Source organism: Pantoea sp. EA-12, from assembly GCF_030053355.1.
Taxonomy (GTDB): Bacteria; Pseudomonadota; Gammaproteobacteria; order Enterobacterales; family Enterobacteriaceae; genus Pantoea; species Pantoea vagans_C.
In genome coordinates this window covers 171,785-229,455 of sequence record NZ_JASGBY010000004.1, presented here as the reverse complement: position 1 = coordinate 229,455, position 57,671 = coordinate 171,785, and the positions used below count along the sequence as shown (strand labels likewise).

Annotated in this window: 44 protein-coding genes and 1 pseudogene (2 of these 45 running past the window's edge); 14 read left to right on the top strand and 31 right to left on the bottom strand. The window is 51.7% G+C overall.

What is annotated here, in order from left to right:
- The 4 genes in view from QMZ30_RS08205 to QMZ30_RS08190 are tightly spaced (at most 22 nt apart) and all read right to left on the bottom strand, a layout consistent with a single transcriptional unit that may run on beyond the window.
- Positions 1-222: the beginning of an amino acid ABC transporter permease gene (locus QMZ30_RS08205; RefSeq protein ID WP_283226989.1), read on the bottom strand. 741 nt of this gene lie to the left of the window's left edge; only the first 222 of its 963 coding nucleotides appear in the window; the start codon lies at positions 220-222; the stop codon falls past the left edge of the window.
- Positions 219-1,106 (bottom strand): ABC transporter substrate-binding protein, encoded by an 888-nt coding sequence (locus QMZ30_RS08200; protein WP_039330533.1) that lies wholly within the window; start codon positions 1,104-1,106, stop codon positions 219-221. Before QMZ30_RS08200 ends, QMZ30_RS08205 begins: the two co-directional genes overlap by 4 nt.
- A gap of 22 nt (positions 1,107-1,128) precedes the next feature.
- Positions 1,129-1,923, bottom strand: coding sequence for a deaminated glutathione amidase (locus tag QMZ30_RS08195; protein ID WP_039330534.1), 795 nt, complete (start codon positions 1,921-1,923; stop codon positions 1,129-1,131).
- A gap of 2 nt (positions 1,924-1,925) precedes the next feature.
- Positions 1,926-2,885: an ABC transporter substrate-binding protein gene (locus QMZ30_RS08190; protein ID WP_039330535.1), complete on the bottom strand. Its 960-nt coding sequence runs from the start codon at positions 2,883-2,885 to the stop codon at positions 1,926-1,928.
- A 133-nt stretch (positions 2,886-3,018) separates the two neighbouring features.
- On the opposite strand from QMZ30_RS08190, the gene QMZ30_RS08185 reads away from it, so the two are divergent.
- Positions 3,019-4,374, top strand: a complete 1,356-nt coding sequence (locus QMZ30_RS08185) for an aminotransferase-like domain-containing protein (RefSeq protein ID WP_283226988.1) — start codon at positions 3,019-3,021, stop codon at positions 4,372-4,374.
- Here QMZ30_RS08185 and QMZ30_RS08180 read toward each other — a convergent pair.
- From QMZ30_RS08180 to pagP, 3 genes are all read right to left on the bottom strand, one after another.
- Entirely contained in the window at positions 4,358-4,783 is a 426-nt protein-coding gene (locus QMZ30_RS08180) for a GNAT family N-acetyltransferase (RefSeq protein WP_039330537.1), read from the bottom strand. The two genes, QMZ30_RS08185 and QMZ30_RS08180, sit on opposite strands and share 17 nt — an antisense overlap.
- 361 nt (positions 4,784-5,144) lie before the next feature.
- Positions 5,145-5,354, bottom strand: a complete 210-nt coding sequence (gene cspE, locus QMZ30_RS08175; RefSeq protein WP_034829024.1) for a transcription antiterminator/RNA stability regulator CspE — start codon at positions 5,352-5,354, stop codon at positions 5,145-5,147.
- Between the two features lie 150 nt (positions 5,355-5,504).
- Positions 5,505-6,029: a lipid IV(A) palmitoyltransferase PagP gene (pagP, locus tag QMZ30_RS08170; protein WP_349306826.1), complete on the bottom strand. Its 525-nt coding sequence runs from the start codon at positions 6,027-6,029 to the stop codon at positions 5,505-5,507.
- 432 nt (positions 6,030-6,461) lie between these two features.
- Here pagP and QMZ30_RS08165 point away from each other — a divergent pair, with 432 nt between their 5' ends.
- On the top strand, positions 6,462-6,647 hold the full coding sequence (locus tag QMZ30_RS08165) for a hypothetical protein (protein WP_283226987.1): 186 nt from the start codon (positions 6,462-6,464) through the stop codon (positions 6,645-6,647).
- A 32-nt stretch (positions 6,648-6,679) separates the two neighbouring features.
- On the opposite strand, the gene QMZ30_RS25870 is transcribed toward QMZ30_RS08165, so the two are convergent.
- Entirely contained in the window at positions 6,680-6,763 is an 84-nt protein-coding gene (locus tag QMZ30_RS25870; RefSeq protein WP_017346848.1) for a small membrane protein YohP, read from the bottom strand.
- A 259-nt stretch (positions 6,764-7,022) separates the two neighbouring features.
- Here QMZ30_RS25870 and QMZ30_RS08160 point away from each other — a divergent pair, with 259 nt between their 5' ends.
- Both QMZ30_RS08160 and QMZ30_RS08155 read left to right on the top strand, forming a co-directional pair.
- On the top strand, positions 7,023-7,268 hold the full coding sequence (locus QMZ30_RS08160; protein ID WP_039330540.1) for a hypothetical protein: 246 nt from the start codon (positions 7,023-7,025) through the stop codon (positions 7,266-7,268).
- 107 nt (positions 7,269-7,375) lie between these two features.
- Positions 7,376-8,458: a malate/lactate/ureidoglycolate dehydrogenase gene (locus tag QMZ30_RS08155; RefSeq protein ID WP_502921468.1), complete on the top strand. Its 1,083-nt coding sequence runs from the start codon at positions 7,376-7,378 to the stop codon at positions 8,456-8,458.
- 42 nt (positions 8,459-8,500) lie between these two features.
- On the opposite strand, the gene gntT is transcribed toward QMZ30_RS08155, so the two are convergent.
- Entirely contained in the window at positions 8,501-9,817 is a 1,317-nt protein-coding gene (gntT, locus tag QMZ30_RS08150) for a gluconate transporter (protein WP_039330541.1), read from the bottom strand.
- A gap of 291 nt (positions 9,818-10,108) precedes the next feature.
- Between gntT and QMZ30_RS08145 the strand changes: the two genes are divergently transcribed.
- Complete coding sequence (locus QMZ30_RS08145; protein ID WP_283226985.1) at positions 10,109-11,254, top strand: iron-containing alcohol dehydrogenase; 1,146 nt, start codon at positions 10,109-10,111, stop codon at positions 11,252-11,254.
- A gap of 31 nt (positions 11,255-11,285) precedes the next feature.
- Here the strand turns inward: QMZ30_RS08145 and QMZ30_RS08140 are convergent, their stop codons facing one another.
- The 4 genes from QMZ30_RS08140 to QMZ30_RS08125 form a co-directional block, all read right to left on the bottom strand.
- Positions 11,286-13,208: a methyl-accepting chemotaxis protein gene (locus QMZ30_RS08140; RefSeq protein ID WP_283226984.1), complete on the bottom strand. Its 1,923-nt coding sequence runs from the start codon at positions 13,206-13,208 to the stop codon at positions 11,286-11,288.
- A gap of 125 nt (positions 13,209-13,333) precedes the next feature.
- Positions 13,334-14,161 carry a Cof-type HAD-IIB family hydrolase gene (locus QMZ30_RS08135; protein ID WP_283226983.1) on the bottom strand — a complete coding sequence of 276 codons (828 nt, stop codon included), beginning with the start codon at positions 14,159-14,161 and terminating at the stop codon, positions 13,334-13,336.
- Between the two features lie 110 nt (positions 14,162-14,271).
- The gene (locus QMZ30_RS08130; protein WP_039330544.1) at positions 14,272-14,739 is read right to left on the bottom strand and encodes an RcnB family protein; all 468 of its coding nucleotides are present in this window, start codon (positions 14,737-14,739) and stop codon (positions 14,272-14,274) included.
- 866 nt (positions 14,740-15,605) lie between these two features.
- Positions 15,606-15,845 (bottom strand): DUF1272 domain-containing protein, encoded by a 240-nt coding sequence (locus tag QMZ30_RS08125; RefSeq protein ID WP_283226982.1) that lies wholly within the window; start codon positions 15,843-15,845, stop codon positions 15,606-15,608.
- A gap of 170 nt (positions 15,846-16,015) precedes the next feature.
- Between QMZ30_RS08125 and QMZ30_RS08120 the strand changes: the two genes are divergently transcribed.
- From QMZ30_RS08120 to QMZ30_RS08105, 4 genes are all read left to right on the top strand, one after another.
- Positions 16,016-17,119 carry an AI-2E family transporter gene (locus tag QMZ30_RS08120; RefSeq protein ID WP_283226981.1) on the top strand — a complete coding sequence of 368 codons (1,104 nt, stop codon included), beginning with the start codon at positions 16,016-16,018 and terminating at the stop codon, positions 17,117-17,119.
- A gap of 64 nt (positions 17,120-17,183) precedes the next feature.
- The gene (locus tag QMZ30_RS08115; RefSeq protein WP_283226980.1) at positions 17,184-18,197 is read left to right on the top strand and encodes an AI-2E family transporter; all 1,014 of its coding nucleotides are present in this window, start codon (positions 17,184-17,186) and stop codon (positions 18,195-18,197) included.
- Positions 18,198-18,449: 252 nt separating this feature from the next.
- Positions 18,450-19,073, top strand: coding sequence for a response regulator (locus tag QMZ30_RS08110; RefSeq protein WP_283226979.1), 624 nt, complete (start codon positions 18,450-18,452; stop codon positions 19,071-19,073).
- Positions 19,074-19,080: 7 nt separating this feature from the next.
- Positions 19,081-22,686 carry an ATP-binding protein gene (locus tag QMZ30_RS08105; protein ID WP_283226978.1) on the top strand — a complete coding sequence of 1,202 codons (3,606 nt, stop codon included), beginning with the start codon at positions 19,081-19,083 and terminating at the stop codon, positions 22,684-22,686.
- A gap of 34 nt (positions 22,687-22,720) precedes the next feature.
- Here the strand turns inward: QMZ30_RS08105 and QMZ30_RS08100 are convergent, their stop codons facing one another.
- The 13 genes from QMZ30_RS08100 to QMZ30_RS08040 form a co-directional block, all read right to left on the bottom strand.
- Entirely contained in the window at positions 22,721-23,344 is a 624-nt protein-coding gene (locus tag QMZ30_RS08100) for a response regulator (protein ID WP_283226977.1), read from the bottom strand.
- A 332-nt stretch (positions 23,345-23,676) separates the two neighbouring features.
- Complete coding sequence (gene tssG / locus QMZ30_RS08095; RefSeq protein WP_283226976.1) at positions 23,677-24,702, bottom strand: type VI secretion system baseplate subunit TssG; 1,026 nt, start codon at positions 24,700-24,702, stop codon at positions 23,677-23,679.
- Between the two features lie 2 nt (positions 24,703-24,704).
- Positions 24,705-26,489, bottom strand: a complete 1,785-nt coding sequence (gene tssF, locus QMZ30_RS08090; RefSeq protein WP_283226975.1) for a type VI secretion system baseplate subunit TssF — start codon at positions 26,487-26,489, stop codon at positions 24,705-24,707.
- Positions 26,490-26,496: 7 nt separating this feature from the next.
- Complete coding sequence (locus QMZ30_RS08085) at positions 26,497-26,898, bottom strand: hypothetical protein (RefSeq protein WP_283226974.1); 402 nt, start codon at positions 26,896-26,898, stop codon at positions 26,497-26,499.
- Complete coding sequence (locus tag QMZ30_RS08080) at positions 26,883-28,202, bottom strand: phosphatase PAP2/dual specificity phosphatase family protein (protein ID WP_283226973.1); 1,320 nt, start codon at positions 28,200-28,202, stop codon at positions 26,883-26,885. Before QMZ30_RS08080 ends, QMZ30_RS08085 begins: the two co-directional genes overlap by 16 nt.
- Positions 28,195-29,958, bottom strand: a complete 1,764-nt coding sequence (locus tag QMZ30_RS08075; protein WP_283226972.1) for a bifunctional alpha/beta hydrolase/class I SAM-dependent methyltransferase — start codon at positions 29,956-29,958, stop codon at positions 28,195-28,197. The genes QMZ30_RS08080 and QMZ30_RS08075 overlap by 8 nt, the downstream gene beginning before the upstream one ends.
- Positions 29,955-30,587, bottom strand: coding sequence for a lysophospholipid acyltransferase family protein (locus QMZ30_RS08070; RefSeq protein ID WP_283226971.1), 633 nt, complete (start codon positions 30,585-30,587; stop codon positions 29,955-29,957). The genes QMZ30_RS08075 and QMZ30_RS08070 overlap by 4 nt, the downstream gene beginning before the upstream one ends.
- 9 nt (positions 30,588-30,596) lie before the next feature.
- Positions 30,597-31,526, bottom strand: a complete 930-nt coding sequence (locus QMZ30_RS08065) for a phosphatidate cytidylyltransferase (RefSeq protein WP_283226970.1) — start codon at positions 31,524-31,526, stop codon at positions 30,597-30,599.
- Positions 31,519-32,121 carry a CDP-alcohol phosphatidyltransferase family protein gene (locus QMZ30_RS08060; protein WP_283226969.1) on the bottom strand — a complete coding sequence of 201 codons (603 nt, stop codon included), beginning with the start codon at positions 32,119-32,121 and terminating at the stop codon, positions 31,519-31,521. The genes QMZ30_RS08065 and QMZ30_RS08060 overlap by 8 nt, the downstream gene beginning before the upstream one ends.
- Positions 32,122-32,151: 30 nt before the next feature.
- The gene (gene tssJ / locus QMZ30_RS08055; RefSeq protein WP_283226968.1) at positions 32,152-32,673 is read right to left on the bottom strand and encodes a type VI secretion system lipoprotein TssJ; all 522 of its coding nucleotides are present in this window, start codon (positions 32,671-32,673) and stop codon (positions 32,152-32,154) included.
- The gene (locus QMZ30_RS08050; protein ID WP_283226967.1) at positions 32,670-34,328 is read right to left on the bottom strand and encodes a type VI secretion IcmF C-terminal domain-containing protein; all 1,659 of its coding nucleotides are present in this window, start codon (positions 34,326-34,328) and stop codon (positions 32,670-32,672) included. The genes tssJ and QMZ30_RS08050 overlap by 4 nt, the downstream gene beginning before the upstream one ends.
- A gap of 36 nt (positions 34,329-34,364) precedes the next feature.
- Positions 34,365-35,021, bottom strand: coding sequence for a type VI secretion system protein TssL, short form (gene tssL, locus QMZ30_RS08045; protein WP_283226966.1), 657 nt, complete (start codon positions 35,019-35,021; stop codon positions 34,365-34,367).
- Between the two features lie 485 nt (positions 35,022-35,506).
- The gene (locus QMZ30_RS08040; protein ID WP_283226965.1) at positions 35,507-36,388 is read right to left on the bottom strand and encodes an alpha/beta hydrolase; all 882 of its coding nucleotides are present in this window, start codon (positions 36,386-36,388) and stop codon (positions 35,507-35,509) included.
- 102 nt (positions 36,389-36,490) lie between these two features.
- Here QMZ30_RS08040 and QMZ30_RS08035 point away from each other — a divergent pair, with 102 nt between their 5' ends.
- Positions 36,491-37,402, top strand: coding sequence for a LysR family transcriptional regulator (locus tag QMZ30_RS08035; protein ID WP_283226964.1), 912 nt, complete (start codon positions 36,491-36,493; stop codon positions 37,400-37,402).
- A 53-nt stretch (positions 37,403-37,455) separates the two neighbouring features.
- Positions 37,456-37,806: a hypothetical protein gene (locus QMZ30_RS08030; protein ID WP_283226963.1), complete on the top strand. Its 351-nt coding sequence runs from the start codon at positions 37,456-37,458 to the stop codon at positions 37,804-37,806.
- 594 nt (positions 37,807-38,400) lie between these two features.
- Here QMZ30_RS08030 and QMZ30_RS08025 read toward each other — a convergent pair.
- Both QMZ30_RS08025 and QMZ30_RS08020 read right to left on the bottom strand, forming a co-directional pair.
- Positions 38,401-39,717: an McrC family protein gene (locus QMZ30_RS08025; RefSeq protein WP_283226962.1), complete on the bottom strand. Its 1,317-nt coding sequence runs from the start codon at positions 39,715-39,717 to the stop codon at positions 38,401-38,403.
- Complete coding sequence (locus QMZ30_RS08020; protein WP_283226961.1) at positions 39,714-41,777, bottom strand: McrB family protein; 2,064 nt, start codon at positions 41,775-41,777, stop codon at positions 39,714-39,716. The genes QMZ30_RS08025 and QMZ30_RS08020 overlap by 4 nt, the downstream gene beginning before the upstream one ends.
- 252 nt (positions 41,778-42,029) lie before the next feature.
- On the opposite strand from QMZ30_RS08020, the gene QMZ30_RS08015 reads away from it, so the two are divergent.
- The 3 genes from QMZ30_RS08015 (at position 42,030) to QMZ30_RS08005 (ending at position 46,835) form a co-directional block, all read left to right on the top strand.
- A complete protein-coding gene (locus QMZ30_RS08015; RefSeq protein ID WP_283226960.1) occupies positions 42,030-42,776 on the top strand; it encodes an HNH endonuclease signature motif containing protein in 747 nt (248 codons plus the stop codon).
- A gap of 83 nt (positions 42,777-42,859) precedes the next feature.
- Entirely contained in the window at positions 42,860-44,902 is a 2,043-nt protein-coding gene (locus tag QMZ30_RS08010; protein ID WP_283226959.1) for an ATP-dependent nuclease, read from the top strand.
- A gap of 10 nt (positions 44,903-44,912) precedes the next feature.
- Complete coding sequence (locus QMZ30_RS08005; RefSeq protein ID WP_283226958.1) at positions 44,913-46,835, top strand: UvrD-helicase domain-containing protein; 1,923 nt, start codon at positions 44,913-44,915, stop codon at positions 46,833-46,835.
- A 167-nt stretch (positions 46,836-47,002) separates the two neighbouring features.
- Here QMZ30_RS08005 and QMZ30_RS08000 read toward each other — a convergent pair whose 3' ends face one another.
- From QMZ30_RS08000 to QMZ30_RS07990, 3 genes and pseudogenes are all read right to left on the bottom strand, one after another.
- Positions 47,003-49,120: an ATP-dependent helicase gene (locus QMZ30_RS08000; RefSeq protein WP_283226957.1), complete on the bottom strand. Its 2,118-nt coding sequence runs from the start codon at positions 49,118-49,120 to the stop codon at positions 47,003-47,005.
- Positions 49,117-55,458, bottom strand: a complete 6,342-nt coding sequence (locus QMZ30_RS07995; RefSeq protein ID WP_283226956.1) for a DEAD/DEAH box helicase family protein — start codon at positions 55,456-55,458, stop codon at positions 49,117-49,119. The genes QMZ30_RS08000 and QMZ30_RS07995 overlap by 4 nt, the downstream gene beginning before the upstream one ends.
- Positions 55,458-57,671: pseudogene (locus QMZ30_RS07990) on the bottom strand (hypothetical protein) (its annotated part continues 276 nt past the right edge of the window); the annotation flags it as partial. The gene QMZ30_RS07995 and the pseudogene QMZ30_RS07990, both read right to left, overlap by 1 nt.

Genomic DNA, 57,671 nt, shown 5'->3' with positions numbered 1-57,671 from the left:
AAGCCCCTTCATGACCGAGCCTTCCGTGAACCACTGCAGCACCACTTTCCACTCAAAATTGGGATTGGTCGCCACTAACCAGAGAAAGTTAGCGGCAATCACCAGAACCACAATCCAAGAGATCCAGCGCCCATAAGTGGGCGCACTGCGGGCAAAAGCCACATCGCGCTGCTGCACGTCGGCCTTATCCCTGGCTCGCGTATTGTGGTTGAGCGGACTCATTTTGCCGTCCCCTGCGCCAGATTACGTCCCGGCTGCTGCAGAATATTGCCGTCGAGTTTCCATTTTTTCATGATCGCCGCATAAGTGCCGTTGGCAAACAGCTCTTTATAGGCATCCAGCACCACATTGCCCAGCTCGGACCCTTTCGGCACCACAGTGCCCTGGAAGATATCGCCGAAACCGTTTTTCTGCCCTTTACCCGACAACTCGAGTTGGCCATTCGCCTGTTCGATGAAGTAGGTCAGCGGCGCTTGTGACGAGAAGAACGCATCAGAGCGTTTTGAGCGCACCGCCAGAATCGATGACGGCTGGTCGGTGAAGGATTGCACCTGCACCGCTGGTTTGCCTGCAGCCACACAAGCATCGGACTGCTTACGGATCACCTGCTCTGCCGAACCCGCCGCCATCACCGCGATGCGTTTACCGCAGGTGTCCTCAAGACCATTGATCTTCGCCGGGTTGCCCTTCTGCACACCGAACACCACGAACTCCTGCACGAAGTCGATAAAATCGACCTTCTGCTGACGGTCCGGATAGTCACCAATCGGGCCAATCGCCATCTGGTAACGACCTGAATTGATGCCAGCCAATACGCCAGACAATCCACTGACGGTAGCATGTTCAATTTTTACACCGAGCAGCTGTGCCAGCGCCTCGGTCAGGTCAGCGGAAGCGCCGTCCATCGAGTGAGGGCCATTCACAATCTCATACGGAGGGAATGAGCCGTTGTTTACCGAAATCATTTTTCCGGCGCTTTTAATCTCAGCAGGCAGACGATCGTGTAAAGCCTGATCAACTTTCTGCGTTGGGATGGCATCCGCTGCCTGAACGACGCTTACGGTCAGGCCCAGAGCCAGCGCGATAGCGGTTGCAAGTGTTTTCATTGGCCAGTTTCCCCAAAGTCTATCAAAGTGGTTTTAATTCAGGACGTGCAAAACGGCGGTTTTCCAGCACCGGTAATACGCTGCGGGCGTAAGCAATGCGTTGTGGATCGAGGTCGGCAAACACCAGCGCGGCAGACTCAGGCGCTTTAGCAATTGCCACACCGAGCGGATCGACCACCAGACTGTTACCGATATTGCGCGGGCCACATTCGCCCACGGCCACCATGTAGCAGGTGTTTTCCAGAGCGCGTGCGGTGCAGAGCAACTCCCAGTGCATCTCTTTCAGCGGACCTTTCACCCAAGCGGCAGGCAGCACCAGCACGTCTGCGCCATCCAGCACCAGGCGACGCGCCAGCTCCGGGAAACGCACGTCGTAGCAGGTCATCAGGCCCACTTTCATCCCCGCCACTTCAACCAGCGGAGGGATCACATTCCCTGGATTGACGCGCTGAGATTCCTGCATCGCAAAGGCATCGTAGAGGTGTAATTTGTCGTAAGCGGCAATGATTTCGCCGTTACGGATGGCAATCAGCACGTTCAGCGCTTTGTTGCCTTCAGTTGGCACGTGCACGCTCATCATGGTGGTTAAGTCATTACCTTTGCTCACCGCCAGCAGCTGCGTCACAAAAGGGCCATCCAGGGGTTGCGCCGCTTTCAGTACCAGGTCTGGGTCGGCAATATCACGCGCCAGCACGCCTTCAGGCAGTACCAGCAAATCTGCGCCACCCGCCAGCGCATTGTTCATCAGACCGATGCAGATATCGGTGTTTTCCTGCCATTCGCGGCTGACAGCAAACTGTCCCATTGCAACTTTCATCATCATTCCCCTTTCGCGACGGCCGGGAAAATCGCTTCCGGCGTCAGCAATGTTTTGGTTAAGCCTTGTTGGAACAGCTCGTTGGCAAAATCGGCGATCATCTTTTTGTTAGTTGAGAATCCGTTTTGATTCCAGTCGGCCGGTAATTCCTGCGCGGTACGTCGCAAATCATCCAGCAACCACGGCGTGGTATCCGCATACTTCTCACGTTTCTTCATCCACATCTGGTACGACCGATCGATAATTTCGCTTAAGGCCTGTGGCAACCAGGGATGCGCTTCTGCCAACGCCGGTTTCATCGCCAGAATGTGAATGCCCGGCACATAACCCACGCGGTTAAAGTAGTCACGCTCTGCGGTGGCAAAATCGGCCTGCAGCTGACGTAAACCGGAGTCTTTCAGGAAGAAGCCTTCAGGCATAAACGGCGTGAACACCGCATCCAACTCGCCCGCTTTCAGCAGGTCGATCAGCGGTCGCTCTCCTGGCGCAGGCTCGATGCGGCCCGGACGGCCAAAGCCCGCCAGACGGTCCACAATCGGGTGATCTTCGGTCAAACGGCCAGCAAACCAGTAAGCATCATCAATTTCCACACCGGCTTCACGCAGTACGGTACGCGTCCAGGTATTGCCGGAATCCTGCCATCCCGTGACACCAATCTTTTTGCCTTTAAGCTGCGCAGGCGTGGTGATGGGGCTGTCAGCGGTGGTGATAATGCAGCGCTGACGAAAACCTCGCATCAGGAAGTGCGGCAGGCCCAGCAACGCGTAGTCACCTCTGGCACATGCCTGAGCATAGCGGCTGAAAGAGACTTCACCCGCATCGTATTTATCGCTGGTTGCGAGGTTATCGACCAGCGTACCTACGCGGTCAATCTCCAGCGTAAAGCCTTCTGGTTTGATATCGCCGAGTGCTAGCGGGGTGAAATAATCCCAGTCACGCACCGCCAGTCTGATGGTTACCATATCTGTACTTCCCCGTTTTGCCGCCTGCCAAGGCGTTGTTTATTTTTTAATCAAATAGTGCTTGAAATTGAGTCTAAAACGCGAATACTAATCTGAACAATCAATTCTTTGTTACTGAACAAATGATTTTCTTATGACGCAAAATGTAGACGTAGAGTGGCTTAGCCAACAGATTGATGACGCTTCGGTGAAGGGGATTACTCATGCCACTTCAACGCTGATTCGTGACGGGGAAATCGCGGTGGGTATGCAGATGCCCGCGGTGCGTGAACTGGCAGAACGGTTGGGCGTCAGCCCGGCAACCGTTTCTGCTGCCTGGGCGCAGTTGAAGAAGCAGAAAGTGCTGGCGGGAAAAGGGCGCAGCGGCGTATGGGTCTGTGGCAACAGCGTGCTGCCCCGCCCGATTCGCTTTGAAAAAATTGGCAATTACGGCGAAAACATCAAAGCGTCACTGGCGATGGCGTCGCCGGACCCTGCGCTGCTACCGGACCTCAGACAGGCGATGCTGGCGGGCATTACCTCAACGGATCTCAACAGCTATCAACGTGAGGCGATATCGCCACAGTTACAGGCTGCAATTCAGCCGCGCTGGCCCTATCCGGCGCAGGCCTGGCTCGCTACCGATGGAGGGTTTGATGCCATGAATCTGATTGTACAAACCTTGCTGTCGCCTGGCGATCGCGTGGTCATCGAAGATCCCACCGCCACACGCCTGTTGGATATGCTGGATAATATCGGCGCGGAAATTCTACCGCTGCCCTGTGACGAGCAAGGCCCGCTGCCTGACGTTTTAGCCACGCATCTGCAAAAGTCACCGGCCATGTTTATCTATCAGCCTCGCACCCATTCAGCAACGGGGCACAGCGTCACCCAGCGCCGCAGCGCCGAACTGGCCCGCGTGTTGGCAAACAGCAACACCCTGATTGTGGAGGATGACGGCATCGGCGACCTGTCACGCTGGCCGGTCTGGAGCCTGGGCTTTCACTTCCCGGAACGCATTATCCACGTCCACTCGTTCTCCAAAGCCTATGGCCCGGATCTCCGGCTGGCAGTGCTGTCCGGTACGGCAGATATGGTGAAACGATTACAGTCATGGCGTAACTTTGGCGTGAGCTGGACCAGTCGAATTTTGCAAGACGCCGTGGCATGGATGCTGACTGATGACACCACACAACAGTGTATCCAGCGGGCAAAAACTGCCTATGCACAGCGCCGCCAACAGTTGCTCGCGGCACTGGCGGCTCGTGGAATGGTGCTGGAAGAGCGTGATGGGCTCAGTGTTCTGATTCCGGTGGAGTCAGAACAGTACGCGATGATTACCTTAGCTGCACGTGGCATTGCCGTGCTGCCCGGTGAGCGCTGTAGCATTAACAGTCGGCAATTTATTCGCGTCAGCGCCGCGTTATTGCCGTTCGAACAGCTGGACAGTATCGCAGACGCTATCGTCATCGCCTCAGGTCGAGAACTGAAAACTACCCCAGATCTTTGATGTGATAGCGCGGTGACTCAACATAGCCTTCTCGCGAGTAAAACTGATTCGCTTTAAGGCGCGATGAATGGCAGTGCACTTCCATGCGGTCGCATCCGCGTTTTATCGCCAACTGCTCAGCGTGATTGAGCAGCTGCTGCCCACTGCCTTTGCTGCGTTCGCCCTCGGCAATGCAGAAATAGCTAATACGCGCGAAGTCGCCAGAGAGGGCCAGTTGTGGAATGAAATGCAGTGAGAGAAAGCCCAACACCTGATTGCCATGCTCCGCCACCAGCAATATCTCATCGGGATGGCTACACAACTGGGCCAGACGTGAATCAATAAACTTTTCCGTGCCGCTGTAACCCAACTCCGTTAACAGCGCACTCAGCGCAAAACTGTCTTTTGCTTGTGCCTGACGTATGTTCATCCTGCCTCCTCATGAGTCCCTGACTGCAGTTATATAGCGTTGTTCAGCAAAAAGCTGCAAGTAAGGATTGTTATGAGAATGTTACTGGGATTATCTGTGAGATACGCCGCAGAATGTGCCTTGTCATCGGAGTGTCACGGCAATTTAAGGTTGGCTTAACCTGGCTTTGCCATGCTGGAGGAAATGAATTTCCGAGGCATGAGCCATGAAAAATTGCGTCCCACATACGTTGAATGAACTTATCGCTACCAGCGTCGCGATAGCTGCCGTGCTGGCCTATGCGCACACCTGGTGGCAGATGTAAAACAAAGGCGAAAAAAAACCCGCCATTAGGCGGGTTTTCAGAATTCTAACTGTTAACTTACAGAGCGATAACGTTAGCAGCAGATGGGCCTTTAGCGCCGTCAGTGATTTCGAACTCTACACGCTGACCTTCAGCCAGAGTTTTGAAACCATTGCTCATGATTGCAGAGAAGTGTACGAATACATCTTTGCTGCCATCTTCTGGAGTAATGAAACCGAAGCCTTTCGACTCATTAAACCACTTAACGTTACCTTTGATCTTGGACATCTATATTACCTTTACATGAAAAATGGACACTAAACTGTGTCGACGTGTAGTACAGCAATTGCGGTGACATTTGTCCAGCGCGAATTGATGAAAAAGTGATAAATATTGATTTTTTCCACCTTCTTCACACTTTCTGACGCTCTTCACCGTTCAAAACTGGAATCTTAGCCAGGCAAAATAGACATTACCATTATTATAAGTGCCTGGAATATAAGTCATTTGGAAAGTAGCTGGTCCGTATCCGATTGATGCTAATGGTAAAATCAACGGAACCGGAATATAGCGCCAGTTATCTCTCGCCGTCACGCCTGCTGTGTACCCTGCCCCGATGTGGAAGTTCTGGTCGTCAAGCGGACGCCAGGTCGCCTCCCAACCGTATCCCGCAATGGGCTCCCACTTGTTAAACGAGTCCTTGAACACCATCGCATACAGACCGTGCCAGTTCCCTTTTTCATCCCAGCGAGAAACACCGCCACCTGCGCCCCACGGCCGCTCATTGTACTTATTGATGTGCTCGTCATCATATGCCAAACGGTTATGCCAGGTGATGGCGGGCAGATAAAAGTCATCATTTTGCGGTTGCTCCCACGTCTTAACCGCATTGTTACTGAAGGTATTCCACCCTGATTCAAGGGTTTGTGACAGGGTCGCTGCGGGTGTCGATTGCGTGATCATCAAGATCAAAATGCCACTTATCAGAATGGTAAAAACAGTCCGATTCACAAAAAAATTCCCGTTAGATCTTCTTCCGGCAGCAGCTCATTGCCATCCTGGCAATGCTGCCGTTTTTCCACATCAAGATCGGGAAAGGTATGCAAAAAAGAGCCTAAAAGCTCCAGGTTATGTCTGGATTTTGCGGCCCACTATGAGGAAATTTTCCAGGGCGCATCAGCCATAATTACGCGCACAAGTGGCGGCATTTTCATGAATAGCAGGTGCAAAAAATGCACACCACTCGTGATAGTTGCATCAGGATATAAGTTAACATTCAGCCACTTATCGCCGATCATTTACATCGTAAACAAATTAATTAAATTTATGAATTGAACTCAAAGGATGAATGAGATAAATCTCATCTTTCCAGGAAGGAGAGAGGGGAATATTGAGATGACCATTCGCTGTAGCCACTGCGGTTGCGTAAAATTCTTCTTCACGTTGCCAAAGCGTGAAAATAACAGTGCACCTCGTCACCACGGTGCTTGCTGTGCCGGCTGTGGCAAGCCAATCAATCAGCAAGATTTGCATCCGCCGCTGGTCACCTATGATGAGTGGGCTGCATCGCGCGCCGAATAAACTCAGCAGGCACCCAAAGGTGCCTGTTAGTGTTAGAAAATCAGTTTAAACACGCCAGTAATCGTCAGTAGTCCCACAATAAAGATGATGGCAATGATCCACAGGATTATTTTCATTATTCGCTCCTTCAGTGATGAAAAATAACGCTTCTCTATCCCAGTATAGATGATCATTCTGAGTTCGCTGCCGGGTGCGAGTCCTGTCACGTCTTGTTAGCGTCGTTGCTTTCACTTCAATTTAATTTCTGCGAGACCGGTCGCAGGTCGTGATTTTATCCCCTCACCTGACCGCACAAGGTCCCTCTGCGCTGTCTAAACTTACAGCGCCTCTAGCAGGCCTCAATTGTTATCACTGCCTACGTAACAAGGAGATCTTATGAGCACGATTAATACCAGCATGGGGCGTTACAGCCTGAAGGCAAAGGATTATGGCAACCACATCAGTGGCAGTATTGCCATCAATGATGAGGGTGGCACACAGCTCACCATGCAAGAGTTTGAAGAGCACTACCTTGACGATGTCGTCAATAATGTCATTTATCCTGTCACGGGTGGGAACCGTGAAATTACCCGCGCTTTGCGTGAACAAATGGTTAAAGCCGGCTTTGAACAGCCGCACTAAGATTTTGGGCCACGCTTTGTGGCCCTTTGCTTTTAAAACACTTACTTGCGGTTATTAATACTTTCGGCGCAGGATGCCTGATTAATGATGACATGGAGATTGACCGCGTGAGTGCCCTCTATCGTATTCCCCCTTCCCAGTTGCATCAGTTTGTCCAAGCCATTTGGTTGCACGCAGGCAGCAGCGCTGAAGAGTCGCGTTTGGTTGCCGATCACCTGGTCGCCGCGAATCTGGCTGGCCACGACTCACATGGCGTCGGCATGATCCCCAGCTATATGAACTCCCTGTCCCAGGGTTTTCTGCAGCTTAACCAGCACGCCACCATCGAAAAAGATGCGGGTGCCGTTATCACGCTGCACGGCCACAACGGATTTGGTCAGGTTGCAGCGCACGAGGCCATGCAGCACGGTATTGAGCGAGCGGCGAAGTTGGGTATTGCGGCGGTTGGGCTGCATCACTCGCACCATATCGGCCGTATTGGTCACTGGGCGGAACAGTGCGCGGCGGCGGGATTTGTCTCCTTCCATTTCGTCAATGTGATGGGGGATCCCATGGTTGCGCCGTTTAATGGCAGCGATCGTCGTTTTGGCACCAATCCGTTCTGCGCCATCTTCCCACGTCGTGACGCCAAACCGCTGCTGCTTGATTTCGCCACCAGCGGCATTGCCTTTGGCAAAACACGCGTGGCCTGGAATAAAAATCAGCAGGTCGCGCCGGGTTATTTAATCGATCATCAGGGCCAGCCCACCACGGAACCAGGTGTGATGCATCAGGCACCCTATGGCTCGCTGATGCCGTTTGGCCTACATAAAGGCTATGCGCTGGCGACCATGTGCGAAATTCTCGGCGGTGCACTATCCGGAGGCCGCACCACCCACGATGCCACCCTGGTCAGCAGCCATGATGCTATTTTCAACTGCATGACCACGATTATCGTCAATCCCGAGGCGTTCGATGCCCCTGCGATGCAGGAAGAGGCGGAATCTTTCCTTGAGTGGGTGAAACGTTCGCCGCAAAGCGGTGATGCACCGATTCAGGTGCCGGGCGAATGGGAAGAGCAGAATCGCGTTGATCGCGAACGTGATGGCATCCCGCTGGATAGCAATAGCTGGGAGCAAATCTGTGCGGCTGCACTTACCGCCGGAATGCCCGAAGAGGAGTTAGCGGCCTTCCGTGCTCTGGCACAGTAGACCGCTGGCATGAGGCTGAGGTGCAATACCTCAGCCTTGCATTTAGATCACATTTGCGAGCAGCAGACAGCCCACCAAACCGCACACCGAAATAATGGTTTCCAGCGCTGACCACGAGCGAATAGTTTCACCAATCGTCAGGTTGAAATACTCCTTGAACAGCCAGAAGCCGGGGTCGTTAACGTGCGAGAAGATCACACTGCCCGACCCCACCGCAATCACCATCAGTTCTGGGCTGGCGCCGCTGGTAACAATCAACGGTGCGACGATGCCGCCTGCGGTAATCGCCGCTACCGTTGCAGAACCCAGCGCAATACGCAGCACCGCAGCAATCGACCACGCCATAAAGATCGGCGAGACATTGGTTTCATGCATCATGCTGGCGATATATTTATCCACGCCGCTGTCCACCAGCACCTGCTTGAATGCGCCACCACCACCAATGATCAACAGCATCATGGCAATGATTTTGATCGAATCGGTAATGGTGCCCATCACTTCATCCATGCTGCGGCCGCGGTTCAGACCGAAGGTGAAGATGGCTATCAGCACAGCGATCAGCGTTGCCATGATCGGGTCGCCGAAGAACTCGGCATACGGCAATAACAGGTGGCCTTTTGGCAACACCATTTCGGCCACTGCGCGCAGCGCCATCAGAATCACCGGCACCAGTGCAGTGCCCACGCTGACGCCGAAACCTGGCATTTCCGCTTCAGTAAAGGTTTTCGGGTTCCACAGTCCTTCAGGGATCGGCTTGTCGATGCCTTTCAGGAAACGCGCATAAACCGGACCGGCAAGAATCACCGTTGGGATACCTAACAGCGTGCCGTACAGCAGCGTTTTACCCATATCGGCATTAAACAGCGTGGCAATCGCCGTTGGACCCGGATGCGGGGGCAGGAAACCGTGCGTTACAGACAACGCGGCTGCCATCGGCACGCCAACAAAGAGTAACGGAACACGCGCCGAGGCTGCCACGCTGAACACCAGCGGCAACATCAACACAAAACCGACTTCATAGAACAGCGCGAAGCCCACAGTAAAACCGGTCAGCACCAGTGCCCATTGAATGTGCTTCGGGCCAAATTTGTCGATCAGCGTGGTGGCGATACGTTGCGCCCCGCCGCAATCTGCCAACAGTTTGCCCAGCATGGCACCGAAGCCCATGATTAGCGCCAGGCTGCCTAATGTGCCACCGACACCGGCTTTGATTGATCCAATCACTTTATTGACCGGCATTCCTTGCATCATGCCCACCGCCAACGCGACCAGGATCAGCGCAATAAACCCGTTGAGTCTGAAACGGATCATCAGCAGCAGCAGTAATGCGACGCCAATCGCCACATAGAGTAATGGCATAATTTTTCTCCACTTTTGCGTACGACGATAAGTCGGCAGCGGTTTGTTTTTGGTTATCCCAGAGGACTTTGAATTTCACGACATCTGCGCCTGGCGTTAAGTCGCTTACGCAATGTTACGGGTATCATGTTAAGGGTAACATTGCGCACAAAGCATCAGATGCGGCGGCGGAATTTCTGTTTTGCGAAGGTGATCAACTTTTTGCCTGGTGGTTATCAGAATGTTTGCCACGGGGACGTCACGGCTTTTGGTTACACTAGATGCTTTACGCCATTCAAAAAGGACATGCAGGTGAGTGAGAATCTGATCGAGTTGTACAGTAATCAACAAACCCTGTTTGGTCGCGGTAGCATTGACCGCCTGGTGCCGCTGTTAGCGGCCAATCCCCAACCTACTCTGCTGTTTTGTGGCCGTTCATTTCTTAACGGCCCGGCCTGGCAACGGCTGGGTGCCGCGCTAAATGACCAGATTTTGGGTTACGAGATTGTCAGCCATGAAGCTTCGCCCGATGAAATCGATGCGTGGGTTAACCGCTGGCGCGGCCACGTTGACCGTGTCGTCGCGATAGGCGGCGGTAGCGTGTTGGATGCGGCGAAAGCGTTCAGTGCCATGATGCAGCATCCGCTGAATACCGCGCGCTATCTGGAAAAAGTGGGGGATACCGCCGTTCAGGCTATCACCCTGCCGTTGATTGCTATCCCGACCACCGCAGGGACCGGCAGCGAAGCGACGCAAAATGCCGTGGTGACCGATCAACAGCATATTCAGGTTAAAGCGTCGCTGCGCCATCCGGTGTTTGTGCCGCAGGTCGCGATTCTCGATCCCGATTTACTCAAAGGTTCACCCGATAGCGTACTGGCGACCTGCGCCATCGATGCTTTTACCCACTTGTTCGAAGCGTACCTGTCGCGTAAAGGGAATCTCTTTACCCAGCAAACCGCACTGAACGGCCTGCGGTTGTTCTTTACAGCCTGGCCGAACCTGAATCGTGAAGACCAGCAAGGTGACGAAGCACGTGAAGCGATGATGATGGCATCCTGGCTTGGCGGCGTTTGCCTGAGCAGTGCAGGATTGGGTGTGATCCACGGGATCGCCGGTGAACTGGGCGCAATTAAGCCGTTCCATCACGGTGAAGTGTGTGGTCGCTTACTGTTCCCGTTCCTTGATGTGCTGGCCGAAAGTGAAAATGCCGATCAACAGCGTCTGATGGCGCAGTTGGGGCAAGCGCTGCTAGCAGAGGATCCGGCACCGCCGGCGCTGGCACTCAAAGCCTGGTTGCAACAGCACGCGATTGTGCCTTTCTGGCAGGAGGGCCCGACGCTGAGCGCCACCGAAGTGGACTGGATTGTGGCACGCGCCAACAGTAAAAATGGCTGGGTGAGTTACGATGCCCCAACCCTGACCGAAATGATCGCCGCCGCGTGGCGCGTGGTTTGATAAAGCGGGCGGCCTGAAGGCCGCCCATGAACTACACCACCTTGAACATCGCAATCTCTTGCGCCAGCTGTGCGGCTTCATCACGCAAGGCTTGGGTATTCTCCGCCGTTTGCGTCACTAACATCAGGTTCTGCTGAATGCCCCGCTCCATTTGCGAAACGGCCAGCGTCACCTCCGCAATCCCTTTGCTCTGCTCATCCCCCGCGACTCGCATTTCGCTGACCACCTGCTTCACCTTATGCACATCACCGACCAACTGCGTCAATTGCTGGCCCGCACCCTGCACCAGCTTACTGCCCGCCAGCACGTTGCTGTCCGAATCAGCGATCAGCGCTTTAATCTCCTGCGCCGCCGTGGCACTGCGCTGGGCCAACGCACGCACTTCCGAGGCCACCACAGCAAAGCCTCTGCCCTGTTCACCCGCGCGTGCCGCTTCAACCGCCGCGTTCAGTGCCAGAATATTGGTCTGAAAGGCAATACTGTCGATGACCGTCAGGATCTCGGCCACACGACGCGATGAAGATTGAATTGAGCCCATGGTACTCACCACTTCACTCATCACCTCACTGCTGCTGCGGGCGATACTGGCGGTTTGCTCCGCTGCGGCATCGGCAAGCCGGGTGTTTTCGGCGTTCTGTTGCACGGTGGCGTTAAGCTGCTCCATCGCGGCGGCACTCTGTTCCAGTGCAGCGGCCTGTTCGGCAATCTTTTCGGACAAGGCATGATTACTCTGCGCCAGACCAGAAGCATTGGCGGCAACGGTTTCACCACTCCCCTGCACGCGGGAGATCACGCCAGCAATCTTATCGACAAAGCTGTTAAAGGCTTCGGCGATATCGGCTAACTCATCACGTCCGCTTTTGGTTAAACGACGCGTCAGGTCACCATCACCGTGGGCAATCGCGTCCAGCGCCACGTGCGTCGCTTTTAAGCGCTGACCAATACGTTGGGTAAACATCCAGGTGAGGAGCAACAGCACAACCATCGCCGGTATCAGGAAGGTAAAGATGTCGCGCATCATGGTACGCGCCAGACCGCTAACCACATTTTCCGGCGTCACCAGCCCGACAACCCAGCCGGTGCCGGGCATACGGAACAGCGTCACCTGTGCGCGGGTGTGCAGATAATCATCGGCAAAATCCGACATTTTCTGCACGTCACCTGCACCTTTGAGCTGGCTAACTTGCTCTGCCAGCGGCGCAAGCCACGCTGATTTCTCGGTCAGACTTTTCAGGGTGCTTAAGGTCTTTAAATCCTGGCCTGGGTAATAGAGCAGATTCCCTGCGCCATCCAGCGCAAACGCGTAACCGCCCGTGACCTGCCCTTTTTGCTGCATAAAGCCCGCCAGGTTATCCAGTTGCACATCTAAAGTGGCCACCCCGGCAAACCGATCCCCTGCCACATAGGGCACGCTGCAGGTCACCATTTTCACGCCGGATACCGGATCCTGATAAACCTCAGACCAGCCGCAGCGATCGCGAGCCGAACTGCGCACGGCGCTGTACCAACTCTCTTGCTGATAGGCGTTGCCCTCCGGCTGGTTATAGCCATCCGAATAGGCCAGCGAGCCATCGTTCTGTCGCGCCCAGAAAAAACTGCGACGCTGCACGCCGGGGGTGAAGGCGTCCGGCTCCGGCCACACACCACCGCCCGCGATGGTTTTATCACCGCTGCTGTTGATAATCTGCGGGAAACTCTGCTGCCAGAGTGTGGCATCGTGCGGCAGGACTTCTGCCAGGCGCGCCATACTGACGGCTTCGCCTTCGATGCGAACCAGTTGCTGATTCAATTGACTGACAAGGTTGTTGCCGGCCTGCTCTATCAGCGTATGGCTGGCTTCGATGACACGCGGCTGACCGCGCAACATCAATACGGAGAACACTACTGCGGTAGTAACACAAAGCAATAACAGGCCGCCCAACGTCATGCGGGCAGCCAAACGGGTTGGCAACATAATTTATCCTTACTTACCGACTGCATTTTCGATTGAGATAAGAAACTGCCGCTCAGCGGCGAATTGTGCGTTCCGTCACAATCGAGTATCGGCAAAGTCAGGAATAGCTTAAGGCTGCATGACGATTAAATGACAAACGGTGGCTTGCCCGCCAGCATCTGTTCAATCACCTGCAGCACGCCCTCTTCGTTATTGTTGGGTGCCTCAAAGCGCGCCGCGTCTTTGACCTTCTGTGGCGCATTCGCCATGGCAAAACTAAAACCGGATTGCTGCAGCATCTCCAGATCGTTACCGCCATCACCGAATACCAGAATCTCACTGCGCTCGATGCCCCAGCGCTTACCCAGCAGATCGAGGCCATGGCCTTTGTGATTGCCCGGCACGATTAAATCCACCGATCCATGGCCGCTGGACGTCGCTGCAGCTGAGCCCTGATGCAGGCGCTCAATGTCCGCCATTAGCGGCTCAACGTATTCATCAGACAGGTTAAGGGCAAACTTGAAGAGTTTGTCATCGCCGACCTCATCGAGGCTGCGAATCGGCTTCAGGCGATGGCAATAATGACGCATTTTGACCAGCCAGCTCTCTTCGATACCTTCGAAGTAGTAGGCGCTGTCGCGTCCACACAGAATGTAGCGCAGTTCTGGATAGTGTCCGTTGTGCAGGGTATCGAGCACCGCATCAATATCCGCGCGGGAGAATGAGCCGCAGAACAACTCTTCGTCGCAGTCGATGATCCACGCGCCGTTTTCGGCCACGAAAGCAATTTCACTGGAGATGTCGGGGAAGAAGGATTTGAGCTGGTAATACTGGTTGCCGCTGGCGACCACAAATTTGATGCCGCGCCGTTTCATTTCCTGATAACAGACCTGAAAACGTGCCCGGTTGTACTGTTTCTTATCGTCGAGGAAGGTGCCGTCCTTATCCACCGCCACCATTTTTACCACGGTCATCATGACTCCTTAGCGCATTGAAAGGAAAAAAGGGCCGTAGAGAGGATAACCTGGTGAGCGAAGAAAGCGGAGAGAAACACGGATGGTGGACACCATCCGTGCAAGCGATGTTAGTTAAACGCGCCGTTCAGAATCAGCGAGGTGATCACGCCCGTTGCTGCAGCAATCAACACATAGTTACCGTCAACATAAGACCAGTATTCACCACGCGGTGGCTCCGGCAGGCGACGTTCACGCCAGTCATCTACACGATAATGCGGGCCACGGAATTCTGGCGGCATTGGATGCCCACGACGGAAATCATGGCCATTCCACGCGAAGTGGTCGCCACCGTGGTGTCCTTCCGGCATACGATGGTCAGCATAGCGGTCGTGATGATCCGGGCCACGGTCTGGGCCATGGCCACGATCGGGACCACGGTCGCCGCCATGATCAGGGCCACGGCCGTGGTCCTGATGTTGGTCGCCGCCACGCGGCTGCCAGTGTTGGTCACCCGGGCCATCGGCCCAGGAAACGGCTGAAAACAGTGAGCTGCATGCAATAAGTGACGCAATAAGATTTGATGTAGTTTTTTTCATGATGTTGCCTCCAATGATAACGGCAGTTCTCGCACCGTTGAGTATCACTATTCATCAAATGGCAGCAAAAGAGGATTTCCAAAATTCCTAAAAAATCGGTGACTTACAATAAATTACCGCGAATTATCGCTTTCTTAACGATTGTGTCTTTTCTGACATCAAATGGACTTAATGTGAACAAAAAATGGAGATGAGAGGGGAAAGAAACCCGATCGCGAGGATCGGGTGGATAATGCTAATTCCATAAATTGCATAAAGCGGGTAAACCCTGCAAATTTGAGGGTAAAACTGAAGCACACAACGCCACATCACTAGCATTGCCGATAAACAATACCACTTTAAAATGCAAAATTCTTTTAAAACCCCCTGCTTTTCGGAAAAAACCGTAAAAATTTAACGGGAAAAGAAAATTATATTTCGCTGGCACTCACTTCCTGACAAATAAGGTCTGTGCTCTGACCAGAATCGGGGAGTGATTAAGCACGCTTTTCCTTTTTGCAAAAAAGCGTAGCGTCTAAAAGGAAGTTACTTGCCACAAAAAAAACATAAAGCATTAAAAAATAAGATTAATACCTAAAATCACTTTTAAAACGGACTGGTTATTCAGAGCAGACTTCAATGTTATTCATCATTACCTTACGCGCTTATCAGATAAAAATCCTTATTAGCCAAATTAATACACACCTGTGATTAATACCGCGCTTAATATTATCTACACTGAGTTTCGGATTATCCCCCGCTTTCTATTTAACTGAGTGTTTTTTCATCCCTGACGGGTCTGACAATAGAGGATTGCACCTCAGATAAGGTTATTTCAGGCAGATGATTGCAACAAAAGAATAATAGTGGACGTGCAGACAACGAATTCAACGCGTTGATGATGCCGACAAATGTCGTGTGGTCGATGCCGGATGACGCGCTAACGCGGCAGCAGGGCGAACCGGACGGCGCACCAACTCGCCGCTGCAATTCGGGCAGTGCTGGTTCAGGAGGGTTTCCACGCAGGTGACACAGAAGGTGCATTCAAACGAACAAATGCGGGCATCCGGTGACTCGGGCGGCAAATCTTTATCACAGCATTCACAGTTAGGACGTAGTTCCAGCATGGCGATCTCCTCTCAGTTTAGGGCCCATCATCACCTGCTTGTGCGGTCAGCACCAGACTGCTGACGGACACCACCCGGACAGATCGGGACAATCCTTCTGGGCAAAAGCATTACATTCCGCGCTTCACGTTCTATAGTTCAATCGCCACATTTACACATGAGATTATGCAATGCGAATCAAAGGCCTTAACTTCGGTTTCTTTATTGTGATTTTGGCGATCGTCACGGTCGCCTTTTTTGATGTGCTGACACCATACTTTTCCGCCATCTTCTGGGCTGCGATTCTGGCGGTGATCTTCCATCCGTTGAAATCCCTGCTACGCCGCAAAATGGGCGATCGCAACGGGCTGGCTGCCTTTGCCACCTTAGCGATCATCTGTCTGATCGTCTTTACACCACTGGCCATTATCACCTCGTCAATGGTGGTGGAGGTCAACACCGTCTACACCAAGCTGCAGAACAACTCGTCGCAGTTCCCTGCGGTGTTTGCCGATCTGATGCAGCATTTGCCTTCATGGGCGCGTAACTATCTCGCTGAAAATCACCTCGACAATGCCGGACAGATTCAGCAAAAACTGTCTGAGTTTGCGTTAAAAGGCGGTCAGTACATGGCCGGCAGTGTGTTCCTGATCGGCAAAGGCACCTTCACCTTCACCGTAGGTTTTGGCGTAATGCTCTACCTGTTGTTCTTCCTGTTAAAGGATGGCGCATGGTTAGTGGCCTTGATGCTGGAAGCGCTGCCGCTTTCAACCTACGTAAAGCATCATCTGATGATGAAGTTCGCGGCGGTATCCCGTGCTACGGTAAAAGGCACGGTTGTGGTGGCAGTGGTGCAGGGGATTCTGGGCGGTATCGCCTTCTGGATCACCGGCATTGATGGCAGTCTGCTGTGGGGCACGCTGATGGCGTTCCTGTCGCTGATCCCGGCGGTGGGTTCAGCTATAGTTTGGGTACCGGCAGCGATTTTCTTCTTCGCCACCAGCGCGGTGTGGAAAGGGTTGTTCCTGGTCGGTTTCTTCGTGGTGGTGGTTGGCTTAGTGGACAACATTTTACGTCCCCTGTTGGTGGGTAAAGACACCAAAATGCCAGACTACTTGATCCTGATCTCTACGCTCGGCGGCATGGAAGTTTACGGTATCAACGGTTTTGTCATCGGCCCGCTGATTGCGGCACTGTTTATCGCCTGCTGGAATCTGCTCTCCGGGCGTGACAACCGTGAGAATGCCGAAGAGATCGATGAAGAGTTTATCGAAGAGGGGAAATCGCGCGAGTAAGCCGTTTCCCGATCAGGCGGTTGCCCACGTTGGGTAACCGCCCGCTGACTGGAGAACTGCACCGATGTACCAGGGTTGGTTAAAATCGCTCTCCCCCGTGGCGCAAGCCCTGTTCCTGCTCGCATGCCTCACCTTGGTTTTACTGGGCTTGCGGCTCGCTGCACCGTTGATCAATCAGGTGCTGTTAGCTATTTTTCTTGCCGCAATGCTGGACCCGCTCATTAGCCGCCTGGCGCGACGCGGCATTCCTCGCGCCCTCTCTTCGCTGCTGGTGATCGTTATCCTGTTAATGCTGATCGTGATTACCATCATGTCACTTAGCGCGTCGGCACCCGATCTGATTAAACTCAGCCGCCAGGCGCCTAATCTGGTCGCCGCCAAGCTGCAATATCTGACGCAATCCCTCAGCCAGATGGGCATTATCCTCACCGCCGATGAGATGCTGAATTTCGTTGATGCGGGGGCGGTGGTACGCTTTGTCACCACGCAACTGTCGATGATTCCCGGCTTACTCTCCTGGTGGCTGATGGTGTTTTTGATGCTGCTGTTTATGCTGATTGAACTGCCACTGCTAAAACGCGTAGTACGCGCCAGCGAACGGCACTCTCGCTTATTCACGGCACTGGAGGAAGGGATCCAGAGCGTGCTGGTCTATGCGCGGGTCAAAACCTTTACCGGTCTACTCGGCGGTGTGATTGTCTGGGCAGTGGCCCATATGATTGGGCTCAAGTTCGCCTTTTTGTGGGGCGTACTGATGTTTATCTTCAACTACATTCCGGTACTGGGTTCGTTCCTGGCGGCAATTCCGCCGGTGATCCAAACCTTTATCATGTTCGATATCAAAACCAGTCTGATGATGGTGGCATTTTTTGTCGCCCTCAATCTGATGCTGAGTTCGGTGCTGGAACCGCTGATGCTGGGCAAACGCCTGAATATGACGCTGACGGTACAGCTTTTGGCTTTCCTGTTCTGGCAAGCGCTGCTCGGCATCACCGGCGCGATTCTTGCCATTCCCCTCACCTTCCTGCTGAAAAAAGTCTGGCTGGCAGTGCGCCAGCCAGATTTAAGCAGCGAATAAAATATTGTCGTCCTGGGCACACCAGTGCCCAACGACAATGATTAACCCTGCCGGTTAATTAAATAACTTAAAAACACCACGCAAAATAAATAATATATTAAAAACAATTAAAAGTTAGTCAGGAATGGATATTAACACCGTAAGGCAATCACTACAAAATTAATATTTGCGCCACTCACGCTTTAATCATAAAATCCATTAACCATTAAAATAACATCTAATAACTTCTTTCGTGATTAACAGGACTGTGACATGAAGAATGTGCTTATTGTTGATGATCATCCGGTAGTCAGGATGGCACTCCGATTATTACTTGAAACGGATAATATGAATGTCATCGGTGAAACTGATGACGGTTTTGAAGCGATGAACCTCACCAAAAGACTCTCACCGGATTTAATTATCGTAGATATCGATATGCCCTCCTACAACGGCATCGATCTGGTACAACGCTTACGCAACAATGACTTTGGCGGCGGCATCTTAGTCCTGACGGGCAAGGACGGCGATCACTACATCAAACGCAGCGCCAACGCAGGTGCGGATGGGTTTATTAGCAAACGCAATAATATGACGGAATTACACGATGCGATTAGAGCAATTAACGCTGGCTACGGTTATTTCCCGCTGAATCGTAAGCGCCATGGCATGCCCGATGATGAACCAGCAGACAAAGCGAAAATAGAAGCACTCTCCAGTAAAGAACTTCAGGTGCTGGTGTTTTTAGCCAGAGGAATGAAAGTGGTCGAAATGGCACAAAAAATGAAAATAAGCGACAAGACAGTCAGCACTTATAAACGCCGCCTGATGGAGAAACTGGACATTCATAATATGGTCGGACTCTACGAATTCGCCAAACGCAATAATATCTCCTGAATCCCTCATGCTTAAATTAGCGTATCTGCTTACTCTCTTTTTTAGCCTGTTCATTCTGCCCGCACAGGCCGAAGAGTCTCGGATTATGCAGATATTCAGTCGCGAGCAAATTATCCCACTGACGTTTACCCTGTCCGATAATGACTGGCGTTGGCTGGGTAAAAAGCGCGAGATCAAAGTGGGTATCTATGCACCCGATAATCCCCCTTTTAATCTCACCAGCGACGCGAATACCTTAGAGGGCTTATCGGCTGATTACACCAAACTGGTGCTGCATCATCTTGGGCTTCAGATAAAAACGCACTACTTTCCCAGTCACAGCGCTGCCTTTGACGCCCTACAACAGGGCGCGCTGGATATGCTGGTTACGGGCGCAGGCAATCAGGAAACTCCGCCTGAACTCTTGCTCAGCCAATCAGTGGTTGATGACTTCCCCGCCATGGTGTCACAAGAAAACAGGTTGTCTGCCCGCCAGGATGAGCCTGCACAACTGCACATCGCCATGCAGCGTGGCTACTTGAGTGATGCATGGGTGGAGAGCCGCTATCCAGAAGCAAAAATCACCCGCTACCCGTCCGCATTGAGCGCACTAGCCTCGGTCGCATTTGGCGAAAATGAGGTATTTATCGGCAATCTGACCTCTGCCAGCTATCTGATTGAGCGCAACTATGCTTCCACACTCTCGGTCGTGCGCATTTTTGAACGCACCGATGCTGGCCACCGCTTTGTCTTCCCCGCCGCCAATGCACCGCTACTTCGCGCGGTGAATAAGGTTATTAATGCCATTCCACAACAGCAGCATCAGGCCTTATTTCACCAGTGGGGGCAAAGCCTACCCGCTTCACTGGCTGCTCAGCCGCAACTGTTCAATGACAGTGAGCGGCGCTGGCTGCGCCAACACAAAGTGCTGCGTGTGGTGATCAATCCCTTAGACGCGCCCTTTACACTGAAAGATCGTCAGAACAGCTTCAATGGCATGACAGCGGATTTGCTGCGCTTGATTCATCTGCGCACCGGGCTGAATTTCAAAATGGTTGAAGCTTCCTCGGTCAACGACATGCTGGATAAGTTGAGTAGCCATCAGGCCGAGTTTGCCGGCTCACTAACCTACAGCGCGCAGAGGGAAGATCGTGCGTTATTTACGCGGCCCTATGTTTATCCGCCCTATGTTTTAGTCAGTAAAGATTCGCTGGGATCGCCGAATTCACTCAGCGAGATCACGACTCTTGCTATTACGCCACAGCATGAACTCACTCAGTGGCTGACGGACAATTATCCCCATATCAAACTGGTGAACGTTGAGAATGCCAGCATCGCGCTGCAAATGGTTAATGAAGGACGCGTCGACAGCGCGGTGAACAACCTGATATCCGCGCGATATATGATCGATCGCTACTTCAGCAATCGCCTGCAGATTTCGGCACGTCTGGGGGAACATCCTGCCCGCATCGCCTTTGCCATTGGGCGCGAAAACCCAGAGCTACTCAGCATTTTGAATAAAGCGCTGGCAGCCCTCTCTCCCCGCGATATTTCGCAACTGACGATGAAATGGCAGGGCACGCCGGACGTCAAACTGGATACCTGGCTGGCCTATCGCCACGAGTTCTATTGGCTGGCGGGGATCTTTGCGCTGCTGGTGATCACCTCTCTGTTCTGGAACTATCATTTGCACCGCGCGATACGCCAACGCAAAGAGGCACAGGCCCGTCTACAGGAGCAGGCCGCGTTTCAGCGGACTCTGTTTAATGGCACGCCGGTGCCGATTTATGTCATCAACAGTGCGGGGGAATTGACCAACAAAAATCCGGCATGGAGCCAGTTTTTTGCCGAAGAGTACAGCCACATCTGCCAACTTCCTCTCAGTGATACCGCGCACCCATTGCACAGCATCAGCCAGGCACAAATGGCGCTGCTGGCGGAACAAACGTCGCGAGTCATGCCGCCACAGCGTGGACAGATCGATAACGGACGCGAGCGACGTGAAGTGATCCATCGGGCTGAAGCCTTCCGCGATCATTACGGCAATATCGCGGGGCTAATTTGTAGCTGGCAGGATGTCACCGAGCATGAACGCCTGACGCGCGCGCTCTCTTTAGCCCGAGAGCGCGCCGAGCAGGCAAACCGCACCAAGAGCACCTTCCTTGCCACCATGAGTCATGAAATCCGCACGCCAATCAGCGCGATTATTGGCCTGCTGGAACTGGCGGTGACCGATCGCCAGCAGCAGCCGTGTGATAAGGAGTCGGTGCGGGTGGCATATGAATCCGCGCAGTCACTGATGGGGCTGATTGGCGATATCCTCGATATGGCCAAAATTGAGTCCGGCAAGCTGGAGTTCACCCCGGAATGGGTAAGCTTTGAGACGCTGGCTGAACCCGTGGTGCGGGTGTTTTCTGGCCTGGCACGTCAGAAAGGCTTGCTGCTGCATTACCACATCGATGCACTGCATCCCGATGAAATCTATGTCGATCCGATGCGTCTACGGCAGATCCTCTCCAACCTGATCAGCAACGCCATTAAATTCACCGAGCGCGGATCGGTGGAAGTGCAGATTCGCAGTCAACCTCGTGAGGATGATCAGATTCAACTGGAACTGATCGTGCAGGACACCGGCATTGGCATCAGTGAGGTTGAGCAGCAGCTGATTTTCAATCCCTATGAACAATCGGCTTCAGGCAAAAAACAGAGCGGGACAGGATTAGGTCTGGCGATCTGCGAGCAGATGGTGGCGATGATGGGCGGATGCATCGCCCTGCACAGCCAACCCGGCCGCGGCACACGTATCAGCGTGCATATCCCGCTCTCCAGCCGTAAAGCACTGGATATCCCGGTCGAGGCAGTTTCCCAGCAGGAGTGTTGCAATTTGCCCCTCACCATTTTGACGGTGGACGATCACCCGGCCAACCGATTGTTACTGAAACGACAACTCACTCGCCTGGGGCATAACGTGATTGAAGCGGAGAATGGCGAACAGGCGTTATGGTTATGGCAGGAAAACACCGTTGATTTGGTGATTACAGATTGCAGCATGCCGGTGATGGATGGTTTTGCCTTAACTCGCCAGCTGCGCCAAAAACAACGTGGACCCTTAACGATTATGGGACTGACCGCCAATGCCCAACCGGAAGAGCGCCTGCGTTGCCTGGATGCTGGCATGGATGATTGCCTGTTCAAACCGTTGCGTTTACCCCAGTTGGAAGCAATCCTGCATAACATCCCGCGTTCAGCTGCCGCCGCTACCTCAAAGCACCTCAAGCTGCATCAGCTCCTCGACCTCAATGCGCTGCGCGATCTGGCACACCACGACGCCGAGATGTTAGAGCGATTACTGAGTGCCACCCGTGAAGAGAACTTGCGCGATATGCAGTTCGCTTACACCAGCTGTGACAAAGGTGACTGGCCGGCCCTGGAACGCAGCCTGCATCGGCTCGCGGGATCGGTGCAAATCATTGGTGCATTAGACATCGCCGCGCAGTGTCGCAAGCTGGAAGAGGCGTGCGTCACCCCAATAGAGGCCGCGGATATTAAACAGATGCTGGATGAAACCCTCAGTTGTGTGCAACTGCTTAACCAAGCCATTCTGAACTTCATTCAGGAACAGCGGGCCTCTTAAGCAATGAGGCTCGCTGTTTTCTCTCGTCAAGGAATTAATCCAGATTGTGTTGCAGCGTAAAGTCATACAGGTCGATCATATTTTTCAGTTCTAATTTTTCCATCATGCGGCACTTGTAGGTGCTGATGGTTTTGTCACTGATTTTCATGACTTTGGCAATCTCAACGATTTTCATGCCCTGCGCCAGATAACGCATCACATCCATTTCTCTGGCGGTGAGCGTGGCAATCTTATCCTGCGCACTGTGTGCCTCTGCCAGCATCAGCCGCCTTGCACGCGCACCAGGGAAATAACCGTAACCTCGGCGCATGGCACTCAGCGCATCATGCAACTCCGCTAGCTCTTTGCGTTTGCTGATAAACCCATCCGCACCGGCACTGGCGCAGCGCCGAATGTAGTGCTCACTGTCCTTGGCCGAGAGAACAAGAATAGCGATATCCGAGCCCTGATTACGTATGCGCTGCACAACGTCAATACCGTTAAGTGAAGGAATATCGATATCAATGATGAGTAAATCTGGCCGTACCTTTTTCACCAGCACAAGGGCTTGCAAGCCGTCATTCACCTCCGCAACCACCACCAGGTTTTGCTTTTCCAGCAGCAACTTGAGGGCGAAGCGCGTGACGGGGTGATCATCCACAATCAATACATTTTTCATTCTTCACCTTGCGCAGATTGGCGATTTCCGAACTTCGCTGAGATGGCTGGGGCAGCCACTCGGTCATTCAGGGCTTATCTGCACGTTAAATCGGTCGTTCGGGCTGAAGACTAAAATAAATAACCCGTTCAATGTCATAGTTTTGCGTATTGGTGAGTAAATAAAAAAATGCACTGATTAAATGAATGAAATGCTTGCATGGGTGGAGTTATGGGGGGAATCGATCTTTGTATGTGTTTGCCAGCAAGTGTGGTATTGCCACAGAGCAAATCATGGACGGCAAGGTGAGAGTGTGTTGGGTGTCTGCTGGAGACTTTGTGGATAAGACCATTTTATAGCGGCGTCTCGCGCAAGCGCCCCACCCGGATACGCGTAGTGGCTGACATCGTGGTCTTATTATCCTCTCCCAACCCCAGCATCACATTGTATCCGTTGAACAATCCGGCATCGCCCAAACGGGGCATCGGCAGGAGCCGGGTCGGCACCGTCAGCCAGAATCGCAAATCGTAATCACAGCCCAGCAAGGTGCGCAGCAGCGCCATCACGTCCTGGCGGAGTTGCCCGTCAGGCATCCAGCCCTTCGCTTCTGCGGGATCGTCTGTCGAGAGCTCGACCCGGGAGCAGTAACCCACCACGCGGGTTTCATCACCCAGTATCGGATTTTGATCGAGCGTCATGCCGCCGCGCAGTGAGAGTCGGGCGCGTTTTGCCACCGGCATCCTCACCGGATGGTGTGCAAAAACTTCAACTTTGGTGTTCGGTGCCTGGCTGTTGATCACCGCTACGATGCCTTCCGCGGTGTGGGTGGTATGCAAGAGTGGTTGCAATATTGCCAGCAGGCGTGATGACGGTTGATCGCCGCTGTGGGTGATGCCCGTAAGCGCCATCAGGCTTTGCGAAACATTATCTGTACCGCCCGGCTCAAAGCTGGCCGGATAGTTGTATTTGCGCCAGATGCGGTAATACTGCGTCATCAGACGGTGATTGAAGATATCCAGAAACGCTGCCATCGCATCCGCACCGTCGCGGCCCTGATTGATATCGTCAATGATGCTGGTGGGCAGCGGCGAATCTACGCCGTATAAGCCGAAGAAGTGGGTCCTGACCGTTGGCGGCGCATCTGGATTGTCAGCGTCAGTTTCCGTACGCTTCAGCTCCCCGGCGGGAAAGCCCAGATGCGGATTGGGGCGAAAGCGCACCGGATCACTCTCTGGCGTACGGCCCGTGCCAAGGCGGCTACCGGTCGTCTGCTCCAGCAACTGGCAGAAACGATAAAAATTATACCGAGCTGTCTGGTCTTTGCCGTTATCGTCCAGCCAGAATGGTGGCAGCGGCTGGCTGTTTTCTTTGTTATCCATGCTCACATCAGCACCCTGTCAATGCGTCGTTCAGGCCAGGCCCATTCGGTGCCGGAAGCGGTCAGCAGCACCGTCAGTTGGGTAAAGCGCAACACGCTGGCGTACTGCGTCAGGAACTGCTCCAGCAGCTCGCAGAACAGGCGGGCATCACCGATGCCGCTGAACTGCGTTTCATCGAGCGCAACACGAATGCGCACGCCGTGCCAGTGATACGATGAGTTATAGTCCTGACGCCAGCTGACGTGGCGGATACCGCTGATACGGCGGCGGTTGTTTTCGTCGTTGCTCCAGTCGAATAACGTCAGCACGGCGCGGAGGCTTGCAGCATCATTGATCATCTGGCTGAGAGCGCGTGGATGCAGCAGCGACATCAGGTGCCACTGATACAGCTGTGTGGTGGGTGGGTAATACGGCATGGAAGGTGGCTGACGGGTTTTGCACTGCAACGCCAGGTTACCGGTGACTGCGCTTCCATCAAATACCGCTTTCTCCAGCGCCATGCGCGGATAGTTACCGTTGGTGCAGGTGATGTTCATAAACAGCGTAGCGTCATCTTCCCCCCGATCAGCCTCGCTTGCATCTCCGCCCAGCATCAGTAGGGTTTCATAAAGACCACTGACACCACGCCAGATGCGCGTATGAAAATATCGCTCCGGCCACGACTCTTTGCGTTGCAACATGCCGCCTTTTTGCCGGAAGTGTCGATACGGCACATAGCGCCGCTTATCCAGTGTTTCACTGGCGGCAACCTCATCCACGCTGTAAATCTCAGTATGCTGATCGCGCAGCCGGTGCGGACGCAGACGATAATCGAGCACCGCAGGCCTCACCTTTAGCGGCTCGGCGTTCAGAGTAAACAGGTTAATCACCGGGACACAGTGAATACGCAGCGCGTCCTCCGGTAACGTAATATCGCGAGGAAGTGGCTGGCTGAGATGGATATCGAGAATTGCCTGCAGACAACTTTCATTGAAAGGAAGCGTTTCGAGCCCCGTAAGCGTAAAGAAGGCGTAGCGAGCCGGAAAACTGAAATACTCCAGTAGTGGGCGAACTTCGCCACACAGTGCCGGGCTGTCGCTTTCCGGCCAGACTGGTCGCCAGTGCTGCTGCCAGCGTGCGCTAATGCCACCATTAAATGGCTGCGGATCGTGGCTATCACTCTGCGGCAGACGAACAGTAATGTTGCGCAGATGGCTGGTGAGCGCATGGTATAGCAGAGACTGCACCGGGCGATCGCCGTGAAGATAAAGCGGAATATCGCTGAGATCGACTTGGCTCGGATCGGCCTGAGGGCTGAGTGTAAACCGCAGGGATATCATCTGGTGCCCGTCAGGGTGAAACGATGTTGTGACATTACCTAACACCAGCGGGTGTAATTTCAACGCATCCGTGGTGCGATAAGGGCAACGCAGACCAGTGATATCCATCGGGCGTGTTAATAGCGTTGTGCCTTCCGGCAGCACCGCATCACGCACCTGAGCGACCACATCTGGTGTAAGTTCCACAACCGACATGGACGGCAGCGTGCGATTCACCACGGGCAGCAGATGCCCGAGCAGCGGTTCTGTCAGTTCCGGGATATCGTCATCAATCTTGCGGCGCATCTGCGCCATCATCAGTGCGAAGCCCTGAAACAAGTGCTCCACCGAGTCGTCCCTCTTCAGAGACGCACCATCCACGCCTAGCCTACGACCGGCTTCCGGATATTGCTCGGCAAACTCCTGCGCCGCCGCCTTCAGATAACGCATTTCGCTGTCAAAATATTTTAGAAAATCATGATCCTTCATTGCTCACCTACTCAACCAGTGTCAGCGCCAGATACAACACAGAACAGAGTGAAACCAGCCACAGCACCAGCAGTGAGATCATTGCCCGGTAAAAAATGACCCTTGTGCCTAGCAAGCGATCTGTCAGAGAACGCAGTCGGGCAAATTTTTTCGACCACAGCTGCGCCATCCCCTGATCAAACTCAGCAAGATCCTCTTCATTCTTGAGCAATCCAAAGAGCCGTTCATCCAGCCATAAACGCCAGCAGTAGTAGTGCGTGACGAAAAACAGCACCATTAAAGGCAGGCTCAGCGCGGAGTAGAAAAGGTTGAGTATCAGCGCCAGCGGCGGCAGCGTCAGTGCGGCAAAGTAGCGCCAGCTCGACAGATGAATTTGCACAATCCGCTTAGTCATCATGCTGTCTGACATGGCTGTTCCTTGCTGAATGCTTCCAGAGTGGCAATGTGCGCAGGCGTGAGAACAATCTGCGGACGTCGGGAAGTGACGAGTGCAACGGCTTGGACGGCAGAAGCAGCATACCCTTCAGCCAGTAGCCACGCCGCAACCACCGTGGCACTGCGCGATAACCCCAGAGCACAGCAGACCAGCACTCTGTCATGTGCCTGACGCAACTGCTGTAGCTGTCTTACTGCAGTGCGCAAATGCTGAATGTCTGGCACCAGCAGATCCATTAAGGGATAGGACTGCCAGCACTGTTCACCTCGCTTGCCCTTGTGGAATTCGGCTGTCAGGTCAAAAACAGCAATACCCTGCTCTGCCTCGTCCGGAAACCTGCCCAGCGATACGCCAGCGGCAATCTCATTACTTTGCGCTGTATGCCGGGAAAACCAGCGGCGGGAAATTTTTGCACCTGCCAGGTAAGGCAGAAGTAGCATGCGTGCGGAGAGAGATAAGTTGCCGTGGCTGTTTTTCTGGAACACCGTCACGCCCAATCCGGCATAGCCCGCAGCCACTGTCAGTAGTGCTAAGGCAGGCCACAGCAGCCAATAACCACAGGGAATCGCTGTTCCCGCCAGTAAAAACAGGATGCCACCGAGGCAGTATTTACCCGCAAGACGTCGCGCGTGCAGTGTTGGCCGCTGCCAGCGCCATTCTCCTTCAATCGGAATGACATAGCTGATGATGATTGCGACCACCATTCCGCTAATCACATCAATGAAATGGTGTTGCCAGGTCGTCAGTACGGAAACGGCAATCAGCAGGAACCAACAGCCTGAAACGATTCTCGCATGGCGATTCAGATGCTGGCGAAAGCGTAGCCAGAGCAACCAGGTCAGAATGATGTGCAGTGAAGGAGCCTGATTATAGGGTAAATCGAACTGTTCAAGCTGGCGGAATAGCCAGCCGAAAGCACCCTGGGTTTCCGGGCGCATGAAGGTAAACTTCAGCGGGAAAAGCAAAAACGCAGCACACGCCACCAGCGATGCCGCGAGCAGGCGACAACCGTGACGCATCAGTTCCTGTTTTGACGTGCAGATAAACAGCGAAATGCCGTATAGCAGGTCAATGCTCCAGTAAGGCACGATAGTCCAGGGAATAAACGGGATCGAATGCTCCCAGCCAAATACCAGACTGCCCACATCGTCTCGGGTCGAGGTAAAGGTATTCACCTGCCCGTAGCTCAGAAAAAACAGCGGCCCCAGCAGAATCAGCCAGCCAAGCCCCTCCTTCCAGGGGCTGTGAGGGCGTTGTGTCAGCAACGATTCAGTCATGCAGTTTTCTTACCGCCAGCGACACGGTAAAGATGCCAAACTCATCAATCAGTTGGTGGCATTTCTCAAATCCAGCTTCCTCGACCATCGTATCCATCTCTTTCTGGCTGCGAATGCGCATCAGCCAGGGAATGCCGTTTTGATGGCTGGTTAAGGTCCATGCGATGGTTTTCAACTGCGGATGCCATGGCTGTCCGGTATACACCAGCACACCACCAGGTGGAATGGCTGCTGCCAAACCGGCCAGCGACGTTTTAATTAGCTGGTTGCTCGGGAACAATTCATAGAGACCGGAAACGATGCCCAGCGTCGGTGCAGGGGCGAGTGTAGCGAGCGAGTCATAATCAAAGGCATTGCCTTTTTTGAACTGCGCGAGATGGCCTAATTGACGCGCTTCAATCATCGCCTGGCCTTTTTCCACATTCAGATCGCTGTAATCACGCAGCAGGATGCTTTCAATTCCCGGTTGCTTCTCCAGCGCATCAAGAACGTAGCGGCCATGTCCGGCGGCAATATCGACCACGCGAACCGGCAAATTGTGCTCTTGCAGTTTTGCTACGGCTTGCGCAATCACCTGCTGGATATTTTCTTTGCGCACGCGGATGCCGCGCCAGCCAATGCTGTTGAGATACTGTCTGTCGATAATGCGACCAACAATGCCAGTGCCTTCAGCCGTATTGCGGTAGACATAATCCAGCGTGCTGCCAGAGTCAAAGCCGGTTTCATATCCCAGGCGCATGCCTTTAGATAGCCTGCCAATGGTTTTCATGCCAAAACTCAGCGCAGCGTAGGACATGCCTTGTAGTGAGCAGCGTTTAGGTGGAGCCTGCAATTCTCGGTACGCATCAGCGCCCGGGCTCCACTGATCTTCATGGCTGTAATCGAAGGTGTAAGGAGCTGCGTTATAGAGCTGTTCGATAAACGGCTTCATTTTATCGAAGGCAAGCTGGCGATCCTTCTCGCCTAGTGTGTCGTGATAAAAGCCCGGCAGAATATGCTGCTCTTTAATGGCGCTGCGCAGCCCCTGATAGAATTTTTGCTGTGGTTTGGTGTGCACCACAAAATCATCGCCGGAAATCAGCAGTTGGGTGGGCACGGTGATAGCGGCAGAATCAGAAACAATGCGCTCCGCCGTTTTATACAGGTCCAACAGAATATTCACCGCAATCTGGCGAGTGATGAGTTTATCCTGCTCAAAGCTGCTGATTCGCTGAGGATCGTGGCTGAGAAATTTCCCCTTCACGTAAGAGTTCACGTAAAACAGGCCGCGAATGCGTTGCAGCAGACTCAAGCCAGTGCGCGCGAAAGGCACATAAAGCTTCACTTTAAACGCTGGCGATGCCAGCACCATGCCGCGAATTTTCGGCGCATAATCATGTACCCAGGTAGCGACCAGCACTGCGCCGACGCTTTGCGCAATCACAACTATGTCTTCAATACTCACCTGTGCCTGTTCAGCCACAAAGCGGACAAACTCATCGACGTCCTGCACTGAACGAGCAAGGCTCGGGCTGTAACCACGCTCTCCCGGCGAATGGCCGTGCCCACGTGCATCCCAGGCGTAAAAATGGGCATCCGGCATCAGCAACTCATCGACAACATGCTGTAAACACCCGGAGTGCTCATGCCCGCGATGAAATAGCACAATCACTTTTTTGCTCTGCGCATCCTGCGCGGGCCAGTGGCGAAAATAGAGTGATTCATCGTCGCTGGTTGAAAAAGATCCTTCCTGAAATAAACGTGCTTCCCGGCTCATGGTAGTTTCCTTGTGGCTTGCTGTTGTAATTCGACAAAACGATTTAATAACGCTGTTTTAAATTCGGCCTTGTTGTCCTGATAGCGCACAGGCTCGTCGATATAAATATCGATAAAAAACGGCACCGGTATTTTCTGGCCTTTGCCCATTGAGCGATCCAGCCCGTGCATATAGACAGGAACGATGGGCACATCCGGGCACTGCTGGCTGAGATGCCACAGGCCAGATTTTATTTCTGACAGTTTCCCCGGCTCACCGCGCGTGCCCTCCGGGAAAATAATGACGATTTTCTTTTCCGCCAGCGCATCAACGCAGGCCTGCAACGGATTGGCCTGATGCGCCCCGCGATACACCGGGATAATGCCAATCACCTTGAGTGCAAACCAACCCACCACTCTGTTTTTCAGAAAGTAATCGGCGGCAGCAACCGGCTGCACGTCCACCAGCGTCGAAAGCGGAAACAGCGTGAACAACGTCAGTACATCCAGATGACTGTTGTGATTCGCCACAATAATTGCCGGTCCTGTTTTCGGCAGTTTCTTACGGTTAGCAACGGCGACACCCAGCCAAATCCACACCACCGGGTAAGCGATGCAAAGGGTAAAGATCCAGCGCAGCATTCGGTTCATGAGCGCCTCTTACACGTAGAAGTAGTAATAGAAGTGGAAGAACAGCGGTGCGGTGTAGATGAGCGAATCGAGGCGATCCAGAATACCCCCGTGTCCGGGCAGCAATTTTCCTGAATCCTTCACACCAAAGTCGCGTTTGATCGCCGACATCACAACATCGCCGCAAAAGCCGCTGGCACCAATAATCAACCCGGCACCCAGCGAGTGGAGATAACTCATTGGTGTGAGCAGTGGGCCAAGAATCACCGCCAGCAGCATGGTGGTGAGGATGCCGCCCAGCAGACCGGCCAGCGTTTTATTCGGGCTGACTTTGGGCGTCACTCTGATCTTGCCCAGCGATTTTCCCCATAGATACTGGGCAATATCATTCAGCTCAGTCAGCGCAACGAGGAAGAACACCAGCAGCGCACCGGCGCTGGCGTCAGAACCGGGCAAAGTCATCAGATAAGCGACGTGACTCAGAGCGAACACGGTGGTCATCATGCCCCAGTGCATCACCGATGCGGAGTGCAGAAAACCTTTGGTATCACCGGCAATCACCATGCGAGCAGGCAGGAACAGGAAGACGTAAACCGGGATAAAGATGATGAACATGCCGTACCAGGCTATGCCGGTCCAGAGGTATTGAACCGGGATGGCGGCATACATCCACAGCAGCGGCATACTGTCCGAACGTCGCGTGGGTGCCAGCGTCAGATACTCTTTTAACGACAGGAAGCTGATGAAGCCGAAAAAGGTTAGCGCCAGCCATTTCGGAGACAGCATCGCCAGCGAAAACAGGCAGATAATTACCCACCAGCTATTAACGCGTTGCTGCAATTCCAGCCAGTTGCGCTGTGGGCGGCATTTTCTCAGCACAAAAATAATCAGCGTCGCCAGAATAAGTATGGCGAAGATGCCCCCCAGGCAGTAATAAAGCACTTGTCTGGAATCAGCCATTTTTCGCCTCCATCGCGCAGCGACAGCGGTTCAGACTGGTCCAGCACAGCAACAGGGCAGCGATAGCAAACAGTGCGTTAGCGTAGCCGATATATTGCGGCCACAGCGCAATCACCAGACCGAGAGCACCGAAGAGGAATGCACGATCGCTTTTTCCCAACGGACCACGATAACTGCGGATGCCGTTCAGCGTCTGACACATTACACCGCAGAATTCGCTCAACCAGGAAAGCAGCACGACCAACACTACCAACCACGGCGAGATACCTGTAACAAACGCAAAAGCCAGATACAGTGCGGCGTCAGAGATAATGTCACCGACCTCGTTGAGGATTGCTCCTACAGTAGATTGCTGATTGAACTCTCGGGCTAACATGCCATCAATGGCGTTTAACGCCATGCGGAAAAAAAGGAAGATGGGCAAGGTGATAAAAAAGCGCAGATCGGGGAAACACATCAACAGTGCGCCCAGTAGCACAGAGGTCAGCATGGCAAACAACGTGACCTGATTCGCAGTGATTCCCTGCGCATGTAACCTGATGACCAGCGGTCTTAATAAATTCTGAAACTTCGGTTTTATATCGTATAGCGTCACTTTGTGGCTCCTGCCGTAAAAATTGAACAGTTACTTCGATAGTTCCAAATTCAGGGTGTTATCCCTCACTTCAATGGTGCGCGGTGAGTCCGGATCAAGCTCCTCGCGGCTCAGCACCTGTTTCCATGTGCCGCGATCCCTGTCAGGCTGGCGGAACAAGCCCACGACCGCGACGAACTGCGCCTGCTTTTCCATTGGAATATCCAGGCTAACGCTCTGCCCTGACATGATGCTGAGCTGCCGCTGCGCGACCAGGCTCTCTTTCAGCACCAGATCTGGCTGTGCCAGCAGGCTGCTGTATTCGGCGTTATCGAAAATCTGACGCGTGCTGAGCTGCAAAATATTCAGGCGCAAAGGCATCGACTGCTGCGCATCGTCCTGGTTGATCGCTGCACGTGCAGTCAAGGTCAGGTGCAGGGTGTTGACCTGGCGATAGAACACGGCATTTGCCACGCTCGCGGTGCCCTGCATGGTTTTTTGCCAGGCACCACAGCTGCTCAGCAACATTGCCGCGAGGCATATCAGCCACACATGAGTAAAACGAGCCTTCATTGTTCACCTCCCTGATACGCAACTTCATTCTGCGTGTCGGAAATAAATATCCGCGCAGGCATGCGGAATCCACGCAAATCAAGGAGTGACAGCGGGCCACTGCCGAGCTCGGTGCGAATCTGGTAGTTAAGTGCAAGCCCGTCCGGCGTCGGCCAGACAACACGGTAGATGTTGCTCCCCAGATCGGTGATACGGGCTTTATCCAGCAGGCGGATCAGCCCCCAGCTCCCGGGGTGATCGGCATAAATGCGGGTTCCGGCACTGGCGCTGCGCCAGGTCAGTGTGGTTTGTGGCTGCCAGCGGTTGTCAGGCCAGTTCAGCGTTTGCCAGCTCTCTTCCTGGTTAAAATATTGCAGCTTCTGGCGATCCACCGTCAGCTCAGACTCCACCACGTTGCGGGAGGGCTTTGCCATCATCTGGAAATGCAGCTCCACATCTCCCCGGACAAATGCGATGTTGGCGATGTGTGCTAGCTTATTCAGCGCGTTGAGAAAGGCAGGATCGAACGTCAGTCCCTGGCTGTTCATCGCATCCGGTACCCAGCGATCGCCTTCCAGCCGCAGCAGACCACCGAGACGACTGTTAACGAACTGCGCAATTCGCCCGGTATCAGTGCGCATAAACTGCGCTAAATGCGGTAAGGAGACGTCGCTTTGTCGATTAGCAAACGGATAGCGGTCGGCAAAAGAGTGATCCCATGGCGTCACAATGTCGTTCTGCCACTGGCTGTTAATGCTTTCAGCGGTCGGGCTGAGCACCTGCTCCCATGCCTGCACCATCGGTTCGACAAACACCGCCTGACCAAACCCGCTCCACTCCTGACCGAGGCTGGCGGCAATCAGGCTGCCATAATCGCGCGTGTCAGTGAGATCCACGGCTTTGCCTTGAAACACCGTCAGCGCCAGCGACTGCATCATGGCCTGCGGATCCGGTGCGTTGGTAACCTGCTGTAATCGCAGACGAACGCGGGTGATGCGCGTCAGGAACGTTTGCAGGCTGAGGCTGTCTTTGGCCGCTGTGCCGCTATCGGTGAGGGCCAGCAAGGGGCCGAAGGTGTCATCCATTGGGCCACTTGCACCCAGTGGTCTTGTGATGGCTTTTGTTTTGTTACTGCTGAGTAAATTCTTTGCGGAGCTCACCAGCGAATCAGCCAGATCGCCGCCGGTTTGCCCCGTCCGCCCCTGCACATTCAGCGTGTTCATCAACGCAATCAGAGGCGACTGGCGTATATCCTCGACCACACCCGGCACGCTTTTATGCTGGTAAACGGCATAGGTCAGACTGTTTTTTAGCAGCGCCAGACGTGATTCCAGCGTAACCACATAACGTGTTTCGTCAGCGGAGGATTCGCACTGCTGAAAAGCGGTGACAACACCGCGCAGAATACGAGGTTCAACTGACTGCCAGGGTTGGCCGTCAGGATAAAATAACAGCTGGGCCGTGCTGTTGATCAGCATATCCGCAGGAATATCACGTGTCGCACTGGTCAGCTCGATGCGATACTTCCAGGGCGTGTTCAGTGCTTCTTCACCGCTGAAACGCAGCACCGACAACAGAATGTCGGGACGCTGATTTTTCAGCACCTGGATGCTCAGTTGGTAATGGTTATATACCGGCGTCTTGCCGCCCGTAATAACAAAGTCCTTCTTGCCCATTTACAGATTCCTTCCTGAAATTTGCTGACCCGCAACCTAGCCTTTGCCAAGCAGATATTGCAGATGGCCGTTCATGATGAAAGTGACGACAATGATGGCAACCAGCACACTGCTGCGAATAAGCCAGGGAGAACGCTGCCAGAAAGATGTTTTGTTTTTTGCACGCTGGATAATTACTGCTGAGTCGGGAGATGCAGCCTTCTCAGGCAATAGCGCTTGTAGTTGCTGCATTAATGACTGGCGCTCCTCATCGTCTTCCGTTCGGTATTTTCCGGTATAGCCAAAGCGCAGCATTCGGTAGTAGCAACTCACTGCGACTTCCTCTGCCGCAGGCTCCCGAAGCAACTGTTTAATGCGTTCGTAGAAATGCTCGCCACCATTGAGGTGTCCAAGAAAGTGGCCCTGCAAAGGTGTGCGCCGCCACCAGGCTGAAATATCGGCTTCCGGAATGGTCATGATCAGTTCGTCGAGAAAGACGCAGTGGGCAAATTTGATTTCTTCGCAGAGAGGACCAGGTGCACCGGCTGTATTGAGTTGGTCCTGGACCTGTTGGACCATGCTGAAGCAACGTTGGTAGAGCGCATCATCAACCGTGATGGATTGTCCGTTTCGGATAGCAAGCGCCAGCAGCCAGGTATCCTGCATCAGCGTATCGAGGGTAGAATTTGTTATATGGGAATCTTGAGAAATCATTGGCACCATCCTGGTGTTATCTGAGCGTTGTTAATCCTTCAACGCTGTAGAAGTTTTAAGGGTTAAGACTGGTTGCATTATCCTCTGTGGTGGCTGGCAGATGACGCCAGAGCCTTTCGCGACGGCGCACCCTCAAAACCACACTGGCAGCGATACTATTACTTAGGGTGACAGTCGATCAAGTGAACAGTATGAAAATCTGATCTAAGTCGAATTTATGCACTAAAAATTAGATCCATTTAATTATTTATTTTTTGTGCTGACTATAGCCCTGTCCTGCCCCAACATTGTTAGCCTGAGCAGAATTGCTGAAGCTCCTCTGCGTAGCAGACAGGGCCGAGTTTCATCTGGTTCTTACTATGAGCAAAGAGAAGTGACGGCACCCAAATGGCAACTGGTCGCAAAACGTAGGTAGGTTCCAATACAGCGAATCGAGTAGCTTTTAACAAGGGTGGCGTTATCGGGCCGAGTCGACCCTCAAAAAATTAATAACGATGAATAAATGCCGCCGCTGTATCCAATGCATGACGCGCGGCATCCAACTGGATATCCCGCTGGAACACGTGGTGCATGCCGTCATAAATATCCAGTTGCACCGCACCGCCTGATTCCGCGACTTTGCTCGCCAGACGAGTAGCATCATTCAGCAGCAACTCCTCGCTTCCGACCTGAATTAACAAGGGTGGCAATGCAGCAGGATTTGCGAACAGTGGCGAAGCACGTTGATCTTGCGCATCATGACCCTGCAAATAGCCTTTGGCGGCATCCTGCAGTATTGCGGGCTGGAAAATCGGATCGCGCATCTCTGGATCGTTAAACGATGCGCCGCTAAAAGTCAGATCGGTCCAGGGCGAAAGCACCACCGCCGAACGGATAGACGCGGCCAGTTGCGCATATTGCAGCGCCACCAACGCCAGCGCCCCACCCGCTGAATCCCCTACCAGAGTGATTTGAGTGATCCCACTGCTGATGAGCCCTTCCAGCACTTCTACCATATTTTCCGGTGGCGCCGGGAAGGGATGTTCCGGTGCCAACGGATAGTCCGGCACAAAGGTTGAATAGCCAGTACGCGTCGCCAGCTGACTGGCAAAGCCGCGATACGCTTGCGAACTCCCCAGCATATAAGCGCCGCCGTGAATGAATACGATCACGCGTTCGCTGCGCGTAGCCTGAGGATGCAGCCACCAACCAGAGGCATCGGTTTGTTCCATGCGCACACCTTCCGCCAGCGGCGTTTGAGCGCACATCGCGTCGTAATATTCACGCATCGAACCCGTAAAGTTACTTCGATGTTCCTGCAGTGCAGCCAGTGACTGTGCGACCTGCTGACGGTCATGCGCGGTTAAAGGATGTCTGGTCATGTTCATAGTGTTCTCCAACGTGCTTGGGTGTCGAGCCACGTTAAGCCATTCCCATTTAGGCAACTAGCTGGCTTAATGGAATACCATCTATTCCAACCTGGACTTCATATGGACCGACTTGATGCCATCCGACTGTTTTTGCGCGTAGTAGAGTGCGGCAGCTTTTCCGCCGCTGCCAAAGAAGCGGGCGTCGGCCAGTCTGCCGTCAGTAAACAGGTCGCCGCGCTGGAGGGCCAGTTCAACCAGCAGCTCCTGAAGCGGTCATCCCGAGGCATCGCCTTAACCGGGGCGGGGAAAGCGTTCTATGACGGCGCACTGCGCCTGCGCGATGAGTTTGAGCAGTTGGAAACCCGCGTCAAATTCGGTGCGGATGAGGCGGCAGGCACTCTGCGCATCTCCGTCGCGCCGGTGTTTGGTCGCTTTTATATCGTGCCGCGCTTACCTGCCCTGCTGGAACGCCATCCGGCGCTTAACATCGAACTGCGTGTCTCCGAACGGCATGTAAATCTGATAGAAGAGAATATCGATGTCGCCATCCGGCACGGCGAATTGCAAGATTCGGCGCTGACGCAACGCAAGCTGGCGGAAAGTCCGCTGATCACGCTGGCCAGCCCGGAATACCTTGCGAAGCATGGTACACCCACCTCACCCTCTGAGTTGAGCAGACATCAGTGCATTGCCTTCAATGGCGGACGCGGCGTGCATCCGTGGCGGTTTTTGGATGAGTACGGAAAACCGTTTACGCTGATGCCTCAAGGACGGTTTCAAAGCAATGACGGCGAACAGCAACGCGCTGCTGCATTAGCTGGCATGGGGATTACGCAGTTCCCGGCGTGGCTGGCAGGACCGGATTTGGCGTCTGGGGCGTTGGTGCCGGTGTTAAGGGAGTTTGCGGTGGGGTCGATGCCAGTAAGCGCAGTCTTCGCGACAAAGCAGATGACAAACAGTAAGGTGAGAGTGTTTGTGGAGTATTTGCTGGGGACGCTGCGGGAAGATTTGCCGTTGGGGGTTGGGGATTGAACTGGAGTTGAGAGAATGAATCGGGAGGGTGGATAGTGAATCGGGAGGTGAGCGTGGAGCCTACATTACAGCAGGTGATTGATTTTGTGCGTGAGATTTCAGGAGATGTTAAGTCGGTGATTACCGAGGAGACTCGGCTGGAAGCGGATTTGGGGATTGCTGGGGACGATGGCGTTGAGCTGCTGGAAGAGGCTGAGAAGCGGTTTGGGGTTTTATTTGTGACTGAAGAGCGATCATTTAAGGAAACGTTTGGGCTGGGGGAGAATGAGTACCTTTTTACAGCTGAGGGGCTGGATTTATTCGGGGTTGGGAGATTGATTGGGTGGTTGGGGAGGGAGCCGCGGACGGTGGTGCGGGATTTGACGGTTGGGGAGTTGTGGCGGGTGTTGGTAGAAACACGTTAGATGAGAGAGTTGATACATGTGATAAATGCGATTTATTCAACTTGTAGGATGGTTTTTTCTGATTGGTAATTTTCAAGCTACTAAATACCGTTTCAATCAATTAGATTGGATTAATTAGCGGTTAGTGTCTTGTGAACTTTTACTTAGAAGGGTTGAAGTACACTCGATAAAAATCAAAAGAAGTCCTGCAGTGGAACTGAATTTATAAAAAAATTAATCTTTAGCTAAAGCTTGCCCACACAGTATTGGTTCGAAGGCCAGGCTCGAATTTTACACGTAATAGACTGATATCAATGTCGTGTATTAGCGGAAATAAATAGTTTTACCCGCACTTCTACCCACAAGTTAAAATCCGCACAAAAAAATAGATATCACGACTAGGCATAAAGCCATGTTAGTAGAACACACCGACATGGCTTTGAATGCAAGATTCAGTTAGGAAGAGCTGCTTTGCTCAAGGGCAACAACTGAACATAATCACCTGAGAGGTAGTTGGTGAGCCATGACCAAAATGAAGTCATTCGCTAGACCATATGTCAAACTTTTGCTGGACAATAGAATAAGGCTAACCGTAGTAAAGAGAATAGCAAGGATTTAAATCAAGCTTTTCTCATCAGGAAAACGCAGGCCAGAACTTTGCAAACTATCACCAATAAAAAATGGAACAACCCATAAACGCAGTGGGATTTCCTTTTGATGGCTGAATTCATAGGGATGAGGTAACGGCTTATTAAAACCCTCATGCGAAGGATAAATCAGCAGCATATCCCCTACTCCCTCCTGATAGTTCACACCGTACGCCAGCATCTGATAAAAGTCAGTTTGCGACTGCTCGAGTATCACCTTCCCGCTCTCCACCATTTTCCATTTAACATCACAAATCATCGCCTGATCCCTATTATCCCCACGGAGTCTTAGATGGATATCGGGTCTAAGCTTAAATACTCCTTTGCCATTGAGACGAACCAAGGTATGTGAATCAACCTGTGCCCTCACATGCCAGTTATCGTTATAACGATGACGCATCCAAGCAGTCACAAAAGATTCAAACACGGCTTCCATTGGGAAAAGCAGTGAAATCGCATTGGCATCGCCCTGCATGCAGTGTGGCGATTGCCCCATCAAAATCAGCTGCGCCCACGCCAAGGCAAGTTCATAGTGGCGCATATGTCGGTCAAGACGTATCTGGTCGAAAGCGATGCGAACATCACCGACAGGCGCAATATCGTCAAAGTGCACCTGCAAAGCGTTAACTTGTGATAATAGCTGCGGGTTGCTGATCTGACGGCGTATTTTCTCGATGGCAGTTTTCAATATCCGGTTTTCAAGACGTTCAGCGCTGTAATCGTCAAATTCCACTTGAAATCGATCCCGATGCATGCAGTTTTTGCTTAATTGAGCGGTGACCCGTAACTTCCCTTTCATCCAAGATAAATTGTCCTGCTGACGTAAATAGTCACGCTTTAGACCCTGGCGCACAATCTGCTGTACGCTATCGATAAACTGCTGAATAAATACATCCATCAGCGGCATCTTCGAGGTTCGAACTCTGGATGCTGAAGTGGCAATGTGACGAAAAGATTTTAGGGTACGTAGCATCATTAAAAGCTGCTGACGTGCAATATCAATGTTCTCATCACGCCGCCCCGTTTTTGGCAACACTTCAATAAACGCATTACCAGGAAGGGAAATAACACCAGCATAGTTTTTTACTTGCAGCGTTTTTACACTACCCCTACTACGCAGAGTAAGCAGACGATGAGTATTATCCGCATCATCTTTCAGACAACGTTGCTCAAGCCAATCAAACATATTGGTGGGCAGTACGACCGCATTATTTATGCGGCCCTTATCTTTCTCATCAATTAGGAGTCCGTACTCGAAGACGGTAAAGTTCTGACGAGACGTCATTCCTTGCTCCTGGGATTACCAGTATTTGGCGCATAAATTTGTTGCCAGGCAAGTGGAGTACCCCAGACATTGTCGCTCTCAGGTGCCAAATGGAAACTGGCACCGATATCATGCAGATCTTCAGTTCCGCTATTGCCAAAAAGATCCGCAAACTGTTTCTGGTCTTTCACCTCACACACGAATTGTAGGTTCGGGTTTTCGCTTTTTTGATTGTCGCCCAGAACCATACGGATTTTTTGCCAGTCGTTGTAGAAGTACTCCTCCAATAGTGGTAACACCTTGTTTCGCATAATCCGCTTGAGCCTTTCAAATGCCAGCTCTTCGTCCTCTTTTACCTGAACAACTGGGATGAAAAAGGCATGGCCTAATGTATGTTCTCTATCGTACAGCACCTGAATTCGGTCATTCAAAGTCTGCAAAAGGCGTGGCAAATCAATCCCTTTGATTACCGTATCTTTCAAGACATTGATATCCGGCAGCATAGCTTCAAACTCAAATCTACGGCGCAAGGCGGTATCCAATGCCGTGAGCGAACGATCGGCGGTATTCATGGTGCCAATTAAATAGAGATTATTAGGCACGCTGAATGGGGTGGAAGAATAAGGAAGCATTACGCTAAGAGCCTCCGGTTCTCCAGCACGTTTAGAGGTCTCTATCAGGGTGATCAATTCGCCGAAGATTTTGGAGATATTGCCACGGTTAATTTCGTCAATAATCAAAACGTAGTTTTGCCGTTTTTCAGATACAGAATCCTGTGGGTTAGAAGGCAAACCTTCCTGTTTAATCAGGTAATTAAGGATACTACGTACATATGACGGATTATGTACCTTTGCCTGTGGGTTTTGGTAAACCAGACTGATATTCTTGAGGTAAGCATTGTAACCCTGCCCTAAATCCTCTTTTTTCGATTGCGACGGGAAGATACCAAAGGTGGTCTGGCTCTTGTAAGCCAGCTGGAAGGCTTTGCCCTGCAGCGTTTCAAGAGTAATGCTCCCACTTTCAGATAAACGTTCTTGTAAGCGGGCGAGCGCCTCGTCAAGTTTCTGCTGAACACCTGCGTGACCAAAGGCAGCATCTTCACAAATTTGCTTAAAAATGCCCGCTTTGATTTCGTAGCGTACATTGCCGTCGTCGGTAGTCTCTGCTCTTAGCCCCTCAATAAACTCTTCATAGCCAAAACTTTGATGGAAGGTTATGAAGCGCACCCGCTTTTCAGCAATTAGGCGGTCATAAATCTTTTTCAACTCACGGCGTTTTTCGTTTTCCTCCTTCCCTTCCTGCAGCGAGTAGGCTATCGGTTCACAGGCCCGTACGGCTAGGTCAATGGTTCGATAAGTTTTACCGGTCCCTGGCGGACCGTAGAGGATCGTATTTTTTGGCAATTGTGGAGTGGTAACCTCCTCGTCTTGTTCGTCCTCGGGCAATGAAGTCTCATTACCGATTAACGTAATATCATTTTTCTTCTGAATCACCTGCGTGTAGAGATGCCAGAGCGACATATTCAGTTCAATTGGATCGACATCATCGCCCAATGCGCGGTGCAAGGCTTTCTTGAGATCAAGGTTGCGGGCGAACCACTCCTGGTCCTCAGAAAGGCCAAGTTGAAAATGATTATTGCAATAGTTATAACTGCTGAAAAAATTGCTGACATTCACAACGTTGGTAATTTTCGACGGGTATATCGCCGCAAAGGCACGGTGGCAGAGTGCCCAGTAAACTTTGTTCAACACTCCATCAGTTTTAAGTTTAATAAGGCGCTGAATCACCCGGTCGTAATTCTCCTGCGTACACTCTTCTGCCATCATACGGGTGAGAGCGAGTAACTGTTTCTGCGCCGCTTCGAATTCAAACTGGGACATCCCACCCTGTCGGAGGCTGGAGATGCCATTAATGCGCTCGTACCAAATTTGCCGAATTGTATCAGCTGAGAAATTGGGTTTCTCGGCTTGGACCTGTTCTACGAGCTGTCGATAGTGTTTGCCCCACTCAGGGCTGTATTGATTATTTTTTTCTATATGAGAACGAAAGAAAGGGGCTAATGCAGAGGAATCCTGAACCATCACATACTCCATGTGTAGAGCAATTTAGAAGTGGGATACCAGCATCTTATCGGATTAATCTTAACTCAGTCACTACCTTGTTCAAGCAAAGCGAAAAGAAATTTAGTTAGATGTGATATAAAAATTAAGTTATTTAATCTACAAAATGCCCAATTCGATTGCTCCTGCCCCGAAATCCTGCTCCATTCAGAAACAGAATTCCGTCATGATGTTCACTACCTCGACTGAATAACAATCAAAAGGAACATGCTGATGACACAACGCTATACACCAGAACAAGCTGAGCGGATGAAGAAAAGGCGGTATTGGGTATACGTAGATGGCGAGTGTTTCAGCAGCGCTGCGGCCGCGAATAAATATGTAGGCGAGAATATTTTCCATGCCGCTTGGCGTGCAGATCTTATTGCTGAATCTGGCGGGGAGGAAATGAAGATTGGAGACAGAACAAAGTCGGTCCGGCGAGGAAATCATGTTGTTTTTCTGGAGCGCCGGAGCGACCTGTCGGATAAATCTGTCCGTGACTATCAAGCTGCGCGCAGGAAGTTGTTGAATGCTGGTTGGCGAAGCGATGAGCTTGATGAAATGGAAAATGGCGAGCTTTATACGCAGTATAGAAACGAGTTAGAACTCGAGCGGCTTTCGGTACCGCATTTTTCTGGATATGAAAAAAAGTACACTAGAGCGGAGATCCGCCCAGCACAAGGGCGCTTTAGGCGCGAAGTGATGTCAAACTGGGAAAATCAATGTGCCATTACCGGTACACGACTAGCCCTTGAGGCTGCCCATATCGTTAGTCACGCAAGCGGCGGAGCTGCGAGCATAGAAAACGGAATTTGCCTCGCTGCAGATTTGCATACACTTTTGGATTCAGGCCACCTGCTTATTTTTGAAGGGATTATTCGCCTTTCAGATGAAGCTAAAAAAGACCTTCGTTATGCGGCTCTGGAAGGCACGTTGCTAAGAACCTCTCGCGTCAAAGTCCATTTCCCGGCACTTTAATGAACTTTGATTTAAAAAAGTATTATCGTCCTTCCTTTATTACTACGATGCTTAGAATGTGAAAATTCCACTAAGGAGAGAACATGTATCTGAAGCACATCACCGCCCGAAACTATCGTGCTTTTGGAGATAGTGTATCCGCACCTGAGCTCGACTGGGAACTCAATCCGGGGTTAAACATCCTTGTGGGTGAGAATGATGCAGGAAAGTCCTGTATCGTTGATGCTATCCGCCAGGTGTTGCTGACGACCAGTTATGAAAACATCCGTCTCTTCGAGCAAGATTTTCACATTCATGGCGCAACTCGTTCTAATAGTCTTTGTATCGAAGCCACTCTGTGTGGACTAAACACCGATCAGGAAGCTGCAGTCCTAGAATGGTTGACTCTTGGTGAAGATGGATCTTGCTCGCTTATTCTGCATCTTGAGGCACGCTTCCACCCGCCCCAAACGACTAAGCGTTCACGTGTAGAAACAATTGTTCGAACTGGAGTAAATGGCATTGGGCCAGAAGTGGGTTATGCGGTAAGAGAGCTGGTACGAGCAACCTATTTAAGGCCCCTACGCGATGCTGAGGCGGAGTTGAGTTCGGGACGACAATCACGCCTGTCTCAAGTTCTTGGAGCCCATAACCTTATTGCTGGCCAGGAGGTAAACGACTTCGATCAGACAATGCCAGCTAACATCCCTACCCGATTAGTTGGTCTGATGGCGTTCACTCAGCACCACCTTGGTCAACATCAAGTCATCAAAAGTGTAGAAAAAGACATCAATGACAACTACTTGAGCCAATTTGCGTTTTCTGGAGATGCAATTCAGTCGCGCATCCGTATCGCACCTAATCTAGCGCTCACGCCTATTCTGGAGAAGTTCGAGTTATCGCTGCTTCCTAGAGCACACATTGATCCTGACGCTCGTTGCGCTCGCGGCCTTGGGTATAACAATGCATTGTTTATGGCTACTGAACTGGTGCTGCTGCGAGATGGCGAAGAACTGGGCCTCCTTCTCGTTGAGGAACCAGAGGCACATCTCCACCCTCAGCTGCAGGAACGCGTGATGGATCTCCTTAAAGAGCATTCTAACGATGATCAGGAGAATAAGCGGGTTCAGGTTATTATGACAACGCACAGCCCATCTTTAGTATCCACTGCTCGCATTGAAGATATAACTCTGGTGCATAAGGCACAGACCTTCCCCTTAGCTGTCGGCAAAACGAAACTTAAGCGCACCGACTACTCTTTCCTTCGCCGCTTTATCGATGCAACCAAAGCGAACCTGTTTTTTGCACGCGGTGTCATGATGGTGGAAGGGCCTGCTGAAGCAATCTTGCTACCAGCTATTGCAGAGATGTGTGGTCGCTCATTCTCAAAGCACGGTGTATCACTTGTTAACGTTGGAAATACCGGGCTTTACCATTACGCCCGCATTCTCCAGCGAGAAGGCACCGGCCCGGATATCCCAATACCAGTCGTATGCCTGACAGACCGAGACATTGTGCCTGACGTAGCAAAAAACTACGTATCAAAACCCGCTCTGGGTAAGCGCTTCGATTCGGATTATGACGCTGAAGAAATGAAACAAGTGGTGCAAAACAAGAAGGACCGAGCGGAAGGCGGTAACACGATCGTCTGCGTTTCAGATAGGTGGACACTCGAATATGATCTTGCGCACTACGGTTGCGCTAAGTTGATGTACCTTGCCATTTCGCTTGCCGTTAAGGCCAAGTCACGCGACGAGAGGTTAGAAGAACGCGACGAAATTGAGACACTTGCTGTGGAAGAAGCGAACTGGTTAGCGCTAGAGGCTGCGGGTCATTCCGATGAAGCTCTCGCCGCAATTATTTATCAGCCGCTTCAAGAGAAAAAAGCTTCGAAAGCCATAGCAGCTCAGTATGCAGCTCATCTGTTTTCTACAGGCGCGCATGGCAAGGATGACGAACTGTTCAATAAACTCCCCCCTTACGTGCAAACTGCATTATCACATCTAACGATAGATCCAAAATCCTCAGTGGGGACTAAGGCTGTTACCGGAGCTGTCATTTCAACGAGTGCAACTGCTGCTGCAGTAACTACTACCATGTCGGCAAGCTTTACCGTTCCGGCTAATGCGGCATCAGACGGTTCCTAGGAGATTATAAATGAGTGCTGTCCATCTTTCTCCAGACGACTTAGCCGCACTGACTACGTTAGCCAGAGATCTGAACTTCGACGATGCTGAGCGCCGTTCTGCCTTGCTTGAAAACGGATCGCGTGATTTTAATGCAGTACCCGGAAGTGGTAAGACATCGTTGCTTGCTGCAAAACTTTTGTTGCTGGCAAAGAAATGGCCCCATGCACGCCGAGGCATATGCGTTCTAAGTCACACTAACGTTGCTCGCGAAGAGATTACACATCGCCTGCAAGGAACGGTCGAAGGAGCTCAGCTTCTGAGCTATCCCCATTTCATCGGCACTATCCATAGCTTCGTCAATCATTTCTTAGCAGTGCCATTACTGCGCAGCTTGGGAGAAAAGATTGATGTCATTGACGATCAGGTATTCGCAGATAAAGCTCGTTCTCTACTGCTGACTAGAAAATTTTCCGGCCTTCGCATTTTTTTGGAAAACCAGAGGAATGGTGAAAGTATCGCTACTACGCTCTTCTATCGAACTGCGGAGCTTAATGTGCATGTTGAAAGTGGCAGTCTGCCTGCATCGCACACCAAATCATACAGTTCATTGATTGAACTAAAAAATATGCTTTCAGGTCAGGGGGTTTTTAGGCATCGTGACATGTTTGCATTTGCTGACTTGGCGCTCCAGACCTGCCCCAGGCTTCTTGATGTTGTTCATCGTCGCTTCCCAATGGTATTCATCGACGAGATGCAGGATACCTCTTGGGATCAAGAATCTTTATTGAATCGTATTTTTGAAGCCCAGTCAGTGATGCAGCGTTTTGGGGATGTCGATCAGAAGATTCTTTCTGATGAAGACCAAGCTGAATTACTCACCTTCCCGCGATCTGGGTATGGATGCATCAGTACTAGCAAGCGGTTCGGTAAAGCAATTTCCGATGCTGTAGGGTGTGTCCGTGTCAGTGGTGAGGAGGTTATTGGTGAGGCCGAAAATGCCCATCATCCAGTCCTGCTTTTGTACAAAACGGATAACGCAGTCAAAGTGGTCGAACGCTTTGGTCAAATCGTTATTGACCAATTGAGCGAAGATAACATTGGCGTACGCGAGGTTAAGGCGATGAGCGCTCGCAAAACCGGTGAGAGCAATGTTGAAGCAGGGCGTCATCTTCGTGACTACTGTCCAGCCTATGGCGGAGACAAGGTTACTGCAGGAATTCGCTCCGAAAGTTTCTGGAGTCTTGTCGGCGACAGTAAAGGTGCTTTGAAAGAGACATCGTTGCGTTCAAGAGTTTCTGACGTTCGCAGAGCTTTATTGCTTGTTCTGCGTGCATCTGAGGCATCGTTGGCGCAAGACATTCGTGATGCACGAGCATTGCCACGAGCGGCAAAGGCTGTTATGCCCTCAGGAACAATCGATAAGTTAACACGGCAGCTCGCATTGTCCGGAGAGGAACTTTGTTCAGATGGTCAGCGAGATGCACTAATCGAGTTGCTCTACAGTCAGCTGAAGCCATACCTTCCCGAAGACTTAAGTCCTGAAAAATTTAAGGGGCTGGGCGTGTTTGAAGACGCGGGAGGGAGCGGGATACTAACCCCTTTAGCCTCGGCGAGATGTGAAATTAGTTTCCAGGGAAAAAGCCTCGACATTGGACTTGGCACGATTGCAGGGATGAAAGGTGAAACACATGCCGCATCTTTAGTACTGGAATCTTACGGCGGATCCAGTCGTAAGTTCGATGTTGCACTGGGGTTGGAGTATATTGCAGGGATATCTGACAAACACATCTCAAAGCTTCCAAAAACTCAACAGGCGCAAATGCGTAACCTTTACGTGGCAATGTCTCGACCAGAGAAGTTGTTATGTCTTGCAGCGAACGAAAACCGCGTTTCACAGGCTTTGCGAGATGCGCTTTTAATTAAAGGATGGCATATTGTAGAAGTGCCCTGAAAATTAGACACTAGTGATATCTTTGAGCTTGAAGCCAGCACCGTCAGGTTAATTTCACATATTCCTGTATAATTTACCGCTAACTGTCAGATTAAATCTGAGCTAATACACATCAGAATTGGCGTGTGGGCCAGGAAAGTTTGCCCTCCTGGCCCATACAAAAAATATTACTCCGTTGTTAATAACGTACTAGGTACGCCGTACGAAGAAACAAACAGTCCTTTTACCGCGCGGGTTGCAGCCACATGGAGCAACGCTCGTTCATTAAATAATGCATCGCGCTGTTCAACTGGGTCATCAGATGCGATTGCTTTGACTTCCGGCACAACACCATCATTGATGCCCGCAAGGAACACATACTGGAACTCTAACCCTTTAATGCGGTGCATCGTTGCGATACGGACACCAGCTCGTTGATCACTGTCGCCACTATCATTCCCTAAATTAAAAATTTCAATTCCCACTTCATTCAGAGCTGACGCATAGCGCTCATTCATATGCCTCGTGCGGGAAGTAATGCAGATATCCTGGGAACGGACATCACTGGCTAACAGCGCCTGAATTTGCTTGATAATCGTCTCAGCCTCTTCCTTGAAATCTGAAACATGAGTAATCATGGGTTTTTCGCCATGAAGCAATGATAAATAATCGTTGCTGGCATCAGTTTCACCATCCAGGTTGTCAACCTTAACTCCGGTTAACAACCCGACAGCAAACTGTCGCGTCTCTTCTGTAGTCCGGTAGTTAATTTTAAGTTTTTTACTACGGCGCCCACGAACGTTAATCCCGCACTGACCCAGAACGACTTTATTGCGGTAAATACGCTGATGTCCATCACCCACGATAAAGAGATCGTTAGGAGACTCTGGAACCAGGCTACGAATAAGGGTAAAGGCCGGTGCACCTATATCCTGAGCTTCATCGACTACGATACTGCTATAAGGCAATTGCACCTGTTTTTCTTTAAACAGAATGATAGCCTCATGCATGGCATCACTCATCTCTCGCAGTTTGGCTCGCGCCATTTGTGCCCGGAACTCTTCGAACACAGGCCAGATTTTCGCACGCTGAATGCGGGATAACGCCGTGCCACGACCAATACGGCTCACCTTCAGATATTCTTCACGGCTGTAAACCGCATTCGGCTGAACAACACGTTGCCACTCTTCAGAATAAAAGTTATCCGGTAATCCCAATTCAGCAGGGACTTGCTGCAAGGCATAGTTCCAGCATTTACGTCGCCCTTCATCGCTGTCATAGACCACGCGGAAATCATATCCATGGCGTTTAAGCTGCTCGCTCATCCAGGCATCAATGTTAACAACTTCAATACGCGCCATCTCCTCACGGCTACACAAACGCTGGAGGTTGGCGCGAATATCCGCCGCTAGGTTACGGGTGAAGGTTGTGAACAGAACTTTTTTACCGGGTTTATCGGCCAGGCGTTGGGATAACCAACGTGCACGATGCATCGCAACAACTGTTTTACCCGTACCTGCACCACCTAATACTCGCACCGGACCATTTGCCGGAGACTCCACCAGTTTTCGCTGGCTCGGGTGCAGGAATACACGCCATTTTTCCAGTGGCGCATTGAGCATTTGCAGTAGCTCCTGTTCATTTTCAACGACATGGAAACGACGTTTACTTCTCTCAATTGCCTCAATAAAGTCGTTGGTATCAACAGGCTCATCACGGTGATCGTTAAATTCCTCCAGCACTTCCTGGTAATCCAGACCTTCTGCCAGCCAGTGTAGGGGTTCCCAGGCTTCCGCAGGCATCACGCTTTCCAGCTGATTCAGCCCTGTGGTATCCACAAGAGCCATCACCTGCTCAATAAACACAGGAGGAACACCCAGCGCGAGGATCTGCTCTTCCGTATAAGCAGCAAAGAGTTTGGGTTTATCAACAACAGTCGGCTCGGGGGTAGGTTTGATATAGCTGGTATCAATCACCTGAATCGCACCGGTTACCGGGTGAATCGCACATTCGTGTCGCCGCGCCCAGTCGTAGGCTTCGTCGTGCTTATCCACCCACATCAGCATATACAGAGCACCCTGCTCAGGTTTCAGGACGATCCCCCGGTAGGTTTGGTCAATACGCACGGAATGCACATTATTGCTGCGTGCATCGTGGATCTTTTCGTAGTTCAGCCCATTACTCGTCGGATCCTGGCGGAACTTAGAGATGAATTCCTGGACCTTTTTTTGCTGCGCTTTAGGAATCCGCGCAAAAGCCCCCAGAAAACCATCAGAAAGTGCCACCTTTGGCGTTGGAATCGTCATTTGTCACCTCCGGACAGATGCTGCAATGTATTTTCGTCAATTGGCCCGAAAACAACGTGCCAACCCTTACTTTCGAATAAAGCAGTAAAGTCCTGATTATCAATAATCAAGGCTTGCTTTTGTAATGGCCAGGCGAGATCGGCTTCTGCAATAATTTCGCCATCGTCTTCCTGCAATTCATATCCGACTGTCGGTGCCGATAGTGATAACGACTGAAGAAAAGCGATTTCTTCTGCGCTCAATAAACCAAACTCAAGTATCTCCGCCCAGCTCTCGCCAGGCTGAATATCCACTACCACCGAAGTCTGCATTTTTACCGCTTCAGGCTTCTGCGGTAAATGGACCGCTTTACGGCTGGTGAATGTCATATCTGGCAGGAACTGCAGTAAATTCACTATCCACCAGAAACCGTTAAATCCGGCTTCATAGCCATCATCCTGCGAATAACGATCGTCAAAGCAAATATGCAGCCTCAACAAATTTCGCATTTGTTCAATACTTGTCGTTGATTTAATGGCTTGTTGAGGAACAACGGCTGCCAGCTCAATGAATTGTTGTGATGAACTACAGCTATCCAGTAAACCGCCAAATACAAATGGTTCATCAGGCAAAAGTGCATTCAACCGATAAGCGGGAGCATTCTCCTGCATTTCATAGGCGTACTTTTGTTTGGCTCCGGTATCCTGCGACTTTTTAGGATCCAGCCACACCCAGGCATAAGCAGCAGCCATTTTCTGCCATAGCAGAGTTTTATTACCTGGATCAGAGAGATAATCGAGTAGCAATGCGAAACTGTTTCTCTCCCTAAATGAACCTTCAAGCGTCGCAAAGTTTGTATCATGGAACAGGTTATAAAACTTAGGCTGTTTCATATCCGGGTTATGACCAAGCCCCATGACATTCTGTACGTGTTTAATACCTTTTTCTTGAAGGTCTGCCCAGGTCACTGTCCATACCCAAAAATTACCGCTGTCTTTAATCGCCTGCCGTTTTTGGACATCATCCGACACGCTATCTTTATGAAAAGCAAAACCATCCAGGAAAATTGCTACCGGTTTTATCTTTTCTGACTGCATCAGAGGATAGAGCACATAATCTGGTCGGCTAAGGATGCCAACCCCTTCTTTAACCCCTAAATCAACCTGTGCTTTGAGATGCCAGCTCATCGCCGGTTCTGTACGGGTATTAATAATCCAGCCTGCGTTCTGATGGGCATAACTCCGGCTCACGAGAAGATTCTTGTTATCCTGCAGGCAGTGAATGAACCTTTTTTCCAGTTCACTCCCCATCATGGCATCAAGCGAAATGTTTTTGATGGAATCAATAACGCGTATAGAAGCACTTGCCTTCAGGATTTTCGCCAGTAAGAGACGCGCCTGATCTCTTGATACATACTTCATACGCCCGCGGTCACGGTAAGCATAAACACAGCGATAGCAGCCATCTTTATGCGTATCATGGTTGCAGCTGCATTCCACTAGCGCCTTGTAGGCCAGCTCAAGTAATTTCAGCAGGTTGTCAGGTGTACGCATCAATTCTTTGAGTGAGCCGGTTCCCCCTGGTACGGTGTCGTAAATCACCAGATACTGACGCCAGGATTCGCCCTCATTTTCCGGCTCGCGATACACCACGCCTTTCAGATGATCCACATTACCTTTGAAGTATTGTTTAAGCCCAAGCTGAATGGCTGCCCCCAAGGAGGCTTCCACCACACGATCGTTGCTGTAGCTGGTCACTGGCAGCAGGATACGCAATGCCTCAGATTCCAGCTGGCGATAAAGGTAGAGATAATCTTCAAACTTCGCTTTTTCGGGTTCAGCGCGATATTTACAGCTCAGGTCATGACGTGGTTCATAATCTCGAGGGCGCTGCACCATGCCGCAGCCGAGGCAAACTTTAAACCCGGTGCGTTTCTTTGCCTCTCCTGCGATCATCAGCTCATTGGCATCATCCGCCATTTTGCCAAAGTTGATATCTCGCAGAGTCACTTTGCTCAAAAACTCAAAGCCAAACGGGATTTCTCCTTCATCAATAGCATAAGCGGCCGATACATCCTCTTTTTCGAAGCTGACCAGTAGCTGTCGCTGGAAGAATGCCGGTTCGCGACTATCGCTCTCATCACTGATCTGGCTGTCACGCGCGCTTGAACGGGCATAAACCTGACGAAGCTTCAGTAATGTCGTTTTTTGCCCGGCATCAGCCCAACCTGGTGTGCCACATTTTGGACAGTATTTATGCTGATCGCCGGTCTGGTCGATATTCTCGCTGTAGTTACAGTGGCTGCAAATACGCCAGTTTTCAGGCTCAGACACTTTCAGGTCAATCTGTTCGATTTCAACTTTATGCCCGCCCGCATAGAAGTTATTCAATGGGGCAAGCTCAGCCAGCGCTGTTGAAGCAGGACGTTCGTATTCGTAGGTCGTGTTCTGATATTCACGTGTTTCCCCACCGTCCTTGCGCCGCCACAGCACAGAACGCAGCGTAATACCGGCCTCCGGGAAGGCATAGTTGGGAAGTAATCCTTCATCAGTGAGGAAATTAAGCGTTTGCTTGTTGTTAATCTGGTTCACCAGCGCCATCAGCGCCTGACGTTCCGAAGTTAACTCGCGCATATCGCTGTCAAAGTTTTGATCGTGCGGATCGCTCTCCAGCTTGTCGATACTGCGCTTGAGCTTATCAATCCGGGAACGCAACGATTTGCGATCCTCCACCAGCAGTTTTAATGCTTCTTCTATACGTTGCACCAGAGAACGTTGTCCTGATGCTCCTTGCAAATATGACAGGAGCTGTAGACGTGTGTCTTCCGTAAGGTCAGGGAAGATAGACGAGAACTGCTGAGCAATATACACATGATGCTGATCAACATAACGCAGGAAGTTATATGGGAACCCAGACTTGTGTCCAAACTCCAGCTCGTCCAGCATCTGCTTCACATTTTTGCTGATAGCTGATGCCGGGACGCCAGTTTTCACCCAGTTGTCCATGCAGAATGCGGCCAGCTGACGCTCCAGGATAGCCGTTGCGTTCAGGAACACACCGGGGGGCTGTACCTGCCCTTGCATCATCTCCAGAGGCTCTTCAAAGAAGAACTGATCGTGCGGGTTCCCCTCAGCCACCGTGATGTTAAGTGCATTGCCGTCTTTACGCCCAGCACGACCAATACGCTGTAAGTAATTAGCCTGCGCGGGTGGAACAGAACAGAGTAATACCGTAGAAAGGTCACCCACATCGATACCCATCTCCAGCGTCGGTGTTGCCGAAAGCAGGTTGATATTCCATGGCTGATTACCGCGGTAGAACGATTGTTCCGTAGCCTCACGATCTTCACGGCTCAGTAATCCGGTATGCTCTGCCCCCTGAACACGAGCGATGTCCATATTATCCCAGTGCCAGGTCACCGCATTTTCAGCTTCTTGATAGCGGCCTTCGCAGCGCAGAGAAAGGCATGGCGCGTTTCGCCAGTGCCACCCCTGATCGGCTGGTGTCCGAACAACTTCACGACAGCAAGAGCAGTTTAGCTGAACAACATCTCGGCTCACTACCAGCGCTGAAGGTACTAGCCCCCATGCTTCTTTGCCTTTTGTGTCGAAGTCTTTTACCAACCCGGCCGTTTTCAGTGCCGTAAACAGACGTCGTAAAACCGTCTCGGCCAGGCTGCTGATGAACAGATTATTGCCGTTGCTGAGCGTTCGGTTGATCCAATGCTGATACCAGCTGGGGTTGGATTTCGCACCAATCAGTCGATGGAAGCCATTTATTTTTTCAAACGAGGCATAGGCCGGTTTACGCGTTTTCGGACCAATAGGTGGCATATAGCGTGAAGTTCGCTCCTTCTGCGTCATCATAAAGGTTTTACCCTCACGCCGATAACTTTCGAACGCCGGATGCAGAACAGCTCCCGCCTGCCGCTGATGCCAAAGAACGCCAATCACCAGGTGTGCCACCTGCTCAACGCTAACCCCAACCATTTCATCACCCAGCTCTTCGACAAGCTGTTGGTGAAGCGCCGTTATCGCTGAATTGAAACGTGCAATATCAATTCCTGCAGCTGCGTAACCGGTGGCCTCCAGCGTACGTCCAATTCGTGCGCGTAGGGTAAATTCGCTGTATACCTCCCAGTCGAGACGAAGAGAAACCAGCTCCGGTAAATCGGAACTCTCTGCCAGCTGGCCTTCGTTCTTCAGCGTCTGGTAATCGTTCATCCACTGCATGTTGGGCGCGATGAAGCTCGCGGCAAAATGAGCATCATCCGGTGAACGTTCACGCGTCTGCTGGCAAACGCGTGCCGCAAAGGCATCCAACGGTAACGTTTCTTTTTCACCCAACACGCTGGCGATTTGTCCGCGTACCATCAACGGCCAGGTTCGGGCAGTAAAGAAGCTGGCGCGGTGTGCGGCATCCTGCACTGAGTCAGAAAACGTAATCAGCTTTTTATGTTCGTTGAACTGGCTACCATAAAGCTGATGGATCATCACCGCCGACAAGCTGGCTGCCTGCGACCCAAGAATCGAAATACCCTGTTTGCTGTTGCAGTACGGGCATTCGTTGGCAAATTCCAGCTCATCCTTACGCTCTTTGAGCATATCCGGGATGAGTACTTGTATCAGATCAGTATGGCCACAATGCCCGCACTGAACGTTAGATTGCTTATTGAGCTTTAAACAGGAAGGGCACAGCTTCTGGTGAACACCGCTGACAGGTTTATCGTTGTTATCCGGGAAGGCCAGTACAATAGAACGGCCTTTTTCGAAGAACTGACGATAAATACCGTCCAGGTCAGTTTCGAGTTGAACACTCTGACCATGGCGCAGGCTCGCCCACCCGGTAGCATGGCAGTCACGACAGTGAATAACGGGAAGATAATGTTCGCGATCTTCCACCGAGACATCATCAGCAAAAACAAGCTCAGGTGTTTTTGACACGCTGGCGACCAGGCGGCGCATCTCGCGCAACCACAGCTGAGAGCGAAGTTGCACAAAGGGCAGAACGGGACGCGCTTTATTCGCCTGCAGGCGCTTTTCCCGATCTTCCTGTTTTTCTGGAACGTCCAGGCGCGCCTGGGCAATCAGTGCCAGAATGCTTTGCAGCACGCGGGTCGCATGCCCGGCACTTTCCGACAGCATCACCTGGAGATTTTCCAGGCACTGCTGTTCCGACAAAATACCGCCCTGCAAATCCTCCAGCAGCACGTGCAGGATGCTGTGGCGGCGTAACAATGCGCCCAACTCAATACGCTTTTCACGTCCGCGATCGCTGTCCAGATCGGCAGGTAATTGCAGTGAACTATCCGGAAACCACAGTGAAATTTGTCCGTTCAGATAGTCTACCGGGCTGGCGAACGTTTGCGGATCCAGCGCAGCGCTGACATCCTGGCCCGGATACTGACTGTACTCGATGGTATAACCTTGCAGATATTCCGCCGCCGTGTAGCGATCTTCACGAATAACCGCGTCATCGCTAAACGGCTGATCAAAGATCGTTTTAGCATAATCGAGTAGTTGCCCCAGTTCGTCACCTACGGTAGCCGACGTCCCCACACAGGCAAAACGCTTGTCATCGACACCGATATGATGCTTTAAGCGGCGCACCAGACAGGCCAAATCCGACCCTTGCGCACCGTCAAATGTATGCAGTTCATCCACCACCAGATAACGCAGTGACCCTGGCTGGTTATAGCGCCAGAGCTTCTGATCGCCGGGGCGCATCAGCAGGTAATCCAGCATCTTATAGTTGGTCAGCAGGATATCCGGCGGGTTCTCGCGCAGGGTATGTTTGCAGGTGATGACTTTATCCGCAGACATCTTTTTGCTGGGTTCGATTTCACTGTCGCCGACAAACAGGCCGACAGTGACTTTGCCATGTAGTTGCGGATCGCTGGCGATGGTTTTAGCGAAACGGCTGGCCTGATCGGTTGCCAAGGCGTTCATTGGATAAATGATGATCGCTTTAACACCGGCCTCTGATGCCCCAGCACAATGGTTAAGCAGCGGGAACATAAAACATTCCGTTTTACCAGAACCCGTCCCGGTCGCCACCAGCGTCGGCTGAGGCGTCTCGATACCCAGGCGTTGAAACGCCTGCGCCTGATGCGCGTGCGGCGGGAACGGCAGCGTCAGATTGGGAAAGAAGTTCAGCGGTAAATCACTTTTACGAAACGGCAACTGAGCGGAAAGATACGGACCTTTCAGCAGTGTTTCCGGCTGGGCCAGAAATTGCTCCAGCATCGAGACGTTATTGTTTTCTTCACCATTAAACAGCGGGCTGTTAAGCGGGAAGGCGGCCCTCAAAAAGGAAGCAACGCTGTCGGCAACCTGCCGACTGACAACGGAAGGCAACATCAGGCGCTCTCCTTATCTTGTGCAAAGAATGCCCAGGCCACTTTATAATCATCTTCGCGGTCGGGTTTGATAAACGGAGCCTGCCAAATGACGGTTCGGCGCTCGCCTTCGTCGCTGCGGGTATAGTCATCAAAAGTGATGCTGACGGTACCGGTTTGCAGATGCTTGACATCATCCCAGCCGATAGCATGATCGGTGCAGTCGCCGCCGGTCCAGTCTGGGCTGTCGACGTTAAAGACAAAACCGTTTTTCAGGTCCGCTTTACGCGCGGTACGCGGCAGGCCAACGCCCACTAGCCCTTTGCTTGGGGTAAAGATAATTCGGCCGTTTTGATCGTACCAGGTATCGGCTTCGTACTGACGCATTACCGGGAACTGGACGCGATATATAGTCAGCAGCTCTTCGAGGGTTAACCCTAGCTCCTGCGCCGCCAGTACGTCTATTTCCACCAGAGCCTGACGGCGGCTGTAGTCGGAGCGTAATGCACAATTGCGTTGCCACTCAGGAGTCAGGTTGGCGAAGAAATCCTGGGGTAGTTGTGGGAGATTGCGGCTCCAGCGCTGAGTGTTGAAATCTGGGGTATAGCAGGATTGCCAGAGCTCGGCGTATTCACTTGAAAGAGAATTTAATAATAAAGTCCTTATTTCTACACCAAATATTTCTGTATATACGAACCCACCGAGTTGCGCACCATACAGATCTGATTTTCCAGTTGATTTCAAAATGAAATCATAAACAATTGAATGTGAAAGGCCGGTGAAATTAATCAGAATATTAGTTGACTCAAACGCTGTCGCGACACATGTGTTGATGTTTGCAAATCCCTTGGGAAGAATTGCAGAGATAAAAGATCTCTCAGAAGACCCACCAAACATTCTCCTGTTAACAAAACGATAATAATCCGTCACCTTTCTCGGTTCATCTTCACCCGGTTCAGTCCATGTAACGCGTGGAGTACGTTTGGCATACTCCTGCGCATCACATGCCGGAATATAGTTAGTGCGCGGCAGGTAATCGTCGGGCAAAGTTAGCAGGTCCAGGCAGTCATAATCGCTGTTTAACGTACAATTTTCGCGTGGAGTCTTGTAGAACGGTGTCCCAACAAAGAAGTGCGGGCCAGACAATACCCATTGTGATGCTTCCTCAGGGAACTGCGTCTTACGTTCAATAGTGCCGTCTTTCTGCTGGTTTGTTTCATGCCACATTTCCAGGGATAAATATTGCCCCTGTAAATCACCCAATCTCTTCGGCTGATTAGCAAACTTTTCCAGAACAGCAACAAGTTGTTCTGCGTGCAAAGCTGGTAAACGAGCCTGCCATGCAGGAGTTCCTTCACTGTCATACAGACGAGCAAATAAAGAGAGCTCCTTCAAACCAATATGAATTAGCCGTGAACGGTGGCCCGACGTATTCCAGGAAACTTTGATTTTGCCTTCAATTTCCTGCTCATCTTTGATACCAGGAACAGGGCCTGCATTGTTGTGTTCAAAAGAGGCATCAATAGCGCTTACTGCGTAAACATTTGACATATTAATAAAGGACGGCGTTGTATTCTGCGGTCCATATACGTTAATGCTGAACATCGTTGCATGATGCACTTCAGCAAAAAGACTCAATTCGTTATGAAATTGAAAATGTGTCCTCAGCCTCGGATATACCGCCGCACGTAATTGCCCACCTTTCGGGTCATCATAAATCCCTTCCGGGTGCAGGAATCCAGCCACACCTTTCTGCGCCCCTAAGCGCCATGCCTGCGGCAGAAAGCATTTATACAGATTAGTCTGCACACCGCGTAGTACAGGGTAGTTCTGCTGTGCATTCAGGAAGTTTTGCATCCCTTCGCAACCCTCATACTCGTTGCGCCAAGCATTTTCGAGCAGCGGAATTCTATTGAAGGTTTCATGACGCAATGTCGCCAACTTCGAAGCACTTAATCGGCCTAGAACAAACTCCGGCTCATAATCGCCCAGCACGCCAGCTTCCTGCCATTCAACCTTCAGCCACGGCGGGTTTCCGAGCATCAGGTCGAAACCACCGTGCTCGGCAAATAGATCGCAGAATTCCAGATCCCAATGGAAGAAACGGTGCTGCTTCTTCAGCGCATCAACAATCGCCAGACGCGGCAAATGGCGGAACAGCACATCGGTTTTCAGGCGACCTGCACCGGAAAACAGCGAAGACTCTTCACGCACCATGCCCTCGTCGGCAAACAG

What these genes read in the sequence shown, in the direction of transcription:
- QMZ30_RS08200 (WP_039330533.1), bottom strand. Translation starts at nt 1,106, where the DNA reads ATGAAAACACTTGCAACCGCTATCGCGCTGGCTCTGGGCCTGACCGTA.
- QMZ30_RS08195 (WP_039330534.1), bottom strand. Translation starts at nt 1,923, where the DNA reads ATGAAAGTTGCAATGGGACAGTTTGCTGTCAGCCGCGAATGGCAGGAA.
- QMZ30_RS08190 (WP_039330535.1), bottom strand. Translation starts at nt 2,885, where the DNA reads ATGGTAACCATCAGACTGGCGGTGCGTGACTGGGATTATTTCACCCCG.
- QMZ30_RS08185 (WP_283226988.1), top strand. Translation starts at nt 3,019, where the DNA reads ATGACGCAAAATGTAGACGTAGAGTGGCTTAGCCAACAGATTGATGAC.
- QMZ30_RS08180 (WP_039330537.1), bottom strand. Translation starts at nt 4,783, where the DNA reads ATGAACATACGTCAGGCACAAGCAAAAGACAGTTTTGCGCTGAGTGCG.
- cspE (WP_034829024.1), bottom strand. Translation starts at nt 5,354, where the DNA reads ATGTCCAAGATCAAAGGTAACGTTAAGTGGTTTAATGAGTCGAAAGGC.
- pagP (WP_349306826.1), bottom strand. Translation starts at nt 6,029, where the DNA reads ATGATCACGCAATCGACACCCGCAGCGACCCTGTCACAAACCCTTGAA.
- QMZ30_RS08165 (WP_283226987.1), top strand. Translation starts at nt 6,462, where the DNA reads ATGACCATTCGCTGTAGCCACTGCGGTTGCGTAAAATTCTTCTTCACG.
- QMZ30_RS25870 (WP_017346848.1), bottom strand. Translation starts at nt 6,763, where the DNA reads ATGAAAATAATCCTGTGGATCATTGCCATCATCTTTATTGTGGGACTA.
- QMZ30_RS08160 (WP_039330540.1), top strand. Translation starts at nt 7,023, where the DNA reads ATGAGCACGATTAATACCAGCATGGGGCGTTACAGCCTGAAGGCAAAG.
- gntT (WP_039330541.1), bottom strand. Translation starts at nt 9,817, where the DNA reads ATGCCATTACTCTATGTGGCGATTGGCGTCGCATTACTGCTGCTGCTG.
- QMZ30_RS08140 (WP_283226984.1), bottom strand. Translation starts at nt 13,208, where the DNA reads ATGTTGCCAACCCGTTTGGCTGCCCGCATGACGTTGGGCGGCCTGTTA.
- QMZ30_RS08135 (WP_283226983.1), bottom strand. Translation starts at nt 14,161, where the DNA reads ATGACCGTGGTAAAAATGGTGGCGGTGGATAAGGACGGCACCTTCCTC.
- QMZ30_RS08130 (WP_039330544.1), bottom strand. Translation starts at nt 14,739, where the DNA reads ATGAAAAAAACTACATCAAATCTTATTGCGTCACTTATTGCATGCAGC.
- QMZ30_RS08125 (WP_283226982.1), bottom strand. Translation starts at nt 15,845, where the DNA reads ATGCTGGAACTACGTCCTAACTGTGAATGCTGTGATAAAGATTTGCCG.
- QMZ30_RS08120 (WP_283226981.1), top strand. Translation starts at nt 16,016, where the DNA reads ATGCGAATCAAAGGCCTTAACTTCGGTTTCTTTATTGTGATTTTGGCG.
- QMZ30_RS08115 (WP_283226980.1), top strand. Translation starts at nt 17,184, where the DNA reads ATGTACCAGGGTTGGTTAAAATCGCTCTCCCCCGTGGCGCAAGCCCTG.
- QMZ30_RS08110 (WP_283226979.1), top strand. Translation starts at nt 18,450, where the DNA reads ATGAAGAATGTGCTTATTGTTGATGATCATCCGGTAGTCAGGATGGCA.
- QMZ30_RS08105 (WP_283226978.1), top strand. Translation starts at nt 19,081, where the DNA reads ATGCTTAAATTAGCGTATCTGCTTACTCTCTTTTTTAGCCTGTTCATT.
- QMZ30_RS08100 (WP_283226977.1), bottom strand. Translation starts at nt 23,344, where the DNA reads ATGAAAAATGTATTGATTGTGGATGATCACCCCGTCACGCGCTTCGCC.
- tssG (WP_283226976.1), bottom strand. Translation starts at nt 24,702, where the DNA reads ATGGATAACAAAGAAAACAGCCAGCCGCTGCCACCATTCTGGCTGGAC.
- tssF (WP_283226975.1), bottom strand. Translation starts at nt 26,489, where the DNA reads ATGAAGGATCATGATTTTCTAAAATATTTTGACAGCGAAATGCGTTAT.
- QMZ30_RS08085 (WP_283226974.1), bottom strand. Translation starts at nt 26,898, where the DNA reads ATGTCAGACAGCATGATGACTAAGCGGATTGTGCAAATTCATCTGTCG.
- QMZ30_RS08080 (WP_283226973.1), bottom strand. Translation starts at nt 28,202, where the DNA reads ATGACTGAATCGTTGCTGACACAACGCCCTCACAGCCCCTGGAAGGAG.
- QMZ30_RS08075 (WP_283226972.1), bottom strand. Translation starts at nt 29,958, where the DNA reads ATGAGCCGGGAAGCACGTTTATTTCAGGAAGGATCTTTTTCAACCAGC.
- QMZ30_RS08070 (WP_283226971.1), bottom strand. Translation starts at nt 30,587, where the DNA reads ATGAACCGAATGCTGCGCTGGATCTTTACCCTTTGCATCGCTTACCCG.
- QMZ30_RS08065 (WP_283226970.1), bottom strand. Translation starts at nt 31,526, where the DNA reads ATGGCTGATTCCAGACAAGTGCTTTATTACTGCCTGGGGGGCATCTTC.
- tssJ (WP_283226968.1), bottom strand. Translation starts at nt 32,673, where the DNA reads ATGAAGGCTCGTTTTACTCATGTGTGGCTGATATGCCTCGCGGCAATG.
- QMZ30_RS08050 (WP_283226967.1), bottom strand. Translation starts at nt 34,328, where the DNA reads ATGGGCAAGAAGGACTTTGTTATTACGGGCGGCAAGACGCCGGTATAT.
- tssL (WP_283226966.1), bottom strand. Translation starts at nt 35,021, where the DNA reads ATGATTTCTCAAGATTCCCATATAACAAATTCTACCCTCGATACGCTG.
- QMZ30_RS08040 (WP_283226965.1), bottom strand. Translation starts at nt 36,388, where the DNA reads ATGAACATGACCAGACATCCTTTAACCGCGCATGACCGTCAGCAGGTC.
- QMZ30_RS08035 (WP_283226964.1), top strand. Translation starts at nt 36,491, where the DNA reads ATGGACCGACTTGATGCCATCCGACTGTTTTTGCGCGTAGTAGAGTGC.
- QMZ30_RS08025 (WP_283226962.1), bottom strand. Translation starts at nt 39,717, where the DNA reads ATGACGTCTCGTCAGAACTTTACCGTCTTCGAGTACGGACTCCTAATT.
- QMZ30_RS08020 (WP_283226961.1), bottom strand. Translation starts at nt 41,777, where the DNA reads ATGGTTCAGGATTCCTCTGCATTAGCCCCTTTCTTTCGTTCTCATATA.
- QMZ30_RS08015 (WP_283226960.1), top strand. Translation starts at nt 42,030, where the DNA reads ATGACACAACGCTATACACCAGAACAAGCTGAGCGGATGAAGAAAAGG.
- QMZ30_RS08010 (WP_283226959.1), top strand. Translation starts at nt 42,860, where the DNA reads ATGTATCTGAAGCACATCACCGCCCGAAACTATCGTGCTTTTGGAGAT.
- QMZ30_RS08005 (WP_283226958.1), top strand. Translation starts at nt 44,913, where the DNA reads ATGAGTGCTGTCCATCTTTCTCCAGACGACTTAGCCGCACTGACTACG.
- QMZ30_RS08000 (WP_283226957.1), bottom strand. Translation starts at nt 49,120, where the DNA reads ATGACGATTCCAACGCCAAAGGTGGCACTTTCTGATGGTTTTCTGGGG.
- QMZ30_RS07995 (WP_283226956.1), bottom strand. Translation starts at nt 55,458, where the DNA reads ATGTTGCCTTCCGTTGTCAGTCGGCAGGTTGCCGACAGCGTTGCTTCC.